Here is a 57,533-nt window from a genome sequence, read left to right on the forward strand (position 1 = left end):
AACCCCGATACGAAGCCGCCCTGCGGTTCGGGGGTGCTTGTCAAGGCATCTTTCCCGCCTTGACAAGCACCCCCGAACCGTCAGCACAATCAACCTTCGGGGTGCCCCACGCAACCACCCCGCCTACGAACCTCAAGCATCAAAATCAACAGTAACCCGCTCAGAAACCGGATGAGACTGACAAGTCAGCACAAACCCAGCCTCCACTTCAGCCTTCTCCAACGCGAAATTCCGCCGCATGTCCACCGCCCCCTCGGTCACCCGAGCCCGGCAGGTCCCGCAAACCCCGCCCTTGCACGCAAACGGCAAATCCGGCCGAAACCGCTGCGCCCCGTCCAGCACCGACGATTCCCGGGGCAGGTTCATCGTCGTGGACCGACCGTCCAGCACCAACGTCACCTCGGACGAAGCCCCGGCAACAGCAGGGTCGACATGCTTGACCGGCTCCGGCGGCACATCGTCCACATAGAACAGTTCCTGATGAATCCGCTCCTCAGGAACCCCCAGCGACCCGAGCAGATCCTGCGCCGAGGTCACCATCCCGAACGGCCCGCACAGCCAGAAATGGTCCACATCCTCAACCGGCACAATCGATTCGAACAGCGCGCGCAGCTTGTCCGCATCCAGCCGCCCGGTGAACAACTCCGCCTCACGCGGCTCCCGGGACAACACATGTACAAGTTCCAGCCGAGCCGGGTACCGGTCCTTCAAATCAGCCAGATCGTCCGCGAACATCACCGTGTCAGTACGCCGATTCCCATACAGCACAGTCACCGAAGCATCCGGCGTAGCCAGCAATGAGGCCGCAATCGACAACACCGGCGTAATCCCGGACCCGGCAGCGATCAGCACATGATGCCCGCCAGCAGCGAGATCCGGCGTGAACGACCCAGTCGGCGCGGAAACCTCGACCGTGTCCCCGGCACGAACCTCATTGACCAGCCACGACGAGAACACCCCGTCCGGCACCAACCGCACCCCGACCCGCGGCCGCTCCCCCGCCGGAGCGCAAATCGAATACGACCGCCGCTCGTCCCGCCCGTCGACAAGACGCCGCAAAGTCAGCGACTGCCCAGGCGCGAACGCGTAGACCGAAGCCAGCTCCTCCGGCACGTCGAACGTCACGGCCACGGCGTCGTCACAAAGCCGCTCGACCTCAGCCACCCGCAACGGATGGAACCCGGCACGGCGGGAAACGGTGGCAGTCACTCAAATCTCCTTGACGTGTTCGAACGGCTCCCAGCAAGACCGGCACCGCCGCAACGCTTTGCACGCAGTCGCGCTGAACCGGGACTGCTCCTCCGTGTCCATCGAGCCGCAATGCGGACAGGCCACCCGCCGCACGGAAGGCCCCAACGTCAACGGAATCGGCCCGGCAGCCCGCCGCGGCGCGGACCCCGGCGGCGCGATCCCGGCCTCCGCCAGCTTCCGCCGCCCGTCCGCGCTGATCCAATCCGACGTCCAAGCCGGTTCCAGCACCGTGCGGATCTCAACCGAGGTGTACCCCGCGCCCCGCAACGCGTGCTCCAGGTCGTCCCGCATCGTGTCCATCGCCGGACAACCGGTGTAGGTCGGCGTAATAGACACCGTCACCCGACCGTCCTCTTCGGACACTTCGCGCAGCACACCCAGATCCGCGAGCGTCAGCATCGGCAGCTCCGGATCAGTGACCGTCGAAGCCACCGCGACCGCGGTCACCACGACGCTCCAGGCATCGCCCGAGCCACACTTTGCAGCTCGGCCAGCAGGAACCCCATCTGCTCGGTATGCACGCCGTCGCGTCCCATCCGCCCGGAAACCCCGGCGATAGCGCCGATCTCCGGCCGCTCCAACGTGGCCGCCGCCAACGCCTGATCCAGCACAGCGTCGAACTCCGGCCGCAGCGAAGCCGCGTCGACCATCTCGGACGGATGCGTCGAGAACAGCTCCTCGACATACGGCCACACCGCGGCCAGCCCCTCGGCCATCCGCTCGTGCGACAACGGCGTCCCGTCACCCAGCCGCACCAGCCACTGCGCGGCGTAATCCCGGTGGTAGGCCAATTCCTTCACGCCCTTGGCCGCGATAGCCGCCAGTACCGGGTCCACACTGGACTCCAGCTGCTGGAACAGCGCGAGCCGCCAAGTCGAGAACACGAACAGCTGCGCGATCAGGTGCCCGAAGTGCCCGCCGCCCAGCTCGGCCAGCCGGACGTTCCGGAACTCGTTCTCCGCGCGCAAGAACGCGAACGTGTCCTCGGACCGGTCCGTGCCGTCCGCCTTGCCGGAACGAGCCAGCAGCAACCGCGCCTGGCCGAGCAGGTCGAGTCCGATGTTCGCGATCGCGACCTCGTCCTCCAGCTCCGGCGCGCCCGCGACCCACTCCTGCAACCGGTGCGAGAAGATCAACGCGTCGTCGCCCAGCATCAAGCAATAGGCGGCGAGCTGCGCACCGTCCACTCCGGACGGAACGGAGGTGTCCACTCCGGACAAAGGATCGGCGAACCCGGTGCCGAAGGCCCACCGGGCGTCGTTGTCCTCGGTGATCGCTTCGTAGACGTTGTCGAAAGACATCCCAGACCTCACATGTGGGGAACGTTGTCGGGAATGTCGTAGAACGTCGGGTGCCGGTACACCTTGTCCCCGCTGGGCGCGAAGAACGGGTCCTTCTCGTCCGGCGACGACGCGGTGATGTCCGAGGCGCGAACGACCCAGATGGACACTCCCTCGTTGCGGCGCGTGTAGAGATCGCGCGCGTGGTGCAGCGCCATCTCGTCGTCTGCCGCGTGCAGCGAACCCACGTGGACGTGGTTCAGTCCCCGCTTCCCGCGGACGAAAACCTCGTACAGCGGCCAGTCGTGCTTCATGCCGAAACCTCTTTCTTGGCCGCGTGCGCCGCCGCGGCTTCCCGGACCCAGGCGCCTTCGTCGTGTGCGCGCTTGCGGTGCGCGATCCGGTCCGCGTTGCACGGGCCGTTGCCCTTGAGCACGTTCTTGAACTCGTCCCAGTCGACCGCGCCGAAGTCGTAGTGCTCCCGGTCGGCGTTCCACTTGAGCTCCGGGTCCGGGAACGTCACGCCGAGCGCCTCGGCCTGCGGCACGGACATGTCGACAAACCGCTGCCGCAGCTCGTCGTTGGTGTGCCGCTTGATCTTCCACGCCATCGACTGCGCGGTGTTCGGCGAATCCGCGTCCGGCGGGCCGAACATCATCAGCGACGGCCACCACCAGCGGTTCACCGCCTCCTGCACCATGTCCCGCTGCTGCGGGGTGCCCTTCATCATGGTCATCAGCAGCTCGTAGCCCTGCCGCTGGTGGAAGGACTCCTCCTTGCAGATCCGGATCATCGCCCGCGCGTAGGGCCCGTACGACGACCGGCACAGCGGCACCTGGTTGCAGATCGCCGCGCCGTCCACCAGCCAGCCGATCACGCCGACGTCGGCGAAGGTCAGCGTCGGGTAGTTGAAGATCGACGAGTACTTCTGCCTGCCGGTGATGAGCTTGTCGGTGAGGTCCGCGCGGTCCGCGCCGAGCGTCGCCGCCGCGGAGTACAGGTACAGCCCGTGACCCGCTTCGTCCTGCACCTTCGCGAGCAGGATCGCCTTGCGCCGCAACGAAGGCGCGCGGGTGATCCAGTTGCCCTCCGGCTGCATGCCGATGATCTCCGAGTGCGCGTGCTGCGCGATCTGGCGGATCATCGTCTTGCGGTAGCCCTCGGGGATCCAGTCGCGCGGTTCGATGCGCTGGTCCCGTTCGATGGTGTGCTCGAACAGGGCTTCCAATTCCGGCTCTGCCACAGCGGTCACGGCTGCTCCTTCGAGACGAGGGTGAGCACGTCGTACTTCGCGACCGAGTCGCCGTCCTGATTGGTGACGTCGGCGTCCCAGCGGACTTCGCCGTACTCCTGGTCGATCCGCGGCGTGATCTGCTTGGCCGTCAGGGTGACCGTCAGCGCGTCCCCCTCCTTGACGGGCGTGAGGAAGCGCAGGTTCTCCAGGCCGTAGTTGGCCAGCACCGGACCCGGCTCGGGCGAGACGAACAGGCCCGCCGCGAACGACACGACCAGGTAGCCGTGCGCCACGATGCCGCCGAACAGCGGGTTCGCCGCGGCCGCCGCCTCGTCGGTGTGCGCGTAGAAGGTGTCGCCGGTGAACTCGGCGAAGTGGTCGATGTCGGCGCGGGTGACGGTGCGCGGACCGGCCACCACGGTGTCGCCGATGCTCAGCTCCGCCAGCGACTTGCGGAACGGGTGCTCGCCTTCGACGCGCGGACCGCCCTCGATCCACCGGCCGGTGACGGCGCCGAGCACCCTCGGGCTGGCCTGCACGGCCGTGCGCTGCATGTGGTGCAGCACGCCGCGGATACCGCCCATCTCCTCGCCGCCGCCCGCGCGGCCGGGGCCGCCGTGCACCAGCTGCGGCATCGGCGAACCGTGCCCGGTGGATTCCTTCGCGTCTTCGCTGTCGAGTACGAGCAGCCGGCCGTGATACGGCGCGACACCCAGCACGATCTCGCGGGCGAACACCGGGTCGCCGGTCACGACGGACCCGGCCAGGCTGCCGCCGCCGCGTGCGGCGAACTCGATGACCTGCTTGACCGATGTGTACGGCATCAGGGTGGACACCGGGCCGAACGCCTCGACCTCGTGCGGCTCGGCGCGCTCCGGGTCGGCCTTGAGCAGGATCGGCGAGATGAACGCGCCGGTCGCCTCGTCGCCGTCCACGACGTCGACGTGCTCCGGGTCGCCGAAGACGATGCTGCCCGCGTCGAGCAGGGCCTTCAGCGAACGACGTACTTCTTCACGCTGCTCCAGGCTGGCCAGCGCGCCCATCCGGACGCCCTCGGCGTTCGGGTTGCCGACAGTCACCTTGGCGAGCCGGGCGCTGACCGCTTCGGCGACATCGTCCAGCATCTCGGCCGGAACGAACGCGCGGCGGATCGCGGTGCACTTCTGGCCCGCCTTCACCGTCATCTCGGTGGTCAGCTGCTTGACGAACAGATCGAACTCCGGCGTCGACGGCCGGGCGTCCGGGGCGAGGATCGAGCAGTTCAGCGAGTCGGCCTCGGCGTTGAACCGTACCGAGTTCCGCACGATCGCCGGGTGCGCGCGCAGCTTCTGTGCGGTGGACGCGGAACCGGTGAACGACACCAGGTCCTGCGCGGTGACGTGGTCGAGCAGGTCGCCGACGCTGCCCGCGACGAACTGCACCGTGCCCTCGGGCAGGATGCCGGACTCCACGATCAGCTCCACGAGCCGCGCGGTCAGGTACGCGGTCTGGCTGGCCGGCTTGATCAGGCTCGGCACGCCGGCGAGGAACGCGGGCGCGAACTTCTCCAGCGGACCCCACACCGGGAAGTTGAAGGCGTTGATCTGGATCGCGACGCCCTGCAGCGGGGTCGCGATGTGCTGCGCGACGAACGTGCCGCCGCGGCTCAGCGGCTCGACCGCGCCCTCGACGTACACGGTGTCGTTCGGCAGCTCGCGCTTGCCCTTCGAGCCGTAGCTGAACAGGACGCCGATGCCGCCGTCGATGTCGAACTTCGAGTCGCCGAGCGTCGCACCCGTGCGCGCCGACAGCGCGTACAGCTCTTCGCGGTGCTCGCGCAGGTGCGAAGCGAGCGACTTCAACAGCGCGGCCCGCTGATGGAACGTCAGCTTCCGCAGCGCCGGACCGCCGACTTCGCGGCCGTACTCGAGCGCCGCGGCGAAGTCGATCCCCTCCGACGAAATCCGGGCCACTTCCTCCCCGGTCGCCGCGTCGTGCAGCGGGGCGCCCTCGCCCGGCGCCGTGTGCCATCCCCCGGAGACGTAGCTGCGGAGCAGAACCATGCCGACCCTCTCGCCGAATTACCAACCGGACGTTCAGTAATTCGCAGGATAGCCGTTCTCCCGGCTGATCGGAACCCCCGCATTGCTTGACACCGCCGGAGTCGCGGCCTTTACTGGGCTCCAGCCGGGATTACCGGCCATTCGGTCAGTAAGTCACCGTCCCGGAGGGCTAGCTCGTGACCCGCAACGCCGCGCACGCCATGTTCGACACCGACGAGGCGTCCCGCTCTCTCGGCATCGAACTCGTCGAGGCCGCCGACGGCAGGGCGGTGGCCACGATGAAGGTCACCGAGACGATGGTCAACGGGCACAACATCGCCCACGGCGGTTACGTGTTCCTGCTCGCCGACACCGCTTTCGCCCTGGCCTGCAACACGCACGGGCCGGTCACCGTCGCCTCGGGCGCGGAGATCTCGTTCGTCGCCGCCGGAAAACTGGGCGACCACCTTGTCGCGACGGCCGCCGAGCGCACCCGCTACGGCCGCAACGGCATCTACGACGTCACGGTGCACCGGGAGACCCCCGGCGGGCCCGAAGTCGTCGCCGAATTCCGCGGCCGCAGCCGCGTCATCGAGAAGACCCGGGAAGCACAGTGACCCCCACCCTCGCCGAAACCGTCAGCGCCGACGAGCTGGCCGCACTCCAGCTTGAACGGCTGCAGTGGACCCTGCGGCACGCGTACGAGAACGTCCCGCTGTACCGCAAGAAGTTCGACGACGCCAGCGTGCACCCCGACGACTGCCGCGAACTGGGCGACCTGGCGAAGTTCCCCTTCACCACCAAGGCCGACCTGCGCGAGAGCTACCCGTTCGGGATGTTCGCCGTGCCGCAGGACCAGATCCGCCGGCTGCACGCGTCGAGCGGCACCACCGGGAAGCCGACCGTCGTCGGTTACACCGAGAAGGACCTGGACACGTGGGCCACCGTGATGGCGCGCTCGATCCACGCCGCGGGCGGACGGCCCGGGCACAAGGTGCACGTCGCGTACGGGTACGGCCTGTTCACCGGCGGGCTCGGCGCGCACTACGGCGCGGAAAAGCTCGGCTGCACGGTGATCCCGGCGTCCGGCGGCATGACCGCCCGGCAGGTCCAGCTGATCACGGACTTCAAGCCGGAAATCATCATGATCACGCCGTCGTACATGCTGACGCTGCTCGACGAGTTCGAGCGCCAGGGCGTGGATCCGCGGGCCAGTTCGCTGAAGGTGGGCATTTTCGGCGCGGAGCCGTGGACCGAGCAGATGCGGTCCGAGATCGAGGAACGGTTCGCGCTGGACGCGGTCGACATCTACGGCCTGTCCGAGGTGATGGGCCCCGGCGTCGCGCAGGAATGCGCGGAAACCAAGGACGGCCTGCACATCTGGGAGGACCACTTCTTCCCCGAGGTGATCGACCCGTTCACCGATCAGGTGCTGCCCGAGGGCGAACGCGGCGAACTGCTGTTCACGTCGCTGACCAAGCAGGCGCTGCCGATCATCCGCTACCGCACCCGCGACCTGACCCGCCTGCTGCCCGGCACCGCGCGTCCCGCGTTCCGCCGGATGGAGAAGGTGACCGGCCGCAGCGACGACCTCATTATTTTGCGCGGGGTGAACGTTTTCCCGACGCAGATCGAGGAAATCGTGCTGCGCACCGAGGGATTGAGCCCGCACTTCCAGCTGGTCCGCTCGACCCGAGGCCGCCTGGACCACCTGACGGTGCGGGTCGAAGCCCGCGCCGAGACGACCGCCGAAGCCCGGAACGCTGCCGCCGCGCTGGTGGCCGCCGGGGTGAAGGACGGCGTCGGCGTGAGCGTTTCGGTGGAGGTCGTGGACCCGGACACCCTCGAGCGCTCGCTCGGTAAAATGCGCCGCGTGCTGGACGAACGCTCGTGACCGCCCCTGCCCGCCGCGGCCGGCCTGGCTACGACCTGGAGTCGCTGCTCCAGGTCGCGGTCAAGCTTTTCAACGACCGCGGCTACGACGGGACCAGCATGGAGGACCTGTCGCGCAAGCTCGGCATCACGAAATCCGCGATCTACCACCACGTGCCGAGCAAGGAAGAACTGCTGCGGCTGGCGGTGGGCCGGGCCTTGGACGGACTGTTCGAGGTCGCGGAATCGACGGAAGCTCTCGACGGACGGGCGATCGACCGTCTGGAGCATTTGGTGCGCGGAAGCGTGCTGGTGCTGGCGGATCGGCTGCCGTTCGTGACTTTGCTGCTTCGGGTGCGGGGCAATACGAAGGCCGAGCGAGCGGCGTTGGCGCGGCGGCGCGAGTTCGATCATCTGGTGACGGATCTGGTCAAGCAGGCCGAGGCGGAAGGCGATGTCCGGCCGGACATCGACCCGGCGATCGCGGCGCGGTTGCTGTTCGGCACGGTGAACTCGCTGATCGAGTGGTACCGGCCGCGGCGGGGGTCCTCTCCGGAGGAACTTGCGGACGCGGTGTGCAAGATGGCGTTCGACGGGTTGCGTGCTTAGCGGCTTAGTGCCAGACAGCTTCGAAATCGGCGTCCGGTATCGCTTTCAAGAAGTCGGCGGCAGCGAAAGCCTCGCCTGGTGCCAGCGCGCCCGAGCCGCGGTGTCGGCTGTCGAGAAGCCAGGCAGTGGCCTCGACCACGATCGGTGCGGTCGTGGCGTAGATGTCGCGCCCGGTCGCGGTGGCGCGGCGAGTCTGCGGGCCGGAGCCGACGGCGACTTCGACGGCGAAGCGCTGGGCCGAACGGCCGCTCTCGTCGAAGGCTTGCGGGGCCGGGGTGCCCGGGTCGCGGAGGTCGTCGAGCGGGGCGGTGTTCAGCCAGGAGCGCAGGGTGCCCACCTCGAGATGCCGGTTGACGGTGACGGCCTCCGAAAACGGCAGCTCCACAGTGGACTGTGCGCCGATCGGCTCCGGGAAGTCCCAGGTGCCGGTCGCTGCCGGAGCGGAGAGCGGGACGAGGGCGCCGTCGCGGATCACCAGCCGGGTCGCGGTGTTGCGGGCGCCGGTGACCCGGGTTCCCTCAGTGGGCCACCACCGGTCCAGTCCGACGGCGATCTCGGCCTCGGCGGCGGACTTCCCGGGGCCGAGCACCGCGGTGAGGAGCAAGTCGGCCAAACCGCCGTAGAACGCCATGGCGGGCACCACGACTGTCCCCGCCGAGCGGGCAGCTGCGTCCAGTTCTCGGTACAGCTGTTGGACGGCTGGCTGCTCCGCAGTGACGTCCAGGTAGTGGGTGCCGGTCTCGACGGCTGCCGTCGCGAGCGGGAGCGCGGTGTCCAGGAACGGCCCAGCGCAGTTGACCACCACCGCGACGTCGCGCAGGAGCGCACGCAACCCAGGGCCGTCGTCGATGCTCGCCGCGCGCCGGTCCAGACCCTCGGATTGCTCAAGCCTCGAGAGACTGCGCCCGGCGACAAGCGGCTGAAGACCGCGTCGCAGAAACTCGTCGACCACGAACTTTCCGGTGTGACCGCTGGCACCGTAGACCAGGACCCGCTGGGAATCTGTCATGCCGTCGATTCTGAACACTCGCGCGCACGACGGTGAGTGTCTGAAAAGACGAGTTGCGTACAGTATCGGACATGCCGCGACTGGTACTCGTTCTGCATGAGCACGCGATGCTGTACGAGGTCGCGATCGCGGCGGAAGTCTTCGGCGTCGACCGTTCGGACCTCTCTCCTGCCGGTGCCTGGTACGACGTCGTCGTGGCCTGCCCGGAACGGGCGCCGCGGCACTGGCTGCCGCATCTGCCCGCGATCGGCGTCTCGGAGATCGGCGAGACCGCCGCCGACCTGATCGTGGTCCCCTCCACGGATTCCCCCGGCGAGGAGATCGATCCGGCGCTCTCGGCCGCTCTTCGCGACGCGCACGCGAGCGGGGTTCGGATCGCGGCCCTGTGCACCGGCTCGTTCGTGCTGGCCGAGGCGGGCCTGCTGGACGACCGGATCGCGACCACCCACTGGATGCACGCCGACGACCTGGCCCGCCGCTATCCGCGGGTGAAAGTGCGCGCCGACGTGCTCTACATCGACGAGGGCGACATCCTCACCTCGGCGGGCAAAACGGCCGCCCTCGACCTGTGCCTGCACCTGGTGCGCCGAGATCTGGGCGCGGCGGTCGCCAACGATCTCGGGCGCAGGCTGGTCGTCCCGCCGCATCGGCACGGCGGCCAAGCGCAGTTCGTGTCCCCGCCGCCGTCGCCGGACGGTTCGGGCCTGGCGCGCACCGCGGAGTGGGCGCGGGCCCGGCTGGATCAACCGCTCACGGTTGTCGACCTCGCGCGCCACGCGGGCCTCAGCTCCCGGCAGTTAGCCCGCCGGATGCACGCCGAATTCGGTTCCGCGCCGCTGAACTGGCTGCACCAGCAGCGTATCGCCCGCGCGCAGGAACTCCTCGAACGCACCGATTCCTCGATCGGCCAGATCGCCACCAGCTGCGGAATGGGCAGCGCCGCCACCCTCCGCCGCCACTTCCGCGACGCTCTCGGTGTCTCCCCTTCCGAATACCGCGCGACATTCCGGCTCGCCTAAGGCGCTTCCTCGCGCGCCGGAGCGGGCATCGTCACCACAAATCCCGTGCTGCGTCCCAAATCGTCCAGCAGCCAGCCCATTCGCTTGACCGTCCGCAGGATCAGCGCCGAGTCCACCACCGACAGCGGCGCGAGGTCCTGTTCCAGGTGTTCCTGCATCCGCATCGATTCCTCGATCGACCGCATCCACGTGGTCACCAAAAGATTCGCCGGCCCGGGCAAACTCGCCATCTGCCGCACGGTCGGGTTGGCACGCAACCGGTCCACGCACGTCGACACGTGGGCCACCGGAACCTGGCACCACCAGTTCACGACGATCGGCGACGGCGTCAGTCCCTGCGCGATCTCGCAGCGGAACGTCAAAGCGTCGGCGTTCAGCAGGTGTCCGAGCTGGCGGCGCACGGTCGAGACCGGACGGCCGGTGATCCGCGCCAGATCCGCGGCGCTGCGTCGGCCGTCCTCGCCCAAGGCGACAGTCAAAGGCGCGTAAGGCTCTTCCCACGGCTGCAGTTTGGCCATCCGCCCGCCGCCGATGGACGGTAGTTGCGACAGAGCCTGCACTCGCCGTCGATCCAGCGCGCCTACTCGCCAGGAACTGCCCTCCACATGCAGGCGCGACGCGAGGTGCGAGCGGGTGTTGAGCACGCCGGGCAGGCTGGGGATCGCGTCCAGCAGCAGGGCGGACAAGTCACGCAGGCCGAGGCCGAAAACGGTCAGCACCAGGCTGTATTCCCGCGAAGCCTCCTCGATGCTGGCCACCGAAGGCCACGTCGCCAGCTCGCGGATCAGTTCGCGTACCTGGCCGCTCGCGCAGCGGATTTCCACGTACGCGGCCTGCACCTGGTACAGCCCGGGCACGTGCGGATACGCCGTCACCCACGCCGCTCCCCCGTCGCGCAGGCGTTCCCAGCGCCGGGCCAGCGTCACCGGGGAGGAGTCGAGCGCCGCGGCCAGTTGCGTCCAGGTGGCGCGGGGGCGCAGTTGCAGTGCGTGGATGAGCGAAAAGTCTTCCTCCTCCAGTGAGTCGATCATTGTTTCTTCTCCAGAGGGCCGGTTCGCGAGCGATTCCGACAACTCTAACGCGATATCAGGCGTGAGTTCGCACACTCGACCACCAAGACGCCGTTCCCCGACGAAGAGGAGCCGAGCCGGTGGACCTCCACGAAGACGCCCGCAGCCAGCAGGACGACCTGGCGCGGCTGCGCCAGGAACTGCACCGCGAGCCCGAGATCGGCCTCGACCTGCCGCGCACCCAGGAACGGGTCCTGCGCGAGCTCGACGGGCTCGGGCTGGAGATCTCCACCGGAACCGGCACGACGTCGGTGACCGCGGTGCTCCGCGGCGAAGGCTCCGCCCGGGATTCGGCCCAGCCGCGCACGGTCCTGCTGCGCGCCGACATGGACGCGCTCCCGGTCCAGGAAGCGACCGGGCTCGATTTCGCCGCTACCAACGGCGCGATGCACGCGTGCGGCCACGACTTGCACACCACGTCGCTGGTCGGCGCGGCTCGGCTGCTCCACACGCACCGCGACCGGATCAACGGCGACGTCGTCCTGATGTTCCAGCCCGGCGAAGAAGGCTGGGACGGCGCGGGCGTGATGCTGAAGGAAGGCGTGCTCGACGCCGCCGGCCGACGCGTCGACGCCGCGTACGGGCTCCACGTCTTCTCGTCGATGCTGCCCAGCGGCCAGTTCGCGAGCCGTCCCGGGACGCTGATGTCGGCCTCGCACAAGCTGCTCGTGACCGTGCACGGCGAAGGCGGCCACGGGTCGATGCCGCACCGTGCCAAGGACCCGATCTCCGCCGCCGCGGCGATGATCACCGCGCTGCAGACGATGATCACGCGCCGCCTGGACATCTTCGACCCGGCGGTGCTCACCGTCGGCGTCATCCGCGGCGGCACGAAGCGCAACGTCATCCCCGCGACCGCCGAGTTCGAGGCCACTGTCCGCTGCTTCTCCGACGACACCGCCGCTCTGCTGGACACCACGATCCGCGAGACGATCGACGGTGTCGCGCGGGCGAACGGCGTCACCGCGGACGTCGTGTTCGAGAACGAATATCCAGTGACCGTAACGGATGTCGACGAAACGGCGTTCGGCGCCGAGGTCGTCCGCGAGACGATCGGCGAGCAGTACTACACCGATCTGCCCAACCCGGTCGCCGGTTCCGAGGACTTCTCCCGCGTGCTCGCCGCGGTGCCGGGCACATTCCTCGGCCTCGGCGCGCTGATGCCAGGCCTCGAACCGGACACCGCGCCCAACAACCACAGCCCGTACGCCGATTTCGACCCGTCCGTGCTGTCCCGCGCCGCCACCGTCTACGCCGAACTCGCCGTCCGCCGTCTCGACCGGTTCGCCGAAGGAGCATTGCGATGACTTCTGTGGTCCCAGACCGTCGCCGCACCCTGTTCGGGCTCGGCGCCGGCAACGCGATGGAGTGGTTCGACTGGAACGTCTACGCCACGTTCGCGTCGTTCTTCGCCGCGCAGTTCTTCAACGCCCACAGCGCCGTTTCCGCTCTGCTGAGCACGCTCGCGGTGTTCGCGGTCGGCTTCGCCGCGCGGCCGATCGGCGGCTGGGTGTTCGGCTGGATCGCCGACCGCAAGGGCCGCCAGCTGGCGATGGCGCTGACCGTCGCGATCGCCGCCGCGGGCAGCCTGGTCATCGGGCTTTCCCCGACGTACGGCCAAATCGGCGTGTGGGCGTCGGTGATCCTGGTGGTCGCACGGCTGGCACAGGGCCTCGCGCACGGCGGCGAGCTGCCGTCCGCGCAGACCTACATCGCCGAGGTCGCCCCGCCTGCCCGCCGCGGACTGTGGTCGAGCCTGATCTACTTCTCCGGCACCTGCGGTGTCCTCGTCGGCACCCTGCTCGGCGCGGTCCTTTCCGGCGTGCTGACCCACGAGCAGATGCTCTCCTTCGGCTGGCGGATCCCGTTCATCCTCGGCGGCGTCTTCGGGATCTACTCGCTCTACGTGCGGCTCCGCATGCGCGAGACCGAGGTCTTCCAGGCGGCGAAGAAGGACGCCGGGAAGGAAAAGGGCCAGATCTGGCAGACGATCAAGCAGAACCCGAAGCTGCTCGCCCAGGTCATCGGCCTGACGGTCGGCGCGACGGTCATCTACTACATGTGGGCCGTCGCCGCGCCGTCGTACGCGATCACCGTGCGCGGCGTCCCGCCGACCGGCGCGCTGTGGGCGGGCGTGTTCGCGAACGTGGTCTTCCTGATCGCCTTGCCGCTGTGGGGAATCGTGTCCGACCGCATCGGCCGCAAGCCGGTGTTGTTCATCGCGATCGCGGGCCTGCTCCTGCTGAGCTTCCCGCTGAACGCGATGGTCGGGCACGAGGCGTGGCAGCTGTTCGTGGCGATGTCGATCGCACTGATCTTCATGGCCGGGTTCTCCTCCATCGGCCCGGCGGTCTACGCGGAAATCTTCCCGACCCGCATCCGCGCGGTCGGCGTCGGAGTCCCGTACTCGATCGCGGTCGCGGCGTTCGGCGGCACAGCGCCGTACTTGCAGACGCTGTTCGCCGGTAACGGACATCCGTCGCTGTTCATCGTCTACGGGATCGTGCTGATGGTGATCAGCGCGCTGGTGGTGTTCACGCTGCCGGAGACCCGGGGCGTGGACCTGCGGGAGAAGACGGAAGCGGCCGACCGGGCGGTCACCGGGTCAGGAGCGTAAGGCGGAGCCACCGTCCGTCTCTTGTGGACAGTCCGCCGACGGCCGTGCGGGGTTGCCCGCACGGCCGTCGGCGTGCTTCAGCTATCCGCCTGAGTCTCGCCCAGCTGCCACCACAGCGCCGCGCGCAGCTGTTCGATCAGGGCCTCGTCGTCGTCCTCGCTCGGGTCCGCGCCCAGCGGCACCCAGCGTTCCTCCACCAGTTCGCCGTCGTCGTAGCTGCTGATCAGTATCCCCGGATACGAAACCGTCAGCTCGTCCTCCGGGCAGCCGGTCGCGCACGGCCGGTCGTCCATCCGCACATGCCGGTAGTGCAACCGCACCCCGACCCATCGGCCGGACGGCCGCGGCTGCTGGTCCGTGCCGTCCATCGCCCGCTCCCGCTCGCCCCACGTCCCCCGGCTGAAGGTCGCGCCCGGGGCGGGCGGAGTTACCGGCCGGTTGTTCCGGTTGGGTAACGGCATCCGGCGCCGACGCCGCCGGGCGCTTCGCAGGCGTGTTGACAACGACCTCGCCCGGCGGCGAGGCTGGCCCGGTGAACAGCGGATCTCGGCGGCGGCTGGACCCCGCGCAGCGCCGCGCCGAGATCCTCGCCGCGGCCCGGCGGTGCTTCGGCGCCGGCAGCTACTCCTCGGTGTCCACTTCGGACATCGCGGCCGCCGCGGGAGTCGCCCGGCCGCTGATCAACCACTATTTCGGCGGCAAACGCGAGCTGTACCTCGAAGTGGTGCGGCAGATGACGATCGTGCCCGCCCCGGTCGTCGACGCGCTGCCGGACGGCCCGCCCCGGCTGCGCCTCGAGGTCGGCATCGACCGGTGGATCGACGTCGTGGAACGCAACCGCGACGCCTGGCTGACCGTGATCGACGCGGCGCACGACCCGGAGGTCGAGCGGATCATGCGCGAGGCGGACGAGATCGCCGCCGACCGCGTCCTCGCCGCCGCCCAGCTGCCCGAGAACGGGCATCCGCAGCTGCGGGCGATGATCCGCGCGTACGGCGGGATGTTGCGCGCCGCGTCCCGGGAATGGCTCGTCCGCGGCACGCTGGAGCGGGCCGAACTGCGCGCGTTCCTGGTGGAATCGCTGGTGCAGCTGCTGGAAGTCACCTACCCGGCGGTACTGGCGCAAAAGAACTAACGGTTGCGGCGGGCGTACGCGGCCGGAGTCGTCCCGGTCCAGCGTTTGAAGGCGTAGATGAAGCTCGACGCTTCGGCGTAGCCCAGGCGCAGGGCGACGTCGTCGACGGACAGCACGCCGGTGTCGAGCATTTCTTCCGCGAGCGTCTGCCGGACTTCGTCCAGCAGTTGCCGGTAGCCGGTACCCGCCTCGGTCAGCCGCCGTCGCAGGGTTCGCGTGCTGAGGGTGAGCTGACGGGCGATCTCGTCCATCCCGGCGTCCGCGCCGCCGAGCCGCACCAGTCGTTCGCGCACCAGCTGCGGGACGCCCGAGCGCGTGCGGCGGCGGGCGACGAGAGCGTCGCACTGCGCGGCGCACAACGCGACGGTTTGCTCGTTGGCCTGCGGCAGCGGAAGGTTCAGCAGCTCCGGATCGAGGGTGACCCGGTGTTCGGCCGCGCCGAAGATCGGGGCGACGCCGAAGGCCGTCCGATAAGAGTCCACAAAGGACGACGACGGGAAGCGGAACTCCAGGCGTTCCAAGGAGATCTCCGGCAGCAGGTCCCGCATGACGGTGCAGATCGCGGACAGGTCGCGCAGCGCGAGGAACCGGGCGACGTCGTCCGGCACCCGCGAATCGTCCAGCACCAGGCGGAGTCCGGCGGCGTCCAGCTGGACGTGCGGAATGCAGAAGGTGAAGGACAAATCCAGGTAGCGCAACGCGAACACCATCGCGTCGCGCATCGTCGGGCTGCTGATGCAGGCGAAACCGAAGATGCCGAACGTCGTCGCGCGGTACCGGCAGCCGAGGCTGAGCGCGACGTCGTCCCCCGAGCCGAGCGTGGACAGCAATGCCCGCACGACGGCCAGCTCCTGCCGCGCGTCGAGCTGCCGATCCGGCGCGCGCAGGTCCTCGACCGGCACTCCGGGCAGCGAGACGCCTCGTTCCTCGGCAAAGCGGTGCATGAGCAGCACACTCGCCGTGCCGCGCGGGTAGTCCCAGTCGCGGATGGCGGGTGCGGCTAGCTCGGCCATGGCCGGAATTATGGATCAACTGCCCGCCCGCGTGCGTTCGAGGGCCAAAACTGTCCGGGTTGCTCGTTAAGCTCCCGCCGTGCACCTTTCCCACCGAGTCCTCAACCGCGCCACCCTCCACCGGCAACTGCTCCTGAAGCCCGCCAAGATGCCGGTGCTCGACGCCGTCACCCACCTCGCCGGGCTGCAAGCGCAAGCGCCGTTCCCGCCGTATTACGCGCTGTGGTGCCGGTTGCAGGGCTTCCAGCCGGACGATCTCGCGAGCCTGCTGCTCGACCGCCGCGTGGTGCGGATGGTGCTGATGCGCGGCACGGTGCACCTCGTCCCGGCCGCGGACGCGCTCGCGTGGCGGCCGCTGGTGCAGATCGTCATGGACCGCGCCCTGACCGCGGCCAACCAGCATCGGGAACCGCTGTCCAAACTCGACCACGACGCGGTGGCGAAGACGACCAGCGAGCTGCTGCGCGAGCGGCCGTATTCGAGCGATCAGCTCGGCAAAGCACTGGTCGAGCACTATCCGGAGACGCCGGCCGGATCGCTGATGTTCCTGGTCCGCGCCATCCTGCCGCTCGTGCAGATCCCGCCGCGCGGCGTGTGGGGCAAGGCCGGGCAGCCCACCTATCAGGTCGCGGACCACTGGCTCGACGGCGTCGACGCGCCGGAGCAGTCCGCCGCCGAACTGGTCCGCCGCTATCTCGCCGCGTTCGGTCCGGCGACGGTGGCTGACGTGCAGGCCTGGGCTGGCGTCACGAAGCTCGGCGAGGTGGTCGAGGAGATGGACCTGCGCACGTACCTCGACCCCGAAGGACGCACGCTCTACGACCTGCCGGACGCGACGCTGCCCGACGAGGACACGCCCGCGCCGACCAGGCTGCTCAGTCCGTTCGACCAGACGCTGCTGTCCTACGCCGACCGCACGCGGATGATCAGCGACGAGCACCGCAAACGCGTGATCACCATCAACGGCCTGGTCAAAGGCACCCTGCTGGTCGACGGCCAGGTCCGGGGAATCTGGGAGACCACCACCAACCGCGCGTCGGCGACGATGGTCCTCACGCCGTTCGAACGGCTCGCGAAACGCGACACCGCAGCGCTGGAAAGCTCCGCGCGGAAGCTACTCGCGTGGGCCGAGCCCGGCAAGACGCACGAGGTCCAGGTCGTGCCCGGGTAGCCGCGTCCGCTGGCCGGAATTCTCGATCGAGTGGCCGTTCGTGCCTTCCGCACCGGCGGCCGCCTGCGTAACTTCGGCCTATGGACGACACCCCGTCGGTGCTGATCGTCGGCACCGGGTTCGGCGGAATCGGCGCCGCGATCGAGCTGAAGCGCGCCGGTTTCCCGAACGTCACGATCCTCGAGCGGGCGGCCGAACCGGGCGGCGTGTGGCGCGAGAACACCTACCCCGGCGCGGCCTGCGACATCCCGTCGCCGCTGTATTCGTTCTCCTTCGAGCCCAATCCGGACTGGCCGAAGCGGTACGCGATGCAGCCGGACATCCACGCCTACCTCAAGCGCGTGATCGCGAAATACGGCATCGAACCGCACATCCGGTACGGCCGCGAGGTCACGTCCGCGACCTACGACAACGGCCGCTGGCGCGTCGAGACCGCACAGGGCGAAACCTTCGAGGCGGACGTCTTCGTGCCCGCCGTCGGCCAGCTTTCCCGGCCCGCCTTGCCGTCGATCCCCGGCCGCGAAACCTTCGCGGGAGCGGCCTTCCACTCCGCGGAGTGGAATCACGAAATCCCGTTGGCGGGCAAGCGGATCGCGGTGATCGGCACCGGTGCGAGCGCGATCCAGTTCGTGCCGGAGATCCGCAAGGAAGCCGCGCACGTCACGGTCTTCCAGCGCACGCCGCCCTACATCATGGCCAAGAACGACGGCCGCTACAAAGCCTGGCAGAAGCGGCTTTTCCGCCGCCTGCCGAAGACGCAGCTGTTCGGCCGCGCGCGGATCTTCCTGCTCGCCGAGTACGCGACCTACGGCATGACGCGGCACCCGGTGCTGACCAAGGCCTTCGAACTGCGCACCGCTCAACTGCGCCGCCGTCATCTCAAGGACCGCACGTTGCGCCGCAAGGTCAAGCCGGACTATCCGCTGGGCTGCAAGCGGATCTTGTTCACCAACGACTACCTGCCCGCGCTCGCCCAGCCGAACGTGTCGGTCGAAACGTCCTCGATCAAGGAGATCACCCCGCGCGGCGTGCGCACCGCGGACGGCGTCGAGCACGAGGCGGACGTGCTGATCTACGGCACCGGGTTCAAGGCGACGGAATTCCTCGGCCCGATGAAGGTGTTCGGCCGCGACGGACGGTCGCTGGCCGAGGCGTGGAGCGGCGGCGCGCGGGCGTACCTCGGCATGACGGTGCCGGGATTCCCGAACCTGTTCTGCGTCTACGGCCCCAACACGAACCTCGGCGCGGGTTCGATCATCTACATGATCGAACGGCAAGCCCGTTACCTCCGCCAGGCCGTCGAGCACCTCGCCCGGCCGGGCGTGGCGTCGCTGGAGGTGCGCGCCGAGGTCGAGGAGCGCTACGACCGCGAGGTGCAGGCGCGGCTCTCGCACAGCGTCTGGAGCGGGTGCACCAGCTGGTACCGGCAGGAGAACGGCCGGGTGAGCACCAACTGGCCCGGGCTGGTCACCGAATACGACCGCCGGACCAGGGCACTCGACCCGGCCGACTACCTGGTGCGTTCGATCAGGGCAGGTTCTTCAGGCCCGCGCTGACCGTGGTGGCGAAGGAGTAGCCGTTCGACGCGTCCCAGTTGATGGACCAGGTCATCGCGCCGCGGAACTCCGGATACGTCGCCGAGGGCTTGAACGAAGCGCAGCCGGTGCCCTTGGCCATGCAGTTCATCGCCGACACGACGTTCGACGGCGACTGGTACCCGCCGCCCGCCGCCGAGCCCGAGGACGGCAGCCCGAACGCGACCTGGTCGGCCCGCAGTCCGCCCTGCAGCTGGATGCACGAGAGCGCGGTGAGGAAGTCGACGGTGCCCTGGGAGTAGACGTTCCCGTTGCAGCCGTTCATCGCGCCCGAGTTGTAGTACTGCATGTTGACGACGGTGAGGATGTCCTTGACGTTCAGCGCCAGCTGGAAGTAGCCGCCCTGGGTGGACTGCATGTCGATCGTCTGCGGCGCCATGGTGATCACCGAGCCGCCGCCGCCGTGGATGCTGCGCAGCGCCTGCCCCATGTAGGTGGCGTTGATGCCGTTCTCCAGGTCGATGTCGACGCCGTCGAAGCCGTAGGTCGAGATCAGCTGCTTCACCGAGTTGGCGAAGTTGCTCGCCGACTGGCTGTCGCCGACGCTGATCGTGCCCTTCTCGCCGCCGACCGAGATGATCACCTTCTGGCCGCGCGCCTGCACAGTCTTGATGTCCGCGCGGAACTGCGCGTCGGTGTAGCCGCCGAGTTTCGACGACAACGCCGGGTCGAGCGTGAAGCTCACCGCGCCGGGCGTCGTGGTGGCGTCGGCGAAGGCGATCGCGATGACGTTGTACGTCGTGGGCACGTCAGCGAGTTTCAGGGTCTTCGCGCCGTTGTCGAAGTTCTGCCAGTAGCCGGTGAGGATGTGCTTCGGCAGGTCGCCGTTGTGCGGCGGAGTGCTGGTCGTGGTGGTCGTCGGCGGAGTGGTCGGGGTCGTGGGCGTCGTCGGCGAAGTGGAGGTCGTGGGCGGGGTGCCCGGGCCGTCGAGGCTGACGTCGTCGGCGAGGTAGGCGGGCTGGCCGTACCAGCCGTGCAGGTACACCGTGAGGCTCGTGGACGAGCCGGTGGTGAAGCTCAGGCTGAGCTGCTGCCAGCCGGTCGCTCCGGGCGTCCAGGTGTTCTGCACGGCCGAACCGGAGACGCCGAGGTAGACGTAGCTGCCCTGGACCCACGCGGACAGCTTGTACGCGGTGTTGGGCTGCACGGTGACCTGCTGGGAGCACTGCCCGGTGTCGGAACCGGAGGGCGCCGCGCTCAGCGAGTGGCTGCCGTCGTGTGCCTGGGTCGAGACGACCGACGAGGTGCCGGTGCAGGTCCAGCCGGAGAGCGAGCCGCTCTCGAAGCCGGGATTGGCGAGGATGTTCGCGGCCGACGCGCTGGTGGTGCCGAGGGCCAGCGTGACTCCGAGCGCGAGCGCGACCGAGGCCAGCAGGGACACCAGGGCAGGCAGCCGCCGGGGGGACGGGTGTGGGGACACGGGCAGACCTCCGCAGGGGCAGTGAGCCAGATCACCTCAAAATGGACTAGACCAATACAGATGTCAAGGAACTTCCGGAGGTGCTTCGGCGGGCCATCCGCACCGGGCCGGGCGGGCAGCGGCACAATGCAGGCTCGGAGCAACCCGAGACGAAGCAGGAGCCTGGTTTTGAGCGTGCAGTCGGTCGAGCAGCGGATCGCCGAAGAGCTGGGGGTGCGCGAAGGGCAGGTCAAGGCCGCCGTGACCCTCCTCGACGAGGGGTCCACGGTGCCGTTCATCGCCCGGTACCGCAAGGAAGTCACCGGAGAGCTGGACGACGCGCAGCTGCGCACGCTCGAGGAGCGGCTGCGCTACCTGCGCGAGCTCGACGAGCGCCGCGCCGCGGTCCTGGAGTCCATCCGGAGCCAGGGCAAGCTGGACGAGGCGCTCGAGGCGCAGATCCTCGCCGCGGACACGAAGTCGCGGCTGGAGGACATCTACCTGCCCTACAAGCCGAAGCGGCGCACCAAGGCGCAGATCGCCCGTGAGGCCGGCCTGGAGCCGCTGGCCGACGGCCTGCTGAACGACCCGTCGACCGATCCGCAGGCGGCCGCCGCGGTGTTCGTCGACGCGGACAAGGGCGTCGCGGACGCGCAGGCCGCCCTCGACGGCGCGCGCGCCATCCTGGTCGAGCGCTTCGCCGAGGACGCCGACCTGATCGGCGAGCTGCGCGAGAAGATGTGGACCGAGGGCCACCTGGCGTCGAAGGTCCGCGCGGGCAAGGAGACCGACGGGGCCAAGTTCTCCGACTACTTCGACTTCTCCGAGCCCTACACGAAGCTCCCCTCGCACCGGATCCTCGCGATGCTCCGCGGCGAGAAGGAAGAGATCCTCGACCTGTCGATGGAGCCTTCCGAACCGGTCGCCGAGGACGCCCCGCCGCGCGTCGGCCCGACCGAGTACGAGCAGCTCATCGCCGCCCGGTTCGGCATCAGCCAGCAGGACCGTCCGGCCGACAAGTGGCTCGGCGACACCGTGCGCTGGGCTTGGCGCACGAAGATCCTCCTGCACCTGGGCATCGACCTGCGGATGCGGCTGCGCCAGTCGGCCGAGGACGACGCCGTGCGCGTGTTCGCCGCGAACCTGCGCGACCTGCTGCTGGCCGCCCCGGCGGGCACCCGCGCGACGATGGGCCTCGACCCGGGCTTCCGCACCGGCGTCAAGGTGGCCGTGGTCGACGCGACCGGCAAGGTCGTCGACACCCACGTCATCTACCCGCACCAGCCGGCGAACAAGTGGGACCAGTCGATCGCGGAGCTGGCCGTGCTGGCCGGGAAGCACAACGTCGACCTGATCTCGATCGGCAACGGCACCGCCTCCCGCGAGACCGACAAGCTGGCGATCGAGCTGATCAAGAAGCACCCGGAGCTGAAGCTCACCAAGGCCGTGGTCTCCGAGGCGGGCGCGTCGGTGTACTCGGCTTCGGCGTTCGCTTCGCAGGAACTGCCGGGCATGGACGTCTCGCTGCGCGGCGCGGTCTCGATCGCGCGCCGGCTGCAGGACCCGCTGGCCGAACTCGTGAAGATCGACCCGAAGTCGATCGGCGTCGGCCAGTACCAGCACGACCTGTCCGAGGTGTCGCTGTCGCGTTCGCTGGACGCGGTGGTCGAAGACTGCGTGAACGCGGTCGGCGTGGACGTGAACACCGCGTCCGCCCCGCTGCTGACCCGGGTTTCGGGCATCACGACCTCGCTCGCGGAGAACATCGTGGCGCACCGCGACTCCAACGGCCCGTTCCGCTCGCGGACCGCGCTCAAGGACGTCGCGCGGCTCGGCCCGAAGGCGTTCGAACAGTGCGCGGGCTTCCTCCGGATCCCGGACGGCGACGACCCGCTCGACGCGTCCTCGGTGCACCCGGAGGCGTACCCGGTGGTGCGGCGGATCCTCGACCGCACCGGCACCGGCATCCGCGAGCTGATCGGCAACGCCCGGACCCTGCAGGCGCTGAAGCCCACGGAGTTCGTCGACGACACCTTCGGGCTCCCGACGGTCACCGACATCCTGTCCGAGCTGGAGAAGCCGGGCCGCGACCCGCGTCCGGCGTTCAAGACCGCGACCTTCGCCGAGGGCGTCGAGAAGATCGGCGACCTCAAGCCGGGCATGCGTCTGGAGGGCGTGGTGACGAACGTGGCCGCGTTCGGCGCGTTCATCGACGTCGGGGTGCACCAGGACGGTCTCGCGCACGTTTCGGCGCTGTCGAAGAACTTCGTGAAGGACCCGCGCGACGTCGTGAAGCCGGGCGACATCGTCAAGGTGAAGGTGCTGGACGTCGACGTGCCGCGCAAGCGGATCTCGCTGACGCTGCGCCTGGACGACGAGCCCGGCGCGGGCAACAACCGCGGCGGTGGCGGCGGACGTGATCGCGGCCAGGGCGGCGGTGGCGGCGGTCAGGGCGGCGGCGGTCAGCGCCGGAACCAGCCGCAGCAGCGCGGCGGCGGCCGGGATCGTCGTGACTCCGGGGGCGGCGGCGCGATGGCGGACGCGCTGCGGCGCGCCGGATTCGGCAAGTAGCTCAACGGAAAACGGCCTCCCGAACTGCTCGGGAGGCCGTTTTCGTTGTCTTGGCTCAGGGATTCATCTCGTACGCGCCGGAAAGCTCGCGCACCTTTTCCCACACGCGACCGAACCGCTCGACATCCACGACCGGCTTCCGCAACCCGGCCAGTGCGAGTTCCTGCTGCTTCTCCGTGGAGCTCGACTTGCCGTGCAGATCGACCGCGGCGACGCTGAAGTCCTGCACCAGCACCGCGAACAGCTGGTCCAGCACATCGTCTGACACGCCGGTCAGCTCAGCCTGCTCCAGGATCAGCTGCCCGTACACGACGAGCGTGAACAGTTCGGTCAGTGCGAGGCCGAAGTCCAGGTCTTTCTGCTGCGCCTCGTCCGGCGTCGCTTCGGAAAGCAGCCGCACCAGCACGCCTGCCTGCTCGGTGAAGCGGGCGACGTTCGGCAGGTGCTTCGCGTTCTCGTACGCCGGTTTCCAGTCGTGGAACCGGATCTTCGACAGCCCGCGCGCCGGGCCTTGGCGGAACAGGAAGTCGTCGTCGGAGGCGTCGTCGCGGGTCGGCACCGCCGGGTACTCCTGCGGCGCGAACAGGTACGCGGGCATGAACTTCGCGATCAGCGCGAGGTTCACCGCGACCGTGCCCTCCAGCTTGGGCAGGCCGTCGATGTCGTTCTTGGCCATCGCGAGGTAGGTGTCGGCCTCGAAACCCTTGGCCGCCACGACATCCGCGACCAGCCCGATCACCTTCTGCGCCTCGGTGGTCACCTTCATCTTGGTGATCGGGTTGTACAGCAGGTAGCGGCGGTCCTGCTGGTTCGCCGAGCGGAAGTAGTCGATCGCGCGGTCGGAGAACAGCTTCATCCCGGTCAGCCGCGCGTACGCCTCGACGAATTCGCGGCGCACGTGCGGGAAATCGGTGACCGGGTTGCCGTACAGGATCCGGTTCTGCGCGTGCGTGATCCCCTCGTACAGCGAATGCGTCGCCATCCCGATGCCGCCGAAGCACAGGTTGAACTTGCCGATGTTGACCGTGTTCAACGCGGCGCTGAAGGCTTCCGCTCCGGTGTGGAGGATGTCCTCGGCGCGCACCGGGTAGTCCTCGAGCCGGAACTCCGCGACGTACATCTGCGACGGCACGATGTTCTTCACGACGTGGTAGTTCGGGTGCTCGGAATCGGCGTAGAAGAACACGTACTGCTCGGGTCCTTCGACGCCGTCGATCCGGCCGAACACCGAAACGGTGCGCGCGCAGTTCCCGTTGCCGATGTAGTACTTCGACCCGTTCGCGCGGTAGCCGCCCTCGCCGTCCGGGGTGAGCACGAGGTCGGACGAGTAGATGTCCGCGCCGTGCTCCTTTTCGGACAGTCCGAACGCGCCGACGCCGCCCTCGGCGAGCGCCTCCGCGGCACGCTTGCGCGCGGCCGCGTTCCCGCTCTGCCACACCGGTCCGAGGCCAAGGACGGTGACCTGGAACGGGTACCAGTAGTTGAGGCCGTAGAAGCCGAGGATTTCCGCCAGCGCGGCGATCCGGCTGGTGTCCCAGCGCTTGTCCGGGTCGCCCGCGGAATCCGCGGCCGGGGTGAGGAACGTGGCGAACAGGCCTTCCTTGCCCGCGAACTCCAGGAAGTCGGCGTAGAACTCGCGGTCGTGGTACGCCTGCGCGAGACGGCGTTTGCCGCGCGCTTCGAACCAGTCGATCGTCGCCCGCAGCAGCCGCTGGGTCTCCGGGTCGAACTTCCGGGCGTCGTAGTCGCGCGGGTTCAGCAGCGCTGTCGCCGTTTCGCTCATCGCATCTCCAGGTCAGCCGATATTACTGCCCGGTAACTTTAGCGCGGTGCGGCCGCCGAACTCCACCGCGTCCACCCGGCCGTGGCCGTCGCGCCGGAAACGGGCGCTCGGCCTGCTGGTGTCGGAGGCGCGGGCGAGCACGTCGTCGTCGACGAAGACGACCTCGAACGGCGGCGCGGAGAGGATGTCCGGATCCTCGGTGTCGAGGATCATCTGCGCCCAGAGCGAGCCGTCGCGTTCGGTGATTTCGAAGATGAGCGAGCCGGTCCGATACCGTCCAGGGCAGTCGCCCGGGTCGACTGCCCGGGTCGGACGACCGCCCGGTTTCGGCAGGTCAGCCACGTTCTCCAGGCACCAGTCGACGATCCGCGGGCCGAGCGTGCCGCCGCCCGCGCTGTTGGTGAGGACGGTGACCGCGAGGTTCTCGCTCGGCACCATCACGAACTCCGACAGCTGCAGGTTGCTGATGTTGCCGCCGTGCCGCACCACCTGGGCGTCGCCGTGGCTCAGCCGCAGCCAGGACAGCCCGACCTCCTCGAACGGCAGCGCGCCCGTGCGCTGCGCGGCGTGCATGAGGCGGCGGGTCTCGTCGCTCAGCACGTCCGCGCCGGTCAGCTGGAATCGAGCCCATTTCAGCTGGTCGCGGGCGGTCGACCAGAGGCCGCCGGCCGCGGCTTCGGCCCGCGAGATGCCGACAGTGTGCGCGACCGCCGGGCCGTCCTCGCGCAGCGCGTGCCCGACCGCGTGCCGCCGGGTCAGCACCTCCCAGGGCTGGAAGTACGAGTCGGTCATCCCGAGCGGTTCGAGCAGCCGGGTGCGGACCAGGTCCTCGTAAGTGCCGCCGGACACCGCCTCGGCGACGCGGCCGGCCAACAGGAAGCCGGCGTTGCAGTAGGAGAACACCTCGCCGACCGGGAACACCTGCGGCAGTTCGGCGAACTGCTCCACGGCGCGGGCGAGCGCGTCGTCGCCCCATCCGGTGTCGACCTCGATGTCGCCGAGGAAGCCGGACGAATGCGTGAGGAGGTGGCGCAGCGTCACCGTCTTGGTGGCGAGCGGGTCGGCGAGCCTCAGCTCCGGGAGGTATTCGACCACCGGCCGGTCCAGTTCGAGCACGCCGTCCTCGACCAGCACGAGCACCGCGGCGGCAGCGAACGTCTTGCTGGTGGAGCCGATCATGAACAGGGTGCCGTCGTCGACCGGCGCACCCGTGTCCACACTGGACACTCCCGCGGTCAGCAGGGTTTCCGTGCCCTCGTGGAAAATTCCGGCCGAGACGCCGGGAACTTTCGCTTCTCGCGCCCATTCCGCCAGCAGTCCCCGGAGTTCGTCTGTGCTCATGCGGCCAGCCTCGCACCCGCGTGTGCGGCGGCGATGGTGGAAACGGACGAACATCGCGTGCCCGCTTCGTCGGTTCGCGCGTGGCGGCCTGCGGGCGATATCACGTAGCCCGCTGGATCTTGGGACGGTATAGTGGGCGATGCGGTCCGCTCAGTTCTGCCTCGGACCGCGTTTCACTGTTGTCGACGACCACGCGCCGCAGCCACCCGAGGCCGCGCCGGGCAGGACAACCGCGCTACGTACGGAGATACGGGACGCCGTCGCGTCCGCACCAACCCATGACGACTTTCACCGAACTCGGCCTGCCCAAGACTCTTGTCGACGCGCTCGCCGCACAGGGCGTCACCGAGCCCTTCCCGATCCAGGCCGCCACGCTCCCGCACACGCTCGCGGGCCGTGACGTGCTCGGCCGCGGCCGCACCGGCTCCGGCAAGACCTACGGCTTCGTGCTGCCCGTGCTGGCCCGCCTCGCCGCCGGGCCCACGCGGCGCCGCCCCGGCCGTCCGCGGGCGCTGATCCTCGCCCCGACGCGCGAACTGGCCACCCAGATCGAGGCCGCGATCGTGCCGCTGGCGCGCCCGCTCGGCCTCAAGGCCACCACGATCTTCGGCGGCGTGAGCGCGAACCCGCAGATCACCCGCCTGCGCGACGGCGTCGACATCGTCGTCGCCTGCCCCGGCCGGCTCGCCGACCACATGCGCTCCGGCGAAGCGAAGCTGGACAAAATCGAGATCACCGTCCTCGACGAGGCCGACCACATGGCCGACCTGGGCTTCCTGCCCGAGGTCCGCCGCATCATGGCGGCCACCCCCGAGCGCGGCCAGCGCCTGCTGTTCTCCGCGACCCTCGACAACGGCATCGACGTGCTCGCGAAGCGCTTCATGAACGACCCGATGCTGCACAGCGTCGACTCGGCGCAGTCCCCGGTCTCGACGATGACGCACCACGTGCTGCACCTCGAGGAAACCCACCGCCTGCCGGTACTGGTCGACCTGACCGCGGCTCCCGGCCGCACCCTGGTCTTCACCCGCACGAAGCACCGCGCGAAGGCCCTCACCCGCAAACTCGTCGCGAGCGGCGTCCCCGCGGTCGAACTGCACGGCAACCTCGGCCAGAACGCGCGCACGCGCAACCTGGAAGCGTTCTCGTCCGGCACCGCGAAAACCCTGGTGGCCACCGACATCGCCGCCCGCGGCATCCACGTGGACGACGTCACGCTGGTGATCCACGCCGACCCGCCGGTCGAGCACAAGGCGTACCTGCACCGCTCCGGCCGCACCGCCCGGGCGGGCGCGTCGGGCACCGTGGTGACGCTGATGACCGATGAGCAGGTCTCGGACGTCCGTGCGCTGACCCGCAAGGCCGGGATCTCGCCGACCACCACGCGGATCTCGCCGACGCATCCGCTGCTGGCCGAACTCGCCCCTGGGGACCGCTCGTTCACCGCTTCGCCGCGTCGCCCCGTGGTGGACAACCGCCCGAAGACGGTCACCGCGTCGGGTGCCGCACCGGGCACCGGCCGCCGCCGCGGCGCCCCCTCGGAAAACCGAGGCGGACTCGGCGCGCGGACTGGTTCGCAGCCCCGCCGCTCCGGCGGCCGCGGCGGACCTCGACAGGGCGGCGAGGCCCGTTCCACGGAACGGCAGCCAGGCCAGGCCCGCCGGGAAGACCAGCGCCGCGGTACGGGTGCCGGTCGCCGCGGCGCGGAGGGCGCTGGGCGTCGCGCTGCTGGCGCCGACCGTCGCGGATCGGGCCAGCCGCCGCGAAACCGCCGCAACGGCTCGAGCGGACGGCGTCAGTCAGACTCCTGAGTTGTGCACTGGGCGGGTCGGAGATCAGGTCTCCGGCCCGCTTTGCTGTGCGGAGGAAATCAGGCGAACCAGTCGCCGATGTCCTTCCACTGGAACGCTTCTTTCCAGGAGTCGTCGTCGGCAAGCCATCCCACGATGGCGGCGGCGACCTTGTCCCGCGAGACAGTCAGCGTCTGGTAATGACTGGTCGGCTTCCCGTCCCGGTATTCCAGCTGGTACACGCCGTTGTCGCGAAGCCACACCTGAATAAAGACGTTGTCCGGATCGGCGTCGCTGGCCACGACTGCGTTCCCATCCCGTGCCATCGCTTCCAACACAGCGACGACGTTGTCCTCGGCCACGCCTTTCACCTGGACGCCGTTGGACGCCCGTAACGTCGCCTTCACCCGCACCGGCCCGGGATCCGCCCAGAATTCCTTGATTTCGTCCGTAATGCCGTAATCCTGCGGAATTTCCAACGACAAAGCGTACAGATAATCCTCCGCACGAATGCGGCGACGCTCCTCCTCCGACAACTCCGGCAGCTTCTTCCGCCGAGCCCGCGCCAATTTCCGCGGCTTCCCGTCGTGCACGCACACCGCGCCGATCGCCAACGCCTTGCAGAACATCATTCCCGCGCCGGAAGGCGTCGACGGGCCGTTGTGCGAGACCCAGCCAGCGATGCAGCCCAGCCGAAGCAGTTCGTCGTCGGTACACGAAACGACCCACTCCGCCGCGGTGTCCTCGCCGTACTCGATAAGGTATCGTCGAATAAAGCCTCTTGTTGCCGAGATCATGCACGCCCCGGACGCCGCGCCTGCTGCCAGAACGCCTTGAATTCCTCGGTCACCCCGTAGAAATTGCCTTTTGCCGCCAAGTCACGCGAACTCGGAGAACCGGAAAAAGACAGTTTCAGAGCTTCCTCCCTGGACAGCTCCGGAAGCTTCCGCCTCCGGGACCTGGCGAGCTTCCTGGGATGCCCGTCATGCACGAAAACCGCGGCGATCGAGGAGGCAGCCACCGGCGTGAACCCAGCCTCGGGCAGACAGCCGGACGGGTCCGACAGAAGCCAGTCCGCGACGCCGCACACCCGATGGAAGTCGTCGTCATCGCATCCGGAAACCCACTCGGCCACCGCCTCTTCGCCGTACTCGGCCAACCCTCTGGCAACCAGGGCCCGACTCGTCGAAAACATGCCGCCCATCCTGCCCGAAGAAGATCGCCGTGCCGTAATTCCCTGTGCGGCACGGCGGTCCTTGCCTAAGCTGGCCGTCGTGGAACATCTCGGGAAGGTCGTGCGCTGGGAAGTCGACGAGGGCTGGGGCATCCTCGAATCGGCGGCCGTCGACGGGCCGATCTGGGCGCATTACTCGATGATCGAGGCCGAGGGGTTCCGGTTCCTGACCGCGGGCGACCAGGTGCGGTTCACCGTCGAACGGGCCGAGCAGGACGGCTGCCACTGGCGTGCGATCCAGGTGCGCGCCGTCTGATCAGCTCATCAGGTACAGCAAAAACGGCCCCACGCCCAAGAACAGCAACGCCGCCGCGTTCGTCTTCCGGTACTCCAGCAGCAGTGCGACGAACTCCCGCAAGAACGCGCTCGGCACGAAATACGACGCCGTCTTCGCGCCGATCACGTTGAGCCGCAATCCCAGCTGCCGCGCCAGTACCGCGGTCCGGAACACGTGGTAGTTGTTCGTCACCGCCAGGATCGGCCCGGAAAACCCCCGCTGCGCAAGCAAAGCGACGCTGAATCGCAGGTTTTCGCTCGTGGTCGTCGCCCGGTCTTCCAGCACGATCTGCTCCGCCGGGACCTCCGCCGCGAGGAGGTACCGCGCCATCGCGTCCGCTTCCGACGTCAGTTCGTCCGCGCCCTGCCCGCCGGACACCACCAGTAACGCGCCCGGCGACCGCTGCTGCACCTGCACCGCGCGGTCGAGCCTGCTGGCCAGCAGCGGCGGCACTCGGTCGCCCTGCAGCCCGGAGCCGAGGACGACTACGGCTCCGGCACTGGCGCGGCGGGTGACCCGGCTGTAGAGGATCGAGTACAGCAGCAGGGCCGTGAACAGGAACGCCAGATAACCGGTCACGAGCAGCACCGCCATCGCGGCCACGCGCAGCAGCGGCTGATCGTCGAAGACTAGCGAGCTCACCGCGAGAGCGAACACCGCGAGCAGACCGAGCCCGGCCAGCAGCGACAACAGGTTCGCGAGCCGCCGTCCTTCCCGGCGCAGCATTACGACGCCGTTCGCGATCAGTGCCCACGGCAGTGCCAGAGCGCCGAGCCCGCCGACGAGCGCCACCACCACGATGATCGCGACCTGCGCCCATTCGACGTGGTTGAAAAACGACAGCAGCCACAATCCGGTGAAGCCGAGCGCGATCAGGAACCACACCGCGTTGCCGACCCGCCGCGGCTCGCGCGCGAACCGTACGACGAACACGAGCGCGGAAGCCAGCGCGAACAGCCCGGAAGTCATGGTCCAGCATTCTGTCTGGCACCCGCGAGCGGCGCTCGGGCAGGTACTCAGAGTGACGCCGTCAGGCCCCGCGCGCGCAGCACCGACCGTTCCAGCGGGCGGAACACGATCAGCTCGATCGCCACTCCGACGAACAGAATCAGGAAAATCGCCGCGATCACCTTGGGCATCGAGTTGTACGACGACCCGTCGTTGAGATACGTCCCCAGCCCGACGCCGAGGCTCGGCGAGCGCGCGATCAGTTCCGCGGCCATCAGCGAACGCCACGAGAACGCCCAGCCCTGCTTGAGCCCGGCCAGGAACCCGGGCAGCGCGGCGGGCAGCAGGATGTGCCGGGCCGCGGCGAGGCGGCCGGCGCCCATCACCTTGCCGACGCGCGGCAGGATCGGCGGGATCTGGTCGATGCCGGACACGAGGCCGTTCGCGATCGACGGGACCGAGCCCAGCAGCACGACGAAGTAGATCGCCGCGTCGTTGATGCCGAACCAGATCACCGCGGCGGGCACCCACGCCACCGACGGCAGGCTCTGCAACCCGCTCAGCAACGGGCCGATCGCGGCGCGCACCACGCGGACCTTCGCCACCAGGATGCCCAGCGGCGTGCCGAGCACGACCCCGGCGGCGAAACCCAAAGCGGCGCGGTGCACGGAGGTCCAGATGAAGCCGAAGACCGAACCGTCGGTGACCGTGCTCCAGAACTCGGCCCAGACGTCCAGCGGCGCGGGCAGCGTGGTCTCCGGCCAGAACGCGGCGGCCCACAGGATCTGCCAGAGGATCACCAGCAGCACGAGCGCGCCGACGGGCGGCAGGAATCCGCGCACGAACCGGCGGCGCAGCGAAGCCGGCCGCGCGCCGGTGGGGGTGTCGAGCCGGTCCAGGCCGGCGCCGACGGCTTCGTCGAGCTCGGGGGCCGCCTGATCAGGCTGCGGCATGGGTGCTGATCACCTTTCGCAGATCGGCCGTGATCTCCTCGGCCAGCAGTTCGGCGTCGGCGGACGGCACGTCGTCCCACTCGCGGACCACGCGGCCCGGTCGCGACGACAGCAGCACCACGCGCTGTCCGAGCCGGACCGCCTCGCGCACGTCGTGGGTCACGAACAGCACCGACGTACCGGTGCTGCGCCACACCCGCAGCAACTCGCTCTGCAGCACGTCGCGGGTGATCGCGTCGAGCGCCGCGAACGGTTCGTCCATGAGCAGCAGCGCGTTGCCGTCGTCACCGCCGACGCGGTGGGTCGCGGCCAGCGCACGGGCCAGCGCGACCCGCTGCCGCATCCCGCCGGACAGCTCGTGCGGACGCTTGCGTGCCGCGTCGCTCAGCCGTACCAGGTCCAGCAGCTCAGCAGCCTTTTCCCGACGCTCGGAACGGCCGAAGCCAGCGAGCCGCAGCGGCAGTTCCACGTTCCGGGACGCGGTCAGCCACGGCATCAGCGCGGCCTCCTGGAACATCACCGCGGGCCGTGAGGTGGTGAGAGTGATCTCGCCGGCGGACGGCTGGTCGAGGCCCGCGACGAGGTTCAGCAGCGTGCTCTTGCCGCAGCCGGACGCCCCGAGCAGGCAGACGAACTCGCCCGGTTCGACGGTGAGGTCGACCCCGTCGAGCGCGGTCACGGCGTTGCCGGCGGAGCCGAACACCTTGCCCACGCGGTCGAGGTGGACGGCGGCGGTCACTGGCCGGGCCAGCGTGGTGGTCATCGCGGATCGCCTTCCGGTCGGGACGTCACTTGGCCAGTTCGGGCGCGTTGACGGCGGGCAGCTGCTGCGCCTTGAGTGCCTCGTTGAGCGGGCCGAAGTCGGCGAACCCCTTGAGGTCCACCACCTGGTCGACCACGCCCGCGGTCACCGAGTCCTTGGCCAGCTGCGGGAACTGCGCGGGCACCGGGTCGGTGGTCAGTTCGATGTTCGCGAACGCGCGGTCGAGCACGGCCGGGCTGAGCGAGCTGCCGGACAGCTCCTTGAGCGCTCCGTTGACCACGGTCTTCGCCTCAGCCGGGTTCTTCTTCGCCCAGTCGATCGCCTGCAGCTCGCCCTTCAGCAGCGCGCGCACGGTGTCCGGGTGCTGCTTGAGGAATTCGCTGCGCACGATCGCGACGGTCGTCGGGAACCGGCCTTGCGGCCACAGCGACTTCTCGTCGACCAGCACCTTCGCGCCCGCGTCGGCGATCAGCCGCGACGACCACGGTTCGGGCAGCCAGCCGCCGTCGACCTCGCCCTTGCGGAACGCGTCGAGCGTCTTCGGGTTGTCCAGGTTGGTCACGTTGACCTGGCCGGTCAGGTGCTTCTCGGCGAGGAACTTCTTGAGCGCGACGTCCTGGGTGTTGGCCAGCTGCGGCGTCGCGATCGTCTTGCCCTTGAGCTGGTCGACCGAGGCGATCCCGGGCTTGACCACCAGCTGCGCGCCGCCGGTGACCGCGCCGGACACCAGCTGGATCGCGCCCTTGGACTTGGTGAAGGCGTTGATCGCCGGCCCGGAGCCGATGAACGCGACGTCGAGCGAACCGCCGAGCAGCGCGTTCACTTCGGACGGACCGGCGTTGAACGTCTGTGTCGTGAGCTTGGTGCCGCCGAGGTTCTGCGCGAAGAAGTTCTTCTTGACCCCGATCAGCGCGGGCGTGTGCGTCACGTTCGGGAAGAAGCCGACGCGCACCTCCCCGGCGGCGCCCTGGTTGGTCGCGGCCTCGGTGCGGTCCGCGCGGGTGCACCCAGCGAGCGCCCCGAGCACCGTCACAGCGGCGAGTGCGGAAGCGAGCAATCGGGTTCGCGGAAATGTACGCACAAATGGCCCTTTCGCGGTCAGCGGAACGGGGCGAGAATGACACGTTCACCCGCGAGACTGCATATGCATCCGCATCCCGGGAAATTGTGCGGGATTACTTGACAGGCCTGGGCCTCACCTGCTTGTCAGGAGCGAGACATCGCCGAACTCGTGCCACAGATACTCCCGTCGCACCGCCGCGTCGTAAGCCCGCTGCACCAGCTCCGGACCCACCACCGCTTCGAGAAGCAGCAGGTGGGAAGCCTCCGGCGCGTGCAGGCCGGTGAGCAAACCGTCGACCGCGCGTGCCGGCCGGTCCGGGCCGAGAACCAGTTCGGTCCAGCCCGCAGCCGCGGTGACGAGTCCGCCGGGATTCGCGGCGGATTCGATCGCGCGCACCGCCGTTGTCCCTACTGCGATAACGCGTCCACCCTGGTCACGCACCCAATTGACCAACGCCGCAGTCGTGGCCGGAACGCGAAATCGCTCACCGTACGGCGGTTCCCCGGCTTCCGGCGACGAGACGCCGGTGTGCAACAAGATCGGTGCGAACAGCACACCGCGCGAGACGAGTTGTGTGACCAATTCCGCAGTGAACGGCCGCGCCGCACTCGGCATCTCCGCCGAACCCGGATCGAGCGCGAACACCGTCTGGTAATTCGGCAACGGCCACGCGCGCGGAACATAGCCGTAGCGGATCGGCCGCCCGACCTTCCCGAGATACCGCGGGACCTCGCCTTCTACTTCGATCTTCGCGCGCCACAACCGTTGTGCCCCGGCGACGTGCGGCTCGCACAACGTGACAACGGCGCCAGCGGGCAGCCTGAGCCGCTCCCCCGCGCATCCGTCGAGGAGCGGGCCGCCGGGAGCGCGAAGCTCGACCACCCAGGTGCCGTCATCCAGCTCAGTGGAGAAATGGACGGTGATGACGTGGTCGTCCCGGACGGCGTCGACCGCGGCGGCCAGCGTGCCGGAAGTGTTGACCAACAGCAGATCGCCGGGATTCAAGAACGCTGCCAGATCACGGAAAACGGCATGCTGCACGCCTTCCGGACCGGCAGCGAGCAGCCGCACTTCGTCCCGGGCGAGGCCGCGCGCTTCGGGCGGTGCGGACGCGCTGCGGTCCTCGGCCAGGTCGAACCGGGTGCGCGGTGCGGTCATGACTGCACCTGCAGATCCGCTGCCCGGAAGCGGCCGCTCGCCGGACGTTCCTCCAGCAGCCGCAGGAAAGCCGGTACCGCGGTCTCCGGCAGCGGCCGGTCCGAGATGTCCTCGCCGGGGAATGCGGCCTGGTGCATGGCGGTGCGCAGATCCCCAGGATCGACGGAATACACCGCGATGTCCGGGTTTTCCACGCCCAGCACCGCGCTCACGTGGTCCAACGCGGCCTTCGCCGCCCCGTAGCCGCCCCAGCCCTCATACGCCTCCACGGCGGCGTCGGAGCTGATGTTCACCAGCACTCCCTTTGCCGCGGCGAGCGCAGGCAACAGCAGCCGGGCGAGCGCGAGCGGCGCGAAAACGTTGGTGCGGAAGACAGTTTCCAGCTCGTCCGGCGGATACTCGGCCAGCGGCGGCAGCGGGCTGACGCCGAGCGTGCTGGCGTTGTTGACGAGCAGGTCGAGCCGGGATCCGGCGGCTTCGGCGAGCTGGGCGCGGTGCGCGGGATCGGTGACGTCGCCGGGCACCGGGGTGAACCCGAGGTCTGCGGCGGCCGCACGCAGCGTCCCCGGGTCGCGTCCGGTGCCCAGCACTGTCCAATCGCGACGGACGAGAGCCGAGGCGAGCGCCCGGCCCAGACCGGCGGAAGCGCCGGTGACAACAGCTACTGGCATGGTCCCTCCAGAAGTAGGCACCTGCCAGCGTGCGACCTCTACCTTACTGGAGGTCAACCGGTCGGCGGCCGCGGAGCGCCAGATACGCCACAAGCGAAACCACGAACCCGGCGTAGTAGGCCAGATCCGCCCCGTGCAGCGCCGCGGCGACCGGTCCGGTGTAGACAGTCGTGTTCATGAACGGCACCGCCGCCGCGAAGCCCACCACGAACGCCACCAGCGCGGCCCAGCTGCGAACCGGTCGTCGCAGCTCAGCCAGCACGTCGACCTCGCGGCCGCGACGGGTGCGCCGCAGCCAGTCCGGCACGACGACACCGAGGAACGGCGGGATCCAGTAACTCACCACCAGCAGCACGTTCTGGAATTTCGCCGCCAGATCGCCGCTGTGCATCCAGAGGATCAACGCGAACGCCAGCACCGTCACGACCACCGCGGACACCGGACGACGCACCCGCACGCCGACAGTCTGCAACGCGAGCGAGCCGCTGTAGTCGTTCATCGCGTTGGACGACACCGCCGCCAGCGCGATCACCAGCAGCGCCACCGCACCCAGCACGCCGCCGCCGAGCAGCGTCGACACCCCGGCGGCGGTCTGGTCGCCCAACGCTGTGCCGAGGGCGAGACCGATGCCTTCGCCGATCGCGTACGACGCGGTCAGTCCGAGCAGCGTGTACCAAAAGACGCCGCTCGACCGGGTCGTGGCGGGCAGGTAACGGCTGAAATCCGACGCATAAGGAGCCCACGAAATTGCGAGGCTGAGCGTAATGGTGGAAAACAGCACGACAGCTCCGGCGAAATCGCCGCCGGTCGCGGAATCGGCGAACGTGATCGGGTGATCAAGCACCACCTTTACCGCGAGCGCGACAAATGCGACAACCAGCACCACACTCATCACGGCCTGGACCCGGTGGATCACCGCGTAACCGAACACGCCGAGCGTGCACTGCAACACCAGCACCACCAGCACCGCCGCCCAGAACGGCAGCCCGGTCAGCTGCGCCAGCGCCTCGCCGCCGAACAGCCCGACCAGCGCGTCCCACGCGATCGAGCCGAGCCATTGCACCAGGCCCGGCAGCACGACGCCGCGGCCGAAGGGGAGCCGCGCGAGCGGCAGCTGCCCGGTTCCGGTGCGCGGCCCCCAGGTGGACAGCCACGCGACCGGCAGCGAACCGAGCACGGTGCCGATCAGCGCGATGACGAACCCGGTGGTGAAACCGAGCCCGAGCGTCGCGCCGAGGGTGCCGGTGAAGACCGCGGTCATGGTGAGGTTCGGGGCGAACCACACGCCCGCGAGCCGCCACGGCCGCCCGAACCGGTTCGCGTGCGGGATCGGGGTGATTCCGTGCGTTTCGATCGCGAAATCCCCTGCTCCAGACGGCATTCGGCCCCCGAAGACCTCGGCGTCGATCCCGCTCATTTCGTGCCCTTTCTCCCGGCTGACCCGTGAGTCTGAACCGGAGTACCCGGCCGCGCCAATACTCTGTGGCGTTCCCGACCCGTTCTCGCCAAGATCGCGGGGTGGGGGAAAGACCGCGCACTCCGCTGCGCCATCGCGCATTCGCCGTTTTCTACCTCGGACGACTGGTCTCGCTGCTGGGCAGCGCCATGACCCCGGTCGCGCTGGCGTTCGCGGTGCTGGGCAGCAGCCGCAGCCCGACCGACCTCGGCGTCGTGCTCGCCGCCGGGATCGTGCCGCGGCTCGCGTTCCTGCTCGTCGGCGGCGCGGTCGGCGACCGGTTCCCGCGCAACCGCGTGCTGCGGCTGTCGAACCTCGGCGCGGGCGCGGCGCAACTGGTCGCCGCGGCCATCCTGCTCACCGGGAATTACTCGCTGGCCGCCCTCGCCGGCACCGAGTTCCTCGGCGGGGTCTGCACCGCGTTCACCACGCCGGTGCTGCGCGGGATCGTGCCGCAGATCGTCCCGGCGGAATCGCTGCGCCAGGCGAACTCGCTGCTGGCCACCGGGCGGAACCTCACCAAGGTGGCCGGTCCGGCCGTCGCCGGGGTCCTGGTCAGCACGGTCGGCGGCGGCTGGGCGATCGCCGCCGACGGGGTGTCGTTCGTGCTCGCCGCCTTGCTCTACCAGGCGATCACGCTGCCCCCGGCGGAGCACTCCGAGCCGGACAGCGTCTTGCACAGTGTGCGAACCGGCTGGCGGCAGTTCTGGCGGATCCCGTGGCTGTGGCGGGTGGTCAGCGCCTTCACCGTCTACAACATCGTGTTCACCGGCGGCTGGCTGGTGCTCGGGCCGGGAATCGCGCAGGACACGATCGGCGCGGCCGGATGGGGCGTGGTGCTGAGTGTGCGCGCGGTGGGCGCACTGCTGTCGGGCCTGGTGATGTACCGGCTCGCACCGCGCCGGCTGCTGCCGCTGGGGCTGGCGAGTGCGGCGCTGACCGTGCTGCCGCTGCTCGCGCTCGGCCTGCACGCGGGGTTCGCGGTGCTGGCGGGGTCGACCTTCGCCGCCGGGTTCTGCGCGGGCGTCATGGGCGTCGCCTGGGACACGACGATGCAGGAGAACATCCCCGGGCATCTGCTGTCGCGGATGGCCGCCTTCGACGATTTCGGTTCCTACGCGGGCATCCCCCTCGGCGAACTGCTGGCCGGACCGCTCGGCGCGGCGTTCGGCGCGCCGCAGGTGGTGCTGGTCGGCGGGATCGTCATCGCCGTCGCCGCGCTGTCCCCGCTGCGCTCGCCCGCGGTCCGCGCGCTGCGGCATCCGCCGGTCCGCGTGCCGTGAACGCAAGGAAGGGCCTGCCAGGGAATCCCGGCAGGCCCTTCCTTCACCCCTCGGTCACACCAGCAACAGGAACGCCACTCCGTTGGGCGAGCCGAGGCCCGTCACGTCGTCGTAGCCCTTGGTCGTGTGGATCGTCAGGTTCGGGTAGTCGAGCACCCGGGCGGAGGTCTTCAGCCCCTCCGTGGCGTCGACCCCGTTGGCGAAGTCCACGCGCTGCACCGCGCCGTCGACGTGCTGCACGTCGTGGATCGCCGACGTGCGCGACGTCAGCTGGTACAGCACCGGGTTGATGAACCCGTGGTGGTAGTGGTCGAGGCTGTCGGCCACCGCCATCACGCCCGCGAACACCGGCGACGCGAGGCTCGTGCCGCCGATCCGGTACTGGTCGTAGTAGACGCCGTCCGGGAAGGTCTGCGTCTGGCCGACCAGGAAGCCGGTGTTGGGGTCGGCGATCGCGGAGATGTCCGGGACGACCCGGCCCTTCGCGCCGCCGGTCTGGTTCTTCGTGGACAGCGCGTCCGGCACGATTCCCTTCTGGTAGAAGGGCTGGCCGAACAGCCGGCTGGTGCCGCCGCCCGCGCCGCCGTTGAACGCGCCCGGGAACGCCGGGGCGTACGTGCCGTCGGTCAGCGTCGACTTGCCGGTCTCCCAGCCGGTCTCGAAGATCCGCTTGCCGTCCTTGCCGACCGCCAGCGACGTGCCGCCGACCGCGGTCACCCACGGAGCCGAGGCGGAGAAGTCCGGCGACGGCGTGCCGAGGCGCGCGACCTCGTCGCCGTTGTCGCCGGAGGAGAAGTACACGCCGATGCCCTCGAGCACCGCCTGCAGCGAGATGTGGTTGAACACCTTGACCTCGGCGGCCGGGATGTCCTCGCCGGTGTCGCCGTAGGAGTTGGAGATGATGTCGGCCTTGTGGCCCGCGACGACGTAGTTCAGCGCGGTGTCGAGCGACAGGTCCTCGCAGTCCTGCCCGCCGACGTACAGGATGTTCGCGCCCGGCGCGAGCCCGTGCGCGGCCTCGACGTCCAGGGTTTCCTCGCCGTACCAGCCGGAAGCGTCGCACTGGTCCGGCGGCTCGAGCACCGGGTTCGGCGGGAAGATGTGCTGCTTGAACTGCTGCTGGGTAAGCGGGTGCGCCGGGTCGTTGCGCTTGGCGTACTCCGAGGCGTCGGCGTAGATCGTCGGCGACGCGAAGGCGTCCACGATGGCGATCGTGGTGCCGCGGCCGTCCGCACCGAACTTCGCGACCTGGTCCAGCCCGTAGGCCGAACGCAACTGCGCGGGCGTGTAGCCGCACGGCGCGTACGGAAGCTGCTTGCCGTTGTACGCCGGGTCGGTCGTGTCGGTCTTCTCGCCGTAGTAGGCGCTGCACGGACCAGAATTGCGGAACCCGTTGCTTGGCGGCGCGGTCGACGGGCTGGCCTGTGCCCGGGACTGCTTCTTCGCGGTCGGGTCCGCACCGTCGGTGTGGTCCGGCTTGAAGAGGTTCGTCGCCTGGTCGACGCCGACGACGCCGAGCACGTCGTTCGCCAGCGAAGCCGGAACGGACAGGTCCTTGTCCGCCGCCCGCAACGTCTGCCCCTTGACCTGGTACTTGCCCAGGGTCACGGCGAACGCGCGCTGCACCTGATCGGCGGTACCGGTCGCCTCGACGTACGCCCGGTTGGACGGCACCTCGCCGATGCCGAATCCGCTTGCGGACAGCCAGTTCTTCACGGCGGACACAGTCTGGTCGGTAGCCGCGAACCGGTCCCGCACCTGGTCCGGCGACAGGTAATGCCGGTAGTTGCGACTGTTCGGATCGGACACCGACTGAGCGGCGGCCTCGGCCGCGCCCTGGTCCTTGAGGTTCAAGTAAACCCGAAAGTCCATAGTGGACGACCCAGCCGTGTCGGCCACCTTGGACTGCGGATTGGCCCAAACCGGATGCGATTGCGGAATGTCCGCCCGCCCCTGAGCCGACGCCACGGCAGGCGAAGCGGCTAAACCGCCCACCACCGCAAGCGAAAGAAACATGGTGACGCTTCTACGCACAGCAACTCCCTCGTGTTGCGCGGCCCCTCGACCCCCGCCTGCCGCCGGAACGAGATTAGGACTGCCCGGCCCGCCAGGGAAGCGTCCGGCTCCCCGGTGCGGAACCGTTATCTGCTCCCCTCATCGCGACCAAAGGGACAACTGCAACCAAAGTCCGTTTCATCCGCACTGTCCACAGCGGAATGTCCAGAAATCAGAAGAATGCCCGTTCCCCCACAACCCCCTCCCAGCACTAGACGGCCAGCAACACCACCTACGAAGGTCGCACAATCCCATTCAGCAACACCAGAACCTCACCCATCTGCCGAGCGCATCGCCCAAGCCGCCATGAGGGCCACCCTCATTGACCCTGATTCCGTGAGGGGAACCCTCACGACCCACGACCAGCCCACCCCACCCGGGATGCACCCAATGCCACATTGGGGCGCAAGCCCCCACCACCACCAAACCCGCACCGGTGCACCCAACGAGCGAGGCACCCAGCCCCTCCCCCAACCCCGATACGAAGCTCATCTGCGGTCTGGGGGTGCTTGTCAAGGCATCTTTCCCGCCTTGACAAGCACCCCCAGACCGTCAGCACAATCAACCTTCGGGGTGCCCCACGCAACCACTCCGGGCGCAATGTCGCCGCCAGGCGACGAGCCGCCCGCGGCCCGCACATGAAAACAATTCACCCCACCCCAGCCGAACACCAAGCAACATCCACCCCCGATATCACCCCATATGGGGTATTCCTCCCCCAGTGGATCTAGGCAACCGCCCCAAACGCTCCTAGCATGCCGACCATGGGGACCTTGCCGCCAAGGCGGGTAAATTGATTTCGCTGACCTTCCGGATCCTGGGGCCGCTGGAGGTCATCGCCGAGGGCCGGGCCGTACCGCTGGGCGGCCCGAAGCCCCGTCTGCTGCTGGCCGCGCTGGCCCTCCAGCCCAACATCGTCGTGTCCACCGAAGCCCTGGTCGAAGTCCTCTGGCCGACCACCGCCCCCCGCTCCGCAGCGGCCAACATCCGCACCTACGTCCACTCCCTGCGCAGACGCCTGGCGGAAACCTCCCCCGACCTCGCCGACCGCATCACCAGCCGAGCGTCGGGCTACCTCCTCACCGTCGAAGAAGACGAACTCGACCACCTCGTCTTCACCCGCCTCGCCACCCAAGCCTGGGAATCCCAAGACGACCCGGAAACCGCATTAGCCCTGCTGGACCAAGCGCACTCCCTCTGGCGCGGCGAAGTACTGGAAGGCCTCCCCCACGATCCCACCTGGGGCCCGACCGTCGCGCGCCTGGACGAACTGCGCCTGGCAGTGCAGGAACAACGCCTGCGCGCCCGCCTGGATCTGGGTCGCCACAACGAAGTCATCGCCGAACTCCGCGCCCTCGTCACCGAACACCCGCTGCGCGAAGAACTCTGGCATCACCTCATCACCGCCCTTCGCGACGCGGGCCGCACCACCGAAGCCGCGGAAGCGTACGAACTGGTCGAACAAACCCTCGCCGACGAACTGTCCGCGAGCCCCGGCGCCGCACTCCGCGAACTCCGCACCACCCTCGAAGTCCCCTGCGCCAAAATCCCGCCGATCTGCCAACTCCCCTTGGATCTGCCCGATTTCACCGGCCGCGGCGAAGTCATCGAGCACCTGGTCGCGAAACTCCGCCACCACGCCGAAGCAGAACGCCCCACGATCGTCGTCCTCTCCGGCGCACCCGGCATCGGCAAATCCTCAATCGCCGTACGGGTAGCGCATGCCGTCCGCACCGTTTTCCCGGACGGACAGTTGCATGTGGACCTGGCCGGGACCTCGTCGTCGCCGCGCTCGCCCATGAGCGTCCTCGCCGAACTCCTGCGCGCCCTGGGCATTCCCGACTCCGGCCTCCCCCGGGACCTGGCCGAACGCTCCGCGCTTCTGCGTTCCCAGCTCGCCGGCCGCCGGATGTGCATCGTCCTCGACGACGCGGGCAGCGCCGCCCAGGTACGCCCGCTGCTCCCCGGCGCGGGCGCGTCCGCCGTACTGGTCACCAGCCGGATCCGCCTGCCCGACCTCGCCGGCGCGATGCCGGTGGACGTCGATCTCCTGCCCGAGCCGGAAGCCGCGCGGCTGCTGGAAGGCATCGTCGGCCACGAACGAGTAGCCGCCGAACCCGAAGACGCCGCGGCGATCCTGCGCCAATGCGGACATCTCCCCCTGGCGATCCGGGTAGCCGGAGCCAAACTCACCCACCGGCCGACTTGGTCTTTGCGCATCCTCGCCGACCGCCTCCACGACGAGCACCGCCGCCTGGACGAGCTGCGCGTCGGCGATCTGGCCGTCCGGGCGAGCGTGACTCTGAGCTACGACCTCCTGCCGATGTCCGCCGCCGCGGCCTTCCGTCGGCTGGGCGCGCTGGGCCCGGTGCAATTCCCCGCCTGGGCAGTCGCCGCGGTCCTGGGCCGCCCGTCCGCGGACGACGTCCTCGACGTGCTCGTCGACGCCCACCTGGTGGAGCTAGTCGCCACCGACGTCGCGGGACAACCGCGCTACCGCCTGCACGACCTCCTGCGCGTCTACGCCGCGGAACTGGCCGAGCCCGGCGAAACCCGCGCCGCGATCGGCCGCGTGCTCGAGGGATATCTGGCGCTGGCAGTAGAAGCCGCCGAACGCATGCCGATCCATTTCTTCGGCCAGTACCACGACGACACCGACTTGCCCCTGCCGCCGGAAGCCGATCGTCTGCTGACCGACCCCGCCGCCTGGTTCGCCGCCGAACGCGCCACCTGCGTCGGCGCCGTCGCGCTTGCCGCCGAACGCGGGTTCGACGACCTGACCTGGCGGCTCACCGTGGCCCTCACGCCGTACTTCGACCTCCGCGGCCATCAAGACGACTGGCACGCCACCCACCTGATCGCGCTGGAAGCGGCTCGCCGGGCGGGCGCGATCCGCGGCGAGGCAGTCGTCCAGCGCAACCTCGGCCAAGTCCTGCTGTACCAAGACAACGACGCGGACGCGATGGTCGCCTTCGAGGCAGCACGCGAGCTGTACCAACGGATCGGCGACCGGCAAGGACTCGGCGAGGCCTACGCCGGTCTAGGCACCGTGCTGCGGATGCAAGGCAAAACCGACCGCGCGCTCGAACCGTGCCACGAAGCGCTCCGGCTGTTCGGCGAGGCGGGCGATCCGCACGGCGAAGCGGTAATCCGGATCGCGATCGGCTCGATCTGGGTCGCGCGCAAGTGCTACGCGACTGCACGCCGCTGGTACACCGACGCACTCGAGCTGTCCTGCGAAATCGGCGACCGGCACCGGGAAGCCCATGCGCTGCAACGGCTCGGGCTCCTGAACCAGCGCGAGGGCAATCTCGCCGAAGCCCGCGAACACGTCACGCGCGCCATCGCCGTGTTCACCGATCTCGGCGACGACCACTGCGTCGGCTACGCGAACCAGAACCTGGGCGCACTGTGCCTGTACAGCGGCGATCTCGCGCACGCGCAACTGCTGCTGGTGAACTCGCTGAGCGTGCACCGCCGCAACGGCGACCGCCGGTCCGAGGCCGAGGTGTCCCAGCTCCTCGGCGAACTCCACTCCGCGCTCAGCCAGCCGGAACGGTCCCGCAGCTACGCCGAACGCGCGCGGGCGATCCGGCGCGAACTGTCCGCCGGCACCCCGGTCGACGACCAGCCCCGCAAGACCGGACCGCACCGGATCGTGTCCGCCTGACGCGCGGGCCCGGTTGCGCGGCCAAACCCGCGCGCCGGGCCACGATGCGCAGATGAACACCAGGAAAGCGGCTGGTCACGTCCTTCTCGCAGTGGCGGTTATCGCTTTGTCGACTCCGTCTCCCGCTTGCGCCAAACCCAAGCACGGCAGGAGAGCGTTGGAAAGACCGCTGACCTACCGCCTCTACGCGACCCGCGAAGGACTCGTCGGCGGCACCACTTCGAGCGGGCACCGGATCACCGAACGGGACCATTTCGTCGCGCTCCCGTCCACGAAAACGGTGTCCTCGAAGGGAAGAGGGACCTTCACCGTCCGGGTCTGCCGCACCGACGGCACCCGCTGCGAGTACGCGCCGGTGTGGGATGTCGGGCCGTGGAACGAACACGACGATTACTGGAACCCCGCCGACCGGCGCGCGACGTTCGGTTCACTGCCGCAAGGCGTGCCGGAAGCACAAGCGGCGTACCAAGACGGGTTCAACGGCGGCAAGGACGAACGCGGCCGCACCGTGCGCAATCCAGCCGGTCTCGACCTGGCCGACGGCACGTTCTGGGACGGTCTCGGCCTCGAAGGCAGCAGCTACGTGGACGTCACTTTCCTGTGGACCGGCAGCGCTCCGGCCACCGGCGTGGTGACCGGCGGCGCCCCGCTGATCGTGCACACGTCCGCGAGCAACGACGCGCCCTCGGCCGGCTTGGCCGCCGACTCCGCGCAGGTGCCGATCGAGTGTTCCGTGCAAGGCGATCCGGTGGACGGAACCACGCGCTGGAACCGGATCGGCCCCGGGCACTATGTGTCCGGGGCTTACCTCCGAGCCGACGCGGCCGTGCCGTCCTGCTGAGGCTCAGTGCTGGTGGTGGGCATGCACGACGGCGTGCCCGCGACCGCGGCCGATCATCCACTTGTTGACCGGAACCGTGACCACGAAGGCGATCGCGAGCGACAACGCCAGCGACAGCCAGAACAAGCCGCTCGACAATCCCGCGTCCATCGCGCCCGGGATCGCCACGACGACGGTGTTGTCGATGACCTCCATGACCGCGATCGACACCGTGTCGGCGGCGAGCGCGACCTTGAAAGCGGCACCGAGCGCGAGGCCCGACTTGAGCACGCCGCGCATGGTGAGCGCGTAGCCGAAGACGAACGCCAGCACGATGGACAGCACCACAGTGGCCGCGTTGTGCAGGCCGAGCGCGGTGCCGAGAACCATGCCGAGCACTTCGCCGATGGCACAACCGGTGAGGCAGTGCAGCGTCGCCTGGGCGGCGGTGGACCAAGACGCTCCGTGCTGGTGTTCGTTCATGCTGGCGACTATACCCCTTGGGGGTATCAAGAACGCAAGGTCGCCCGATGTGATGACTGTCGCCCGCCGCTGCCGTGCCAACCAGCCGACGGACGGAGAGGAGGCTGCGCCGTCCGGCGGTTGAACTCGCTTGCGTAACCGTTTGGTCGCGTTCGGTTGACCCCCTGCCGTCACTGGCCCTACCTTCGGCTGCCAGGTCACATAGCCGGGGAACGGTGGGGGATGCGAGGGCGGACCAAAACGCTCGTGCTGGGTGCGGCGCTCGTGGCGACCGCGGCGGCGATGGCGGCCAGTTGCTCGCCGGTTCTGTCGGACTCGCCCCCGGAGCAGGCGAAAATCGCCTTCGTGCCGAAAATCGGCGGCATCCCGTACTTCGACGCGATGAACGCCGGCGGCATGGCGGCCGCCAACCGGCTCGGCGCGAAGTGGCTCCTCCGCGCCCCGGCGTCGGTCGATCCGGCCGCGCAGACGGCGATCCTGCGCCAGCTCATCGCCGAACGCGTGGACGTCATCGCGGTCGCCCCGAACGATCCGGCGCAGCTGGCCCCGACGATCGCGGAGGCGCGGGCGAAGGGCATCCACGTGCTCACCACCGACACCGACGCCGCCGGGTCCCAGCGCGAGGTCTTCGTGAACCAGACGACGGCCGAGGGCATCGGTTCGGCGCTGGTCGACTCGCTGATGAAGAAAACCGGCGGCACCGGCGAGTACGCCATCGTCTCGTGCGGGCGCGCCGCGGCGAACCTCAACTCGTGGATCGAAGCCGAGAAAACGTATGCGGCGCAACGCTATCCGCAGGCGAAGCTGGTCGAGACGGTGTATGCCGACGAGGACACCACCACCGCCACGAAGCTGGCGAAGGAGATCCTCAACCGGCATCCGAAGCTCACCGGCATGATCGGCCAATGCACCACGGCGACGCCCGGCGTCGCGCGAGCGGTGCGTGATCAGCAGAAGATCGGCCAGGTCTTCACCGTCGGCACGGGCACGCCGCAGACGATGAAGCCGTATCTGGTCGACGGTTCCTGCTCCATGACGGTGCTGTGGAACGTCGAATCCCTCGGCTACCTCACCGCCTGGACCGCCGAGCAGCTCGCGACCGGCGCCCCGCTCCGGCCCAAGAACAACGTGAGCCCGGAACTCCCCGCGGTGCGCTACGACGCGGCCACCCAGACAGTCCTGCTCGGCGATCCCCTGCTGATCACGCAGAACAACGTGGATCAGTTCAAGTACTGACGGTCCTCAGCGCACGTCAATGGTCACGGTCAACGTGCGCGTCCGCGCCGGCAGCTTCGTCATGTCCACCTTCAGGTACTCGCCGTCGTCCTGACGGCCGTTCGGCTGCGTCTTGGCGTGCAGGGTGTAGGGAGCCGCCGAGTTCGCGACGCCGTCGATGCCGAAGTCGCTGTCGTTGCTGATCACCACGGTGCGGCCGCCGTCGGTCGCCGCGACGCCTTCGACCTTGTCGTGCCCGAAGAAGCCGCCGCTCGGGTCGAGCCCGGTCACCAGGCCGCCGACGTCGAGGAACAGCTTCTTCGCCGCGGGAGTCACCCCGACCTTCGCCAGCGCATCCTGAGCCTCCGCGGTAGTGGCCTTGCCGACGTACGCCTCGATGCTCTTGCCTCCGTCGACGAGCAGCCCGCCCTTCGCCGCGTCGTAGGTCGCGCCCGGCAGCTTCGCCGCGGGTCCGAGGTCGGTCGCCTTGCTCAGGTCGATCTCGAACAGCTTCTTGTACGCGCCGGGCTCGGCCCTTCCGTCGCGCTCGTCCACGAGGAACCGGGTCGCTGACAGCGCGGTGATCTCGGAGACCGCGGTGCCGGTCTCGTCCGGGTTGTCGAGCAGGTAGGCGTACTCGTGCGTGGCGCGGGTCTTCAGATCGACCGTCACGATCCGCAGCGCGGGAACCTTGCTGGGCTTCTTCGTGAGATCCGGCTGTTGCAGCGCGGACTGCATGATGCCGACGAGCGTCCGGCCGTCCGGAGTGAGCGCGAGCCCCTCCATGCCTTTGTTCGGCACGCGGTTCTTGAGTTCTTTCGGCAGCGACCCGTCGAACGGCGAGAGCCGCTCGATCGCCCGGCCGTCCGCGCGGAAGTGCGTGATGAACGGGCCGTACTCGTCCGACACCCAGAACGTCCCGTCGCGTTGCGCGACGAGCCCTTCGGAGTCGTAGCCGTTCGGCGACGCGGGCAGTTTCGCGCCGTCGCGGTCCACGATGGTCTCGCCAGTGTTCGCCAGCGTGTTGACCTGGCCGTTGTAGGGCTTTCCGTCGGCCGCGCGCAGCGGAATGTTCCGCTCCAGCACAGCTTTCCCGCCCTTGAGCCGGAACTTGCCGATGGCGGGCGTGAACGACGGCAGCGGCTCCACTTTGGACCCATCAGGCGCGTCGACGTTCGGGCCGCGGTCGGTGAGCCCGTAGAACTCGTCCCGCGAACCCGGCACCGGGGTGAGCGCGGACCCGTATCCGCCGCCGGTGATCTTGACGCCGCCGACAGTGCCGAGCGGCGGCAAGTCCGTCGGGTACAGCCGGACCGCGTCGCTCACGGTGTAGGTGAACGTGTCGCGTCCGGTGAACCCGGCGGCGGGCGTGTAGCGGAACGACCCGTCCGGGCCGATGGTCAGCGCGCCGTGCCCGGGATCGGTATGCCGCACCACCGCACCGTCGCGCTGCGCGTCGCCGCGCACCTGCAGCGTGTGCCCGGCCCGCACCCGGTAATGGTCGTCCGGACGGCCCTTGGCCTCGGCCGGTCCCGCGGCGGCCAGCGGCAGCACCAGCGCGACCAACCCGATCTTCACGCTTTTCATTCGGCTTTCTCCTCCTCTGGCGTCGTTTCGACGCCTGGGGGAGTCTTGACGGCCGAGTTGGACAGCGTCCGTCATCGAGACGACTGCCGCGTTAACGAGCGCGCCGTGCTCGAGCCGCTACCGCACCTCCTCCGACGATCAGCAGGACCGCGGTGATGCCCCAGCGCCGCTGCTTCTTGACGTTGTCGTGTGCTCTCGCCGCGCGTTTCTCGGGCAGTTTCGGGATGGCCTTCACCGGGGCGGCGCGCGACGGCGCCGGGGGCTGCGGCATCGGGATGGGCGGGATGATCGCGTCCGGCGGTTGCCGGGACGGGGTGGGGGTGACCGGATTCGGCGTGATGGGTGGCGGTGACGATGAGGACGGTGGAACGGACGACGGTGTGGGGCTCGCCGAGGTCGATGGCGTCGGGGACGGAGACGACGTCGGGGATGGCGGTGGCGTCGGCGTGGACGAGGTCGTCGGCGGGGCCGAGGACGACGGCGGCGGCGGGGGTGGCGGAGGCGGCGGGGGTTCCGCCAAACACCCGGCACCGTCGGACATGACCATCGGCGGCCCAGTGCTCACCTCGACCGCGGAACCGCCGTCCAGCCGGTACGTGACACTCCGCCCGTCGACCCAGTTCGCGGTTGCGTAAAGCTTGCGGTCCGACCCGAACACGACCGAACCGTAAGTCGCCTCCGGAAACCGCTCCCCCGGCACCTTCGCGACCTTCCCGGTCACCGGATTCACCGTGACCGCCGCGCCCTCGCCCGTGGACGAAACCCCATACAGCAGGCCGTCTTCGGAGTTGTACGCGAAATCGTCCACTCCGGACGCGAGCCACCACGGATGCAGCAACACCGGCCCAGTCGCGGTGAGATAACCGGAACTGTGCGGGTCGACGTCCACTGTGTACAGACTGGTCGCCCGCTTCACGTACCAGGAGTTGCCGGACATCGCCCCGGCCGTCGCGCCAGTCACCCAGCTCCATACTCCGTGGTGCGTGTCGCGGCCGACCCCGCCGAGGTCGGTCAACTCGCCGTCGGAGTCGATCCGCACCGCGTGCCAGCCGTCGCGAAATCGTCCGTCGGCGACGCCGTACGTCACGTCCTGCGCCGACGAATACGCGATGGCATTCAGCGCGAAGGGACTGTGGTGCAACAGATGTCGCGCACCGGAGGGCAAAGTCAACCGCACGATGTCGGACGACTGCCCGTCGCGGCTTTCGACCTGAAGCACCCGGCAGGACGTCGCGGCCGCGCGCTGGCGAGCCGGAGCGAGCCACCCCGACGCGACGAGCAGCCCGGCGACCGCGGCCGCGGCGGCCACCACAGTCAGGTACCGGGAACCTCGCACCGGTCAGCCGAGCCGCGAGATCGCCGAGGTGAACGCGTCCGGATGCACGTTCGCGCCGCCGGCGTAAGGGTTCTGCAGCTGGAAGATCGCGTACAACAGCAGCACGATCGTGCCGGCCAGCGTCGACACGATCACCAGGTGCGCGGCCATCCGCGTGCCGCCGAAGAGGTTGGGCAGCAGGATCGAGATGACGCTGCCGAGGATGAGCGCGAACCACATGACCGAGCCGACGCCGTCGGTTTCCGCGCCGGTGAGCCGGGTCTGCCGGGCCTGGTACACCTGCCAGAGCTGGGCGGCGGCGTCTTTCTTCCGGTCGTTCGTCCAGTCGTCGCTGGCTTGCGCGTTGGCGACGACGCGGCGCATCTGGTCGAGCTGCGTCCAGCCGGTGTCCGGGACTGGTCCGTCGTCGATGAGCCGGGGCCATTCCTGTTTCGACACCGTCGTCGCGTACGCGATGGCCAGGCGCCGCACCTGCTCGCCGGTGTCGCCGGGCAGCGCCTCGGCCGACCAGGTGGCGGCGACCAGGCCCTCCGCCTCGGTGTAGGAACCCTCGCGCGTGGCCGTGACGGCGTCGAAGAGCGAGATCAGCACGAACGCGACCAGCACCGCGTGCAGCCCGCCGACGATGGTGAACACCTGGCCCGCGGCGTCGTTGTTGTCGCGGCGGCCCTCGTCCCAGCCGAAGCGCCGGACGAGATAGCCGATCACCGCCGCCGCGATCGCCGCGCCGACGACCCAGAACACCCCGGTCACGTAGACGTTCATCCGGTTCCTTTCGCGCGGGTGAATACGCTGGCCGACGCTATCCAGCCGATTCCGGAACGGACAACGGCGGAACCCGCGATTCAGCCGGGTGGCCGTCCACCGCCCGCGCGGTTCGCCGGATCGGAGCAGCGGGCCGGGTACGCGTTCCCTCGATTGCTCTTGCTCGGCAAGGGAAACGCCTCGGATACCGCTGGCGCGCACTCGACCGGGTTACGGCAGCAGACCCACCGTGACGCGCTTCTCGTTGTCGACCGGACAACAGCACCGGCAATGTCCGAAAAGGAGCTTCGGCAAACAGGTGAATCGAACGCGCCTACCCGATCGAGTGATTGTCGAGGTCATCCTTCTTGCTAAGTTGATGCGCGGCGCCGCTTACCATTCGCATTCCTCTCCCGGAAAACACCGCTCCGCCGTGTTCCGGCGTTTTCGACGTTAGGTGGTTTCGCAGTGATCGTCCCGAGCCCCTCCGCACTGTCCACTGTGGCCGCCGCGCTGCGTCCGGAAGCGGTAGAACGATGACGACGGTGGACGCGCGCACCGGGGCCCGCTCCGTGGCCGAGGTGCTGGACTGGAGCCGGGGCCGCTGGGAACCGGCGATGCGGGCGGCGGTCGACCGGCTGCCCGGGTCGATGCGCCGGATCGCCGGCTACCACCTCGGCTGGTGGGACGAAACCGGAACGGCCACGAGCACGTCCGGCGGAAAAGCCCTGCGCCCGGCGCTGGTGCTGCTGTGCGCGGAGGCCTGCGGCGGAGACCCGGAAGACGCGATCCCCGCCGCGGTGGCCGTCGAACTGGCCCACAATTTCTCGCTGCTGCACGACGACGTCATGGACGGCGACCGCACCCGGCGGCACCGCCCCACCGCGTGGACCGTGTTCGGCACCGGACAAGCCGTGCTGGCCGGAGATTCCCTGCTCGCGCTGGCCTTCGACGTCCTGTCCGCGGACGGCCCAGCCGCCGCCCGCCTGCTGAGCACCGCGGTGCTGGACCTGCTGCACGGCCAGCACGAAGACCTGGCGTTCGAGCAGCGAACGAACGTCGAAGTGGCGGAATGCGTCCGAATGGCCCAAGGCAAAACGGCAGCCCTGCTGAGCGCGGCCTGCACCCTCGGCGTGCTGGTAGTCGGAGGCCGCGGCGAACACGTCGAACGCTTCAGCCGTTTCGGCCGATCGCTAGGCCTGGCCTTCCAACACGTCGACGACCTCCTCGGCATCTGGGGCGACCCGGCAGTCACCGGAAAGCCGGTTTACTCGGACCTGCGCAGCCGCAAGAAATCCCTCCCCGTGGTCGCGGCGCTCACCTCAGGCACGTCGGCCGGACAGGAACTGGCAATGCTGTACCGACAGCCGCTGCCGGACGACTGCCTCGCGAAAGCCGCGGCCCTGATCGACGAAGCCGGCGGCCGCTCCTGGAGCCACGCCCAAGCAGACGAACTGCTCGCCGACGCGTTGACCGCCCTCACCGCCGCCCACCCAGCCGCCCGCGCGACGGCCGAACTGACCGCGATCGCCCAGCTCATCACCCGCCGGGACCACTGAGGGGAGCGAACCGCAGCATCCGGGCAGACACCCTTTCACGAGGGTTGCCGCTCGGAGCTCATACCGAGCCGCCGCAGGCCGCTGAGACGCGGCGGATAAGGGGCTGCGCTGCGGTAGGGTTCGCCAGTGGCCAACCGCGAGTCGCGTCGCATTGCCGGACTCATGCTTGCCTCGATGGCGTCGCAATCTCTCATGGTTGTGCTGGCGCCAGCAATGGTTCGCATAGCCGAATCGTTCCACGCCTCAGTGGGTACCGTGAGCCAAGCTCGCGCGGTAGCGGCCGTCGCGGCAGTTGTCTCGTCTTTCTGGCTCAGCCCCCGGTTGAGCAAGATCGGAGTACGGCGAGCAATTCAAACGGGCGGACTGCTCTCGCTTGCCGCTTGCCTCGTCGTAGGACTTTCCGCGTCGCTGTGGATTTTCTGGCTAGCACATCTCATCGTCGGTTTGGCGGTGTCGTTTCTTCTTTCCGCCTCGTTCTCGGGTGCCGCTGCCGCCGAGTCCCCCGTTCGAACACTCGGCCTCGTGGCAGCGGCGAATTCACTGGCCTGGGTAGCGATCAACCCTCTTTCCGGGCTGTTCGCCCAGACGCTCAGCTGGCGGTTTTCCTTCTTGCTGCCAGCAGGATTTGCCCTGACCGCCATGTGGTGCGCACGATACGTACCCCCGACCAAGACACAAAGTCAGAGCGAAAGATCAACAGTATGGCAACTGCTGGCCGCGAAGCCAGCTCGAATGTGGATTCTCGCCGAACTGGCCGCCTACACCGCCTGGACGGCCACCATGACTTTCGTCGGCCCGCTTTTGATCCAACGAGGTCAGCTGTCGGAAACCCTCGCAGGCGTCTGCCTGGGTCTCGGCGCCAGCATGTTCTTCATCATCTCCAGCCGCGTCAAGAACCTTCTCTCCAGAACGAGCGCGAAAGCCGCCATCATCACTTCCTCCGCAGGCATGGCGATAACGGGAGGAGCGCTCTTTTTGCTCCCTCTTCCCACCGCACTGCTAGCCGTCCTGTTTTGCGTCATGTCGGCGTTCTGTGGAGTTCGCACCCCCGTCGCCAGCTTTATCGGCACACAGGTGGAACCGACTCGAACAGACGCAATGATGACCGCGAGGACCGCGATTACTCAAACCGGGTACCTCTTGGGCGCCGCGCTGGGCGGGGCGCTGCTGACCTGGTCCGGATTCGACGCGCTGGGCGTACTGGTGATGGTCGGCACCATCACCGGCGGCCTGGTGTTGTTCTTGAAAGCCCCCGTGCCGTCGGCCGCCTGAAGCCGCGGAACCGTCACCGCCCCGGTCGGCTCAACCCGTCATCCCCGGCACCCCGGGAAAGCACCACCTGGTCGGTGTTCCCGAGTGCTTCCTTCCCGCGCTCCGTCGGCGGCGCGGTCGTCAGGTCCCGCAACCGGATCGGCGGCCCGAGGTCGATCAGCGTCGGCACGTACTCGGCCTTGTCCACCGTCCACTTACCGCCCGCCCGGCTGAACCGGAACCGGGCCGCGACCCCTTCCTCCGTGGATCCGCGAGGTTCGTCGTGCCGCGCGACCTCGTTGCCGAGCCCGAACGCCACCCACTTGCCGCCGACCTTCTGGAACGGCTGCACCACATGCGCGTGATGCCCGACGATCAGGTCGAGATCCGGCGACGCCGTCAGCTTCTGCGCCAGCTGCTTCTGCTCAGCAGTCACGTCGTGCTGATATTCGACGCCCCAATGCAGGCTCGCGATCACGACCTCCGCCCCGGCCGCCTTCGCCTCGCGCGCCGCGGCAAGGATCTCGTCCGGGTCGATTTCGTTGGCCAGCCACGGTTTCCCGGCCGGCCGCTTGATCCCGTTGAACCCGAACGAATACGACAGCTGCGCGACCTTCACCCCGTGCACGTCCAGGATCAGCGGTTTCCCCGCCTCCTCCGCCGAACGCGCGGACCCGGTGTGCTTCAGCCCGGTCTGGTCGAGCTTGTCCAGCGTCCGCTGAACACCCGCCGCGCCCTGGTCGAGCGTGTGGTTCGACGCGGTGGAGCAGGTGTCGTATCCGGTGTCCTTCAACGCGTCCGCGATCTCCGGCGGCGCGCTGAACGACGGATACCCGCTGTACGGCCCGCCTTCCGGCGCGAGCGGCGTTTCGAGGTGGCAGATCCCCAGATCCGCGCCGGACACCAGCGGTTTGACCCCGGCGAACAGCTGCCGGTAGTCGATCTTCCCGCCGCCGTCCGCCTCGGCCTGCTCGGTGAGCCGCGGGTGGATCAGCACATCCCCGGTCGCCACGACGGTGAACGAGTCCGGCGATGCGGCCGCCGACGACGACGGTCCGGCCGAGGGCCGTTGCGGGACGGCTTCGCTCCCACACGCCGTCAGCATCAGCGCGACCCCGGCGAGGGCGGCGGCGCGGCGCATGTTCGTCATGATCATCCCCTTTGCCCGACTGCCCGGCACATCCTTCCTCATCACTCTTGTGGGTTAGCACCCCGGTCGTGACCAGGCGAAACGCTCAGGCTAGGCAGTCAGCGGGCTCGCCGCGAGTCAGCGCGGGGTCGGTCTGGTCGAACGTCCGCGCGACGCCCGGACCGGACGTGCGCGTCTCGAACCGCACCGTCACCCGGCCGTGCCCCGCGCCCTGCACCCAGCCCGTGCCGTGCTCGGCGTGCACCACGTCGTCGCCCGGACGCCATCCTGACGACGACACCGGCGCGGTCCCGCCCGGCGACGGCGCCGACGTGACCACCGGCTCCTCCGTCGCGGCGGGCACGGTCAAGCTGAACAACGCGTCCTGATGCGGCACCGAAAGCCCGCTGAACGCGACGCCCGCCAGCCGCACTCCGCCGAACTCCTGCGGGTCGAGCAGCAGCCGTTCCGCGGTAGCCGCGAGCTGTTCGAGGTCGTCGGTGGGCGACGCGGTGGTCTCGGAGCGGGTCACCGTGCTCATGTCGGTATGCCGCAGCTTGATCACCACCGTGCGCGCGACTCGCCCCGCTTTCACTAGCCGAGCGTGCGCGCCAGCCGCGATTTTCCTTACCTCAGCACGCAATCGGACGAGGTCGACCACGTCCACGTCAAAGGTCGTCTCCGCGCTCACCTGCTTGGCTTCGCCCCGTTCCGCGACCGGACGGTCGTCGAACCCGCTCGCCAGCCGCCGCAGGTCGCGGCCGACCACGCCACCGAGCGTCGACACCGCGTCCGGCTCCGGCAACGCCGCCAGTTCGCCCAAGGTGAGGACACCGATCGTGCGCAGTTTCGCTTCCGCGACCGGCCCAATCCCCCACAACGCGCGCACCGGCAGCGGAGCCAGGAACTCACGTTCGGTCCCCGGCGGCACGACGAGCAGACCGTCCGGCTTCGCGCGATCCGAGCCGATCTTCGCGACCTGCTTGCCAGTCCCCGCGCCGATCGACGCAGTCAGCCCGGTCCGTTCCCGGATCCGCGCCCGCAATTCCTCGGCCCATTCGGTCACCTGCTCGACCGACGCACCAGCGAGCGCGGGCGGTTCGGCGAAGGCCTCGTCGAGGGAGATCCGTTCCAGCACCGGCGCGACCTCGCCGACGACGTCGAAAACCTGCTTGCTCAAGACTTCGTACAACCGGAACCGCGGCGGCAGCACCACGCCGCCAGCCGGCAGCAGCCGTCGAGCCTGGGACATCGGCATCGCGGACCGCACGCCGTACTCGCGGGATTCGTAACTCGCGCCAGCGACGACGCCGCGGTGCCCGGTGCCGCCGACCACCACCGCGCGTCCGCGCAGCGTCGGCCGGGTCAGCTGCTCGGCGGAGGCGTAGAACGCGTCGAGGTCCAAGTGCACGACCCAGCGAGACATGTCAGGTTCCAGCGTCCAGGAGCCGTTGCAACGCCTTGGTATAGGTCTCGAACGCGGCGCGGCCCGTGCTCGTGAGCCGCACCAGGGTGACCGGCGTGCGGTGCTCGTAAGCCTTCGTGATCTCGACGTATTCGGCGTCCTCGAGCTTGCGCAGATGCGTCGAGAGATTGCCCGCAGTCATCTCCAGCAACTGCTGCAACCGCGGGAAGGTGATCTGGTCGGCCGGACGGAGCCCGGCGAGCGCGACCGTGACGCGCAGCCGCGCCTGGGCGTGGATGACGGGGTCGAGCTCCGGCAGCTCAGTCACGGGGCCGCACCACGTAGACCAGCGCCGCGACCGCGAATCCGCCGCCGCCGGCGAGCGAGAGGACGAGGAAGTTGCCCGGCACGCCGACCAGGACGCTCGCCCCGCTGCACACGATGATCCAGCCGCCGAGGAAGTACTGCCGCAGGTCCTGCCACAGCGTGCCGCCGGCGAGGTAGAGCGCGCCGGTCAGCAGCAGCGACGTGCCGGACCACAGCAGCGGCACGAGGTCCGAGCCCTCGGGGAGGAGTTTGGTGATCCGGATGTCGATCAGGCTCATCCCGGCGAACGAGATCATCCACGCCCAGCCGTACATCGCGCCGATCCGCCGGGACGGCCCGCGGATCCCGCGGCCGCCTTTGCTGCCGTGCCAAGCGGAGTAGACGATCGCGCCCACCATGAGCACCGCGACGACGATGCCCGCGACCCAGCCGGGCAGCAGCGCCGCCGACCGCTCGTCGGAGAGGTAGACGAGCCCCCAGCCGACCAGCCAGGCGAAGGCCCAGACGGCGAACAGACGCGCCGGGCTGACTCGCAGCTCCCGGCGCGTCCGTTCGTTCTGCCGGGCGATGAGCTCCAGCGATTCCGCCACGGACAGCGGCTCGCTTTCGTCCTCGACGGGGTCCCCCGCGTCGTTGTTCACCCCGGACCGCCCTTCCCCCCGTACTGACCCCGCATGCAGCACGGAAGCTAACACGTCACGCGACCTTCACCGGGCCCAGCCGGAACCGCCGCACCACCACGAGCGCGGGCACGACCAGCCACGCCGCCAGCACGCCGACCGCGAGACCGAGCCCGCCGGCGTGGTCCACCGGGAGCGTGCCGACGCGGCCGAGCCAGTACGTGGGGAAGAAGTGCGCGAGCGCGGACATCCATTCCGGCAAGATCGACAGCGGCATCCACAACCCGCCGAACACACCGAGCGGGAGCATCAACGCGCCGGTCATCGCGCCGACCGTGTCACCCTTGCCGAACAACCCGAGCAGCAGCCCGAGCACCGCGAACGGCAGCGCGCCCAGCCACAACGAGACCCCGCTGAGCAGCCACTGCGCCGCGGTGAGCTGTACCCCGCGCACCGCACCGGCCACGAAGATCACCAGAACCACCGGCAATGCCATCGCCATCGAGGACGCGATCTTCACCGCGAGATAGCCGGGCCCGCGCATCGGCGTGAGCCGCAGTTGCCGCTGCCAGCCGTCAGTCCGCTCGGTCGCGACGCGGGTGCCGGTGAACAACGCGCCGCTCATCGCGCCGTACGCGCCCATGTTGATCATCGTGGTGACGCTCGCCTTGATGCCGTCCGGCCCGACCTGGTCGCCGAACAACCCGCCGAACAGGAGAAACATGCCGAGCGGGACCACGATGGTGAACAACGCGAACTGCGGGCTGCGGACGATGCGCAGGATCTCCAGGCGGAGGTAGACGAGGTTCATCGGAGCGCTCCCTGCGGCTCGTCGGAGGTGAGGGCGAGGAACGCTTCCTCCAGCCCCGCGGAGGTGATCTCGATCGAGCTGGCCTGGGGAAACGCCGTGATCAGCGCCCGGATCGCCAGGTCGGAATCCGTGCAGGCCAGTTCCGTACGATCGCCCTGTACACGCGCCCTGGCGACCCCGTCGAGCGCGGCCAAGGCTTCCGGGCGAGCGCCCTGTACGACTGCCCTGATCACTCGCCCGGACACATTCGCGCGCACCTCGTCGACCGCCCCGTCCGCGACGACCTTCCCGTGCCGCATCAACACGACCCGGTCCGCGTAGTCCTCCGCCTCGGCGAGGTAATGCGTCGCGAACAGAACAGTCCGCCCCGCCGCGGTGAACTCGTGCATCGACGCCCAGAATTCACGCCGGGCATCGACGTCCAGCGCCGCCGTCGGCTCGTCGAGCACCAACAGCTCCGGGTCACCGGTGAGCGCGAGCGCGTACCGGACCCGCTGAAGCTGCCCGCCGGACAACTTCCCGCACCGCCGCTTGGCGAACTCCGCGATCCCGGCCCGCGCGTAGACCTCCTTGGCCGGCAGCGGATTCTCGAACATCGACCGATGCAAATCCACCAGCTCGGCCGGCGTGACGTCCCGCAGCAAGAACCCGTTCTGCACCATCGCCGCGAGCCGCCCGGAATCGAGCGCCGCCCGGGGCGAACCGCCGAACACCCGCACGCTCCCCTCGTCCGGCGAGGCAAGCCCCAGCAACATGTCGATCGTGGTCGACTTGCCCGCGCCGTTCGGCCCGAGCAACGCGACAACCTCACCCCGCCGCACGGTCACCGACACGCCGTCGACCGCGCGGACCTGCTTGAACTGCTTCACCAGGCCGGTCAGCCTGAACGCTTCCGTCATCTCGTCCCCCAGTGCTTCGCTGTCCTGAACTTTGTA

51 protein-coding genes are annotated in these 57,533 nt (G+C 69.1%); 18 read left to right on the top strand and 33 right to left on the bottom strand.

The features are described from left to right. Positions 1-132 precede the first annotated feature (132 nt). The 6 genes from paaE to paaZ are packed head-to-tail and all read right to left on the bottom strand — an operon-like array spanning position 133 to position 5,807. Positions 133-1,209, bottom strand: coding sequence for a 1,2-phenylacetyl-CoA epoxidase subunit PaaE (gene paaE, locus PUT80_RS12950; protein ID WP_134727790.1), 1,077 nt, complete (start codon positions 1,207-1,209; stop codon positions 133-135). Beyond that, on the bottom strand, positions 1,210-1,701 hold the full coding sequence (gene paaD, locus PUT80_RS12955; RefSeq protein WP_037811915.1) for a 1,2-phenylacetyl-CoA epoxidase subunit PaaD: 492 nt from the start codon (positions 1,699-1,701) through the stop codon (positions 1,210-1,212). After that, positions 1,695-2,552 carry a 1,2-phenylacetyl-CoA epoxidase subunit PaaC gene (paaC, locus tag PUT80_RS12960; protein WP_275292078.1) on the bottom strand — a complete coding sequence of 286 codons (858 nt, stop codon included), beginning with the start codon at positions 2,550-2,552 and terminating at the stop codon, positions 1,695-1,697. Before paaC ends, paaD begins: the two co-directional genes overlap by 7 nt. 8 nt (positions 2,553-2,560) lie before the next feature. Continuing rightward, positions 2,561-2,845 carry a 1,2-phenylacetyl-CoA epoxidase subunit PaaB gene (gene paaB / locus PUT80_RS12965; RefSeq protein ID WP_009073848.1) on the bottom strand — a complete coding sequence of 95 codons (285 nt, stop codon included), beginning with the start codon at positions 2,843-2,845 and terminating at the stop codon, positions 2,561-2,563. After that, positions 2,842-3,783 carry a 1,2-phenylacetyl-CoA epoxidase subunit PaaA gene (gene paaA, locus PUT80_RS12970; RefSeq protein WP_275292079.1) on the bottom strand — a complete coding sequence of 314 codons (942 nt, stop codon included), beginning with the start codon at positions 3,781-3,783 and terminating at the stop codon, positions 2,842-2,844. Before paaA ends, paaB begins: the two co-directional genes overlap by 4 nt. Continuing rightward, positions 3,780-5,807 carry a phenylacetic acid degradation bifunctional protein PaaZ gene (gene paaZ, locus PUT80_RS12975; protein ID WP_275292080.1) on the bottom strand — a complete coding sequence of 676 codons (2,028 nt, stop codon included), beginning with the start codon at positions 5,805-5,807 and terminating at the stop codon, positions 3,780-3,782. Before paaZ ends, paaA begins: the two co-directional genes overlap by 4 nt. Before the next feature lie 200 nt (positions 5,808-6,007). Here paaZ and paaI point away from each other — a divergent pair, with 200 nt between their 5' ends. From paaI to PUT80_RS12990, 3 genes are read left to right on the top strand one after another with little or no spacing between them, the layout of a single operon-like run. Next, positions 6,008-6,403: a hydroxyphenylacetyl-CoA thioesterase PaaI gene (paaI, locus tag PUT80_RS12980; protein WP_275292164.1), complete on the top strand. Its 396-nt coding sequence runs from the start codon at positions 6,008-6,010 to the stop codon at positions 6,401-6,403. Beyond that, positions 6,400-7,680 carry a phenylacetate--CoA ligase PaaK gene (gene paaK / locus PUT80_RS12985; RefSeq protein ID WP_275292081.1) on the top strand — a complete coding sequence of 427 codons (1,281 nt, stop codon included), beginning with the start codon at positions 6,400-6,402 and terminating at the stop codon, positions 7,678-7,680. The genes paaI and paaK overlap by 4 nt, the downstream gene beginning before the upstream one ends. Beyond that, positions 7,677-8,267, top strand: a complete 591-nt coding sequence (locus PUT80_RS12990) for a TetR/AcrR family transcriptional regulator (protein ID WP_037811921.1) — start codon at positions 7,677-7,679, stop codon at positions 8,265-8,267. Before paaK ends, PUT80_RS12990 begins: the two co-directional genes overlap by 4 nt. Before the next feature lie 4 nt (positions 8,268-8,271). Here the strand turns inward: PUT80_RS12990 and PUT80_RS12995 are convergent, their stop codons facing one another. Next, the gene (locus PUT80_RS12995) at positions 8,272-9,276 is read right to left on the bottom strand and encodes a saccharopine dehydrogenase NADP-binding domain-containing protein (RefSeq protein ID WP_275292082.1); all 1,005 of its coding nucleotides are present in this window, start codon (positions 9,274-9,276) and stop codon (positions 8,272-8,274) included. A gap of 71 nt (positions 9,277-9,347) precedes the next feature. Here PUT80_RS12995 and PUT80_RS13000 point away from each other — a divergent pair, with 71 nt between their 5' ends. Next, positions 9,348-10,295: a helix-turn-helix domain-containing protein gene (locus tag PUT80_RS13000; RefSeq protein ID WP_275292083.1), complete on the top strand. Its 948-nt coding sequence runs from the start codon at positions 9,348-9,350 to the stop codon at positions 10,293-10,295. Here PUT80_RS13000 and PUT80_RS13005 read toward each other — a convergent pair. Beyond that, on the bottom strand, positions 10,292-11,326 hold the full coding sequence (locus PUT80_RS13005) for an Lrp/AsnC family transcriptional regulator (RefSeq protein WP_275292084.1): 1,035 nt from the start codon (positions 11,324-11,326) through the stop codon (positions 10,292-10,294). The two genes, PUT80_RS13000 and PUT80_RS13005, sit on opposite strands and share 4 nt — an antisense overlap. 119 nt (positions 11,327-11,445) lie before the next feature. Between PUT80_RS13005 and PUT80_RS13010 the strand changes: the two genes are divergently transcribed. Further along, positions 11,446-12,672: a M20 family metallopeptidase gene (locus tag PUT80_RS13010; RefSeq protein WP_238607954.1), complete on the top strand. Its 1,227-nt coding sequence runs from the start codon at positions 11,446-11,448 to the stop codon at positions 12,670-12,672. Further along, positions 12,669-13,982 carry an MFS transporter gene (locus tag PUT80_RS13015; RefSeq protein ID WP_275292085.1) on the top strand — a complete coding sequence of 438 codons (1,314 nt, stop codon included), beginning with the start codon at positions 12,669-12,671 and terminating at the stop codon, positions 13,980-13,982. Before PUT80_RS13010 ends, PUT80_RS13015 begins: the two co-directional genes overlap by 4 nt. A 77-nt stretch (positions 13,983-14,059) precedes the next feature. Here PUT80_RS13015 and PUT80_RS13020 read toward each other — a convergent pair whose 3' ends face one another. Then, a complete protein-coding gene (locus tag PUT80_RS13020; RefSeq protein ID WP_037811929.1) occupies positions 14,060-14,350 on the bottom strand; it encodes a hypothetical protein in 291 nt (96 codons plus the stop codon). A 164-nt stretch (positions 14,351-14,514) separates the two neighbouring features. Here PUT80_RS13020 and PUT80_RS13025 point away from each other — a divergent pair, with 164 nt between their 5' ends. Further along, positions 14,515-15,117 carry a TetR/AcrR family transcriptional regulator gene (locus PUT80_RS13025; RefSeq protein WP_200864558.1) on the top strand — a complete coding sequence of 201 codons (603 nt, stop codon included), beginning with the start codon at positions 14,515-14,517 and terminating at the stop codon, positions 15,115-15,117. Here the strand turns inward: PUT80_RS13025 and PUT80_RS13030 are convergent. Next, positions 15,114-16,130, bottom strand: a complete 1,017-nt coding sequence (locus tag PUT80_RS13030; protein WP_275292086.1) for an AraC family transcriptional regulator — start codon at positions 16,128-16,130, stop codon at positions 15,114-15,116. The two genes, PUT80_RS13025 and PUT80_RS13030, sit on opposite strands and share 4 nt — an antisense overlap. Positions 16,131-16,209: 79 nt before the next feature. Between PUT80_RS13030 and PUT80_RS13035 the strand changes: the two genes are divergently transcribed. Then, positions 16,210-17,301 carry a winged helix DNA-binding domain-containing protein gene (locus tag PUT80_RS13035; RefSeq protein ID WP_275292087.1) on the top strand — a complete coding sequence of 364 codons (1,092 nt, stop codon included), beginning with the start codon at positions 16,210-16,212 and terminating at the stop codon, positions 17,299-17,301. A gap of 80 nt (positions 17,302-17,381) precedes the next feature. After that, positions 17,382-18,857: an NAD(P)/FAD-dependent oxidoreductase gene (locus PUT80_RS13040; protein ID WP_275292088.1), complete on the top strand. Its 1,476-nt coding sequence runs from the start codon at positions 17,382-17,384 to the stop codon at positions 18,855-18,857. Here the strand turns inward: PUT80_RS13040 and PUT80_RS13045 are convergent. After that, positions 18,829-20,316: a glycosyl hydrolase family 18 protein gene (locus PUT80_RS13045; protein ID WP_275292089.1), complete on the bottom strand. Its 1,488-nt coding sequence runs from the start codon at positions 20,314-20,316 to the stop codon at positions 18,829-18,831. The two genes, PUT80_RS13040 and PUT80_RS13045, sit on opposite strands and share 29 nt — an antisense overlap. Before the next feature lie 126 nt (positions 20,317-20,442). On the opposite strand from PUT80_RS13045, the gene PUT80_RS13050 reads away from it, so the two are divergent. Beyond that, the gene (locus PUT80_RS13050) at positions 20,443-22,866 is read left to right on the top strand and encodes a Tex family protein (protein WP_275292090.1); all 2,424 of its coding nucleotides are present in this window, start codon (positions 20,443-20,445) and stop codon (positions 22,864-22,866) included. Positions 22,867-22,921: 55 nt separating this feature from the next. On the opposite strand, the gene PUT80_RS13055 is transcribed toward PUT80_RS13050, so the two are convergent. Then, positions 22,922-24,649, bottom strand: a complete 1,728-nt coding sequence (locus PUT80_RS13055; RefSeq protein WP_275292091.1) for an acyl-CoA dehydrogenase — start codon at positions 24,647-24,649, stop codon at positions 22,922-22,924. 12 nt (positions 24,650-24,661) lie between these two features. Continuing rightward, positions 24,662-25,990, bottom strand: coding sequence for a serine hydrolase domain-containing protein (locus PUT80_RS13060; protein ID WP_275292092.1), 1,329 nt, complete (start codon positions 25,988-25,990; stop codon positions 24,662-24,664). Positions 25,991-26,268: 278 nt separating this feature from the next. Here PUT80_RS13060 and PUT80_RS13065 point away from each other — a divergent pair, with 278 nt between their 5' ends. Continuing rightward, positions 26,269-27,801: a DEAD/DEAH box helicase gene (locus tag PUT80_RS13065; protein WP_275292093.1), complete on the top strand. Its 1,533-nt coding sequence runs from the start codon at positions 26,269-26,271 to the stop codon at positions 27,799-27,801. A 59-nt stretch (positions 27,802-27,860) separates the two neighbouring features. Here the strand turns inward: PUT80_RS13065 and PUT80_RS13070 are convergent, their stop codons facing one another. Next, positions 27,861-28,577 (bottom strand): hypothetical protein, encoded by a 717-nt coding sequence (locus PUT80_RS13070; protein WP_275292094.1) that lies wholly within the window; start codon positions 28,575-28,577, stop codon positions 27,861-27,863. Then, on the bottom strand, positions 28,574-28,984 hold the full coding sequence (locus PUT80_RS13075) for a hypothetical protein (protein ID WP_275292095.1): 411 nt from the start codon (positions 28,982-28,984) through the stop codon (positions 28,574-28,576). The genes PUT80_RS13070 and PUT80_RS13075 overlap by 4 nt, the downstream gene beginning before the upstream one ends. A 70-nt stretch (positions 28,985-29,054) precedes the next feature. Between PUT80_RS13075 and PUT80_RS13080 the strand changes: the two genes are divergently transcribed. After that, entirely contained in the window at positions 29,055-29,270 is a 216-nt protein-coding gene (locus tag PUT80_RS13080) for a cold shock domain-containing protein (RefSeq protein WP_037811949.1), read from the top strand. Here PUT80_RS13080 and PUT80_RS13085 read toward each other — a convergent pair whose 3' ends face one another. The 7 genes from PUT80_RS13085 to PUT80_RS13115 form a co-directional block, all read right to left on the bottom strand. Further along, complete coding sequence (locus PUT80_RS13085) at positions 29,271-30,260, bottom strand: YdcF family protein (RefSeq protein WP_275292096.1); 990 nt, start codon at positions 30,258-30,260, stop codon at positions 29,271-29,273. It abuts the gene before it with no gap. Between the two features lie 47 nt (positions 30,261-30,307). Continuing rightward, the gene (locus PUT80_RS13090; protein WP_037811952.1) at positions 30,308-31,192 is read right to left on the bottom strand and encodes an ABC transporter permease; all 885 of its coding nucleotides are present in this window, start codon (positions 31,190-31,192) and stop codon (positions 30,308-30,310) included. After that, complete coding sequence (locus PUT80_RS13095; protein ID WP_037811954.1) at positions 31,179-31,955, bottom strand: ABC transporter ATP-binding protein; 777 nt, start codon at positions 31,953-31,955, stop codon at positions 31,179-31,181. The genes PUT80_RS13090 and PUT80_RS13095 overlap by 14 nt, the downstream gene beginning before the upstream one ends. A 25-nt stretch (positions 31,956-31,980) precedes the next feature. Continuing rightward, complete coding sequence (locus tag PUT80_RS13100; RefSeq protein ID WP_275292098.1) at positions 31,981-33,036, bottom strand: ABC transporter substrate-binding protein; 1,056 nt, start codon at positions 33,034-33,036, stop codon at positions 31,981-31,983. 114 nt (positions 33,037-33,150) lie between these two features. Next, a complete protein-coding gene (locus PUT80_RS13105) occupies positions 33,151-34,176 on the bottom strand; it encodes an S-adenosylmethionine:tRNA ribosyltransferase-isomerase (protein ID WP_275292099.1) in 1,026 nt (341 codons plus the stop codon). Next, positions 34,173-34,847, bottom strand: coding sequence for an SDR family NAD(P)-dependent oxidoreductase (locus PUT80_RS13110; protein ID WP_275292100.1), 675 nt, complete (start codon positions 34,845-34,847; stop codon positions 34,173-34,175). Before PUT80_RS13110 ends, PUT80_RS13105 begins: the two co-directional genes overlap by 4 nt. Positions 34,848-34,890: 43 nt before the next feature. Then, complete coding sequence (locus PUT80_RS13115) at positions 34,891-36,264, bottom strand: cytosine permease (RefSeq protein WP_238607971.1); 1,374 nt, start codon at positions 36,262-36,264, stop codon at positions 34,891-34,893. Between the two features lie 101 nt (positions 36,265-36,365). Between PUT80_RS13115 and PUT80_RS13120 the strand changes: the two genes are divergently transcribed. Next, complete coding sequence (locus PUT80_RS13120; RefSeq protein WP_275292101.1) at positions 36,366-37,586, top strand: MFS transporter; 1,221 nt, start codon at positions 36,366-36,368, stop codon at positions 37,584-37,586. 54 nt (positions 37,587-37,640) lie between these two features. Here the strand turns inward: PUT80_RS13120 and PUT80_RS13125 are convergent, their stop codons facing one another. Next, positions 37,641-39,620 carry a S53 family peptidase gene (locus tag PUT80_RS13125; protein WP_037811964.1) on the bottom strand — a complete coding sequence of 660 codons (1,980 nt, stop codon included), beginning with the start codon at positions 39,618-39,620 and terminating at the stop codon, positions 37,641-37,643. An 814-nt stretch (positions 39,621-40,434) separates the two neighbouring features. Here PUT80_RS13125 and PUT80_RS13130 point away from each other — a divergent pair. Both PUT80_RS13130 and PUT80_RS13135 read left to right on the top strand, forming a co-directional pair. Continuing rightward, complete coding sequence (locus PUT80_RS13130; protein ID WP_275292102.1) at positions 40,435-43,311, top strand: BTAD domain-containing putative transcriptional regulator; 2,877 nt, start codon at positions 40,435-40,437, stop codon at positions 43,309-43,311. Between the two features lie 157 nt (positions 43,312-43,468). After that, on the top strand, positions 43,469-44,152 hold the full coding sequence (locus PUT80_RS13135; protein ID WP_343076881.1) for a hypothetical protein: 684 nt from the start codon (positions 43,469-43,471) through the stop codon (positions 44,150-44,152). A 3-nt stretch (positions 44,153-44,155) separates the two neighbouring features. Here PUT80_RS13135 and PUT80_RS13140 read toward each other — a convergent pair whose 3' ends face one another. Continuing rightward, positions 44,156-44,614 carry a DUF4396 domain-containing protein gene (locus tag PUT80_RS13140; protein WP_037811965.1) on the bottom strand — a complete coding sequence of 153 codons (459 nt, stop codon included), beginning with the start codon at positions 44,612-44,614 and terminating at the stop codon, positions 44,156-44,158. Between the two features lie 222 nt (positions 44,615-44,836). Between PUT80_RS13140 and PUT80_RS13145 the strand changes: the two genes are divergently transcribed. Beyond that, positions 44,837-45,850: an autoinducer 2 ABC transporter substrate-binding protein gene (locus tag PUT80_RS13145; protein WP_275292103.1), complete on the top strand. Its 1,014-nt coding sequence runs from the start codon at positions 44,837-44,839 to the stop codon at positions 45,848-45,850. A 6-nt stretch (positions 45,851-45,856) separates the two neighbouring features. Here the strand turns inward: PUT80_RS13145 and PUT80_RS13150 are convergent, their stop codons facing one another. From PUT80_RS13150 to PUT80_RS13160, 3 genes are all read right to left on the bottom strand, one after another. Beyond that, complete coding sequence (locus PUT80_RS13150) at positions 45,857-47,416, bottom strand: esterase-like activity of phytase family protein (protein ID WP_275292104.1); 1,560 nt, start codon at positions 47,414-47,416, stop codon at positions 45,857-45,859. Between the two features lie 91 nt (positions 47,417-47,507). After that, on the bottom strand, positions 47,508-48,752 hold the full coding sequence (locus PUT80_RS13155) for a serine protease (RefSeq protein WP_275292105.1): 1,245 nt from the start codon (positions 48,750-48,752) through the stop codon (positions 47,508-47,510). A 3-nt stretch (positions 48,753-48,755) separates the two neighbouring features. Further along, entirely contained in the window at positions 48,756-49,517 is a 762-nt protein-coding gene (locus PUT80_RS13160; RefSeq protein WP_134732677.1) for a DUF4239 domain-containing protein, read from the bottom strand. Positions 49,518-50,032: 515 nt separating this feature from the next. Here PUT80_RS13160 and PUT80_RS13165 point away from each other — a divergent pair. Then, positions 50,033-51,055, top strand: a complete 1,023-nt coding sequence (locus PUT80_RS13165) for a family 2 encapsulin nanocompartment cargo protein polyprenyl transferase (protein ID WP_275292106.1) — start codon at positions 50,033-50,035, stop codon at positions 51,053-51,055. 126 nt (positions 51,056-51,181) lie between these two features. After that, positions 51,182-52,327, top strand: coding sequence for an MFS transporter (locus tag PUT80_RS13170; RefSeq protein WP_275292107.1), 1,146 nt, complete (start codon positions 51,182-51,184; stop codon positions 52,325-52,327). Between the two features lie 13 nt (positions 52,328-52,340). Here the strand turns inward: PUT80_RS13170 and PUT80_RS13175 are convergent, their stop codons facing one another. The 6 genes from PUT80_RS13175 to PUT80_RS13200 form a co-directional block, all read right to left on the bottom strand. Then, a complete protein-coding gene (locus PUT80_RS13175) occupies positions 52,341-53,456 on the bottom strand; it encodes a CapA family protein (RefSeq protein ID WP_275292108.1) in 1,116 nt (371 codons plus the stop codon). A gap of 85 nt (positions 53,457-53,541) precedes the next feature. After that, positions 53,542-54,861 carry a DNA polymerase IV gene (locus tag PUT80_RS13180; protein ID WP_275292109.1) on the bottom strand — a complete coding sequence of 440 codons (1,320 nt, stop codon included), beginning with the start codon at positions 54,859-54,861 and terminating at the stop codon, positions 53,542-53,544. Position 54,862: 1 nt separating this feature from the next. Then, positions 54,863-55,168 (bottom strand): transcriptional regulator, encoded by a 306-nt coding sequence (locus PUT80_RS13185; RefSeq protein WP_037811975.1) that lies wholly within the window; start codon positions 55,166-55,168, stop codon positions 54,863-54,865. Further along, entirely contained in the window at positions 55,161-55,808 is a 648-nt protein-coding gene (locus PUT80_RS13190; RefSeq protein ID WP_275292110.1) for a hypothetical protein, read from the bottom strand. The genes PUT80_RS13185 and PUT80_RS13190 overlap by 8 nt, the downstream gene beginning before the upstream one ends. A 55-nt stretch (positions 55,809-55,863) precedes the next feature. Next, positions 55,864-56,598, bottom strand: a complete 735-nt coding sequence (locus PUT80_RS13195) for an ABC transporter permease (protein WP_037811977.1) — start codon at positions 56,596-56,598, stop codon at positions 55,864-55,866. Beyond that, positions 56,595-57,497 (bottom strand): ABC transporter ATP-binding protein, encoded by a 903-nt coding sequence (locus tag PUT80_RS13200; RefSeq protein ID WP_275292111.1) that lies wholly within the window; start codon positions 57,495-57,497, stop codon positions 56,595-56,597. Before PUT80_RS13200 ends, PUT80_RS13195 begins: the two co-directional genes overlap by 4 nt. Between the last annotated feature and the right edge of the window lie 36 nt (positions 57,498-57,533).

Origin of the sequence: Amycolatopsis sp. La24 (assembly GCF_029087445.1) — a bacterium.
GTDB classification, from domain to species: Bacteria; Actinomycetota; Actinomycetes; order Mycobacteriales; family Pseudonocardiaceae; genus Amycolatopsis; species Amycolatopsis nivea.

Coding starts and splice junctions, on each gene's coding strand:
- paaC (WP_275292078.1), bottom strand. CDS start 2,552: ATGTCTTTCGACAACGTCTACGAAGCGATCACCGAGGACAACGACGCC.
- paaB (WP_009073848.1), bottom strand. CDS start 2,845: ATGAAGCACGACTGGCCGCTGTACGAGGTTTTCGTCCGCGGGAAGCGG.
- paaZ (WP_275292080.1), bottom strand. CDS start 5,807: ATGGTTCTGCTCCGCAGCTACGTCTCCGGGGGATGGCACACGGCGCCG.
- paaI (WP_275292164.1), top strand. CDS start 6,008: ATGTTCGACACCGACGAGGCGTCCCGCTCTCTCGGCATCGAACTCGTC.
- PUT80_RS12995 (WP_275292082.1), bottom strand. CDS start 9,276: ATGACAGATTCCCAGCGGGTCCTGGTCTACGGTGCCAGCGGTCACACC.
- PUT80_RS13000 (WP_275292083.1), top strand. CDS start 9,348: ATGCCGCGACTGGTACTCGTTCTGCATGAGCACGCGATGCTGTACGAG.
- PUT80_RS13005 (WP_275292084.1), bottom strand. CDS start 11,326: ATGATCGACTCACTGGAGGAGGAAGACTTTTCGCTCATCCACGCACTG.
- PUT80_RS13015 (WP_275292085.1), top strand. CDS start 12,669: ATGACTTCTGTGGTCCCAGACCGTCGCCGCACCCTGTTCGGGCTCGGC.
- PUT80_RS13020 (WP_037811929.1), bottom strand. CDS start 14,350: ATGGACGGCACGGACCAGCAGCCGCGGCCGTCCGGCCGATGGGTCGGG.
- PUT80_RS13030 (WP_275292086.1), bottom strand. CDS start 16,130: ATGGCCGAGCTAGCCGCACCCGCCATCCGCGACTGGGACTACCCGCGC.
- PUT80_RS13040 (WP_275292088.1), top strand. CDS start 17,382: ATGGACGACACCCCGTCGGTGCTGATCGTCGGCACCGGGTTCGGCGGA.
- PUT80_RS13050 (WP_275292090.1), top strand. CDS start 20,443: ATGCAGGCTCGGAGCAACCCGAGACGAAGCAGGAGCCTGGTTTTGAGC.
- PUT80_RS13055 (WP_275292091.1), bottom strand. CDS start 24,649: ATGAGCGAAACGGCGACAGCGCTGCTGAACCCGCGCGACTACGACGCC.
- PUT80_RS13060 (WP_275292092.1), bottom strand. CDS start 25,990: ATGAGCACAGACGAACTCCGGGGACTGCTGGCGGAATGGGCGCGAGAA.
- PUT80_RS13065 (WP_275292093.1), top strand. CDS start 26,269: ATGACGACTTTCACCGAACTCGGCCTGCCCAAGACTCTTGTCGACGCG.
- PUT80_RS13070 (WP_275292094.1), bottom strand. CDS start 28,577: ATGATCTCGGCAACAAGAGGCTTTATTCGACGATACCTTATCGAGTAC.
- PUT80_RS13075 (WP_275292095.1), bottom strand. CDS start 28,984: ATGGGCGGCATGTTTTCGACGAGTCGGGCCCTGGTTGCCAGAGGGTTG.
- PUT80_RS13085 (WP_275292096.1), bottom strand. CDS start 30,260: ATGACTTCCGGGCTGTTCGCGCTGGCTTCCGCGCTCGTGTTCGTCGTA.
- PUT80_RS13090 (WP_037811952.1), bottom strand. CDS start 31,192: ATGCCGCAGCCTGATCAGGCGGCCCCCGAGCTCGACGAAGCCGTCGGC.
- PUT80_RS13095 (WP_037811954.1), bottom strand. CDS start 31,955: ATGACCACCACGCTGGCCCGGCCAGTGACCGCCGCCGTCCACCTCGAC.
- PUT80_RS13105 (WP_275292099.1), bottom strand. CDS start 34,176: ATGACCGCACCGCGCACCCGGTTCGACCTGGCCGAGGACCGCAGCGCG.
- PUT80_RS13110 (WP_275292100.1), bottom strand. CDS start 34,847: ATGCCAGTAGCTGTTGTCACCGGCGCTTCCGCCGGTCTGGGCCGGGCG.
- PUT80_RS13115 (WP_238607971.1), bottom strand. CDS start 36,264: ATGAGCGGGATCGACGCCGAGGTCTTCGGGGGCCGAATGCCGTCTGGA.
- PUT80_RS13140 (WP_037811965.1), bottom strand. CDS start 44,614: ATGAACGAACACCAGCACGGAGCGTCTTGGTCCACCGCCGCCCAGGCG.
- PUT80_RS13145 (WP_275292103.1), top strand. CDS start 44,837: ATGCGAGGGCGGACCAAAACGCTCGTGCTGGGTGCGGCGCTCGTGGCG.
- PUT80_RS13150 (WP_275292104.1), bottom strand. CDS start 47,416: ATGAAAAGCGTGAAGATCGGGTTGGTCGCGCTGGTGCTGCCGCTGGCC.
- PUT80_RS13160 (WP_134732677.1), bottom strand. CDS start 49,517: ATGAACGTCTACGTGACCGGGGTGTTCTGGGTCGTCGGCGCGGCGATC.
- PUT80_RS13165 (WP_275292106.1), top strand. CDS start 50,033: ATGACGACGGTGGACGCGCGCACCGGGGCCCGCTCCGTGGCCGAGGTG.
- PUT80_RS13175 (WP_275292108.1), bottom strand. CDS start 53,456: ATGACGAACATGCGCCGCGCCGCCGCCCTCGCCGGGGTCGCGCTGATG.
- PUT80_RS13180 (WP_275292109.1), bottom strand. CDS start 54,861: ATGTCTCGCTGGGTCGTGCACTTGGACCTCGACGCGTTCTACGCCTCC.
- PUT80_RS13195 (WP_037811977.1), bottom strand. CDS start 56,598: ATGAACCTCGTCTACCTCCGCCTGGAGATCCTGCGCATCGTCCGCAGC.
- PUT80_RS13200 (WP_275292111.1), bottom strand. CDS start 57,497: ATGACGGAAGCGTTCAGGCTGACCGGCCTGGTGAAGCAGTTCAAGCAG.